The sequence below is a fragment of the Burkholderia sp. D-99 genome (genome assembly GCF_011605345.1).
Classification (GTDB): Bacteria; Pseudomonadota; Gammaproteobacteria; order Burkholderiales; family Burkholderiaceae; genus Burkholderia.
Genome location: NZ_JAAOXM010000001.1, coordinates 55174 through 112844 on the forward strand (window position 1 = coordinate 55174; position 57671 = coordinate 112844).

Below are 57671 nucleotides of genomic sequence, written 5' to 3' on the forward strand. Positions count from 1 at the left end.
GCGTGCACGACGTACGCGTTGAATCAGCTGGGTGCTGCCGGCGCAACGCCGGCGCAGATCGGTGCCGTGATCGGGCTGCCGCTGCACGAGATGTTCCGCTCGCTGACCGGTGAAACCGAACCGGCGCGTGCCGACGCGTTCGCGCGTCACTTCGTGGCGCGTGCCGACGAGATCATGGTGCACGGCACGCGCATCTATCCCGAGGTTCCGCCGCTGCTCGCGAGTCTGCGCGAGCAGGGTCTCGCGGTCGCGATCGTTTCGTCGAAGTTTCGTTACCGGATCGAGGCGATTCTTGCGCTGAACGAATTGCAATCGCTCGTCGACGTGCTGATCGGCGGGGAAGACGTGCAGCGTCACAAGCCCGATCCCGAAGGGCTCGTGCTGGCGCTGGCGCGGCTCGGCTTGCCGGCCCGGTCGGCAATCTACGTGGGCGACCACGCGGTGGACGCGCAGGCGGCCGAGCGCGCCGGCGTGGCGTTCGTCGGCGTGGTGAGCGGGATGACGTCGTTCGACGGATGGGCACGCGCGGGCAAGCAGGCGGTGGCCACGCATATCGGCGAGCTGGACGCGATCGTGCAACGGATGCAGCGCGGTCCGTCCGAAGCATCGGGCTGACGCGCCCCCGGGCGGTGCCGGCGCCGGAGCGCCGCGCGCATCGTTGCCGGCCATTGCTCACTCGGGATATCCATCATGCCGCGCACCGCAAGATTCGACATGCGTATCGATCATCGTCTTCCCGCCGCGCCGCTACGGGCATTTATCGATCGCTACTGGAGCTGGGACGGCGCCGGCCTCCCGTCACCGGCATTGTTGCCCGTGATGCCGGGGCCCGGCGGCATGGAGGTCTTCTTTCATTTCCACGTGCCGTTCGAGCGGAGATCTGTCGACGGCGAATGCATGCAGGCATTGCCGCTTGCGCATGTCACCTGCGTGCGGGGTGAGCCGGTCCGGCTTGCCGCGCCGGTGTGGCCCGGGTTCATCGCCGTGCGTGTGCGCGCCGGTGCCATTCCCAGGCTGACCGGCCTGCCCGCGACCGACCTGGCCGATTCCGTCGTATCCGCCGATTCAGTGTGGGGGCCGGCGGCTGCCACACTGGCCGAGCGCATCGCGCTGAGCACCGGCACCGCTGAGCGCGTGGCCCTGCTGGACGATTTCTTTCTCGCGCAGTTGCGCAGGCCGTCGCGCGGCTGCCGCATCGACGAAGCGGTTGCGTGGCTGCTGCGAGGCGACCCGGCCCGGATCGCCGATGTCGCGGCCACGACCGGCCTGTGCCGCCGCCAGCTTGCGTATCGCTTCCGCGCGGCAACGGGCTCGTCGCCTGTTCGCTTCAGGCGGCTCGCGCGGCTGCAACGCGCGCTGCGTGCGATCGTGCTGGCGTCGCCGGATCGTTCGCTCACGGATCTGCTCGATCCCGGCTATACCGACCAGGCGCATCAGACGCACGAATTCCGCGCGCTGACCGGTTTCAGTCCCGGCGAGGTGCGGCGCGCGGCGCTCGCCGGTCATGCGCATTTCTACAATGCCGCGTGGCCGCGCTAGCGAATACTGGGCGCCCATCCATTCCATACGGGAGTTGCCATGAGCGCCAGCCACACACTTGCCGAAGTCGACCGTAAACCAGCCGCCGAGACGCTCAGGGACGCGCTCCGTCAGGTCGGCGCCCGCGCGTTTACGGCCTCCGACTACCGGGTCGGCACGGTTCGCCATCTCGTGCTGCTCCGCTTCGCCGAGCGCGTCCCCGTCGCGCTGCGGCGTGAGGCCGTCGCGGCGTTCCTGACCCTGCGCGACACGTGCGTGCGCGACGGCAGGCCGTACATCCGTTCGATCGAACACGGCCTGCAGAGCAGCGGGGAAGGCGCGGACCGCGGCTTCGAGCATGCGTTCCTGATGAGCTTCGATTCCGAGGGCGATCGCAATTACTACATCGGCGAGCCGATCGTCGACGATCCGCTCTACTACGACCTTCAACACCATGCGTTCAAGGCGGATATCGGCCCGCTGCTGGATCCGCAACGCGTGCTGGTGTTCGACTACCCGGTCGCCGACGCGCCCGTCGACGCCGTGATCGACGGGGAAGGTGCCCACCGTCGTCAGCCGGATCGGCAAGGGCTCGAGCCGGCACCGGCGCGGCCGGGCCTGCCGGGCGCCGCGGCGGCCTAGCGTGGCGCGTGGCGCGGCGCCGGCCGACGGAACCGCTTTCCGCAACAGTCAGGCGGCGCGCGACGGATTCTGCGACCATCGCCGTTAAAGTCATACCCGCCACTCGATCCGTCGCCATGTCACTCATTTCAGTCGCCTTCGCCAACCTCCGGTTCCCGCGCGTGCTGCCGGCTGCCCGAACGCTGTCATGTGCGGTTTCGCTCGCGGCCGCCGGTGCCGTACTCGGCGTGCCCGGCAGCGCGCTTCCGGCTGAAGCCGCCACGCTCATGCAGCGCGAACGCCTCGAGGCGCCGGTCAAGGCCGTCGCCGGCCAGCGCGTGGCCGTCGATACGCCGCAGGGCAGTGCGCTGCTGCCCGTCTACGCCGATCGTCCGCTCGACCAGGCGGCGCCCGATGTCACGCGGGTTTTCGTCGTGATTCACGGCACGCTCCGCAATGCCGACGCGTACTACGCGTCGGGGCGCGAGGTCGTCGAGAAGGCCGGTGCGGCCGGCAAGGGCACGATGGTCGTCGCGCCGCAGTTCCTGACGCGCGCCGATACGCGCGCGTTCTCGTTGCCCGCGCCGACGCTCGCGTGGACGCAGGAAGGCTGGAAAGGCGGCGAACCGGCCCGCCAGCCGGGCCCGGTCAGCTCGTTTGCCGCGCTCGACGCGTTGCTCGCGCATTTCGCCGACCGCAGCCTGTACCCGTCGCTGTCGACGGTGGTCGTGATCGGCCATTCCGCCGGCGCGCAGTTGTTGCAGCGTTATGCGGTAGCCGGGCGCGAAGGCGATGCGCTCGCGAACGCCGGCATCGCCGTGCGCTATGTGGTCGCGAACCCGTCGAGCTACCTGTATTTCGACGACGAACGGCCGGATGCCACGGCGATCGCGGGCGGCACCTGCCCGAGTGCGACGGAATGGAAATACGGGTTGAAGTCGGCGCCGCCTTACGTCGCGTCGCAGGACGTGCACGAACTCGAAACGCGCTACGTCGCGCGCCATGTCGTCTATCTGCTCGGCCAGGCCGACACGAACCCTTACACGCACTTCATCGACCGTTCGTGCGCGGCCATGGCGCAAGGCCCGTACCGGCTCGCGCGCGGGCTCGCGTATTTCGACTACCTGAAGAAGCGGCATCCGGACGATCTCGCGCAGCAGGTCGTCGAAGTGCCGGGCGTCGGGCACGACAATCTCGGCATGTTCACGTCCGCCTGCGGGCTCGCCGTGCTGTTCGGCCAGACGCTGCCGCAATCGTGTCCGGTCGTCGCCGGCACCGCGCCGGGCATGCGCGCGGCGTCGCAGTGAGCCGTTGAGCGAGATCCGCCGCGACGACGATCGATCGGAGGCCGATCGCGCGTGATCTCGCCGAGGCTGTCGGCGCGCGATCGCGGCGCCGTGTGTCAGGCCGTTTCTGCCGCGCCTGGCGGTGCGCTTGCGTCGAATACCGTCAGGCCTTCCGTCGGGTCCGTCGGCGTGTCCCACGGACGTGCCGCGATAGCCCGTTGCGCGGCCTCGTAGCCGGCCTGCCGGCGGGCCGCGATGCCGGCCGGCGTGAAGTCGATGTCCTTCAACTGATTGTCGCCGGCGAGGCGCGGCGCCGCGAGCTTGATCAGGTGCATCGTCGTTTCGCATCCCCACGCGGCGAGCCGGCGCACGGCCGGCGACGCGCGTTCGGCTTCCGGCACGTGGCGGGCCAGTTCGCGGATCACGTGGCGCAGCCGGTGGATCTGCTGCTGGCGCGCGATGTGGCTGTCGGTGCGGCTCGCATACTGGATGTCCTTCTGCCGCTCCGACACCTGCCAGATGCTCTCGGGCTCGGGGCCGGCCGGGTTCCACATCTGGACGGAAAAGATGATCGAGCTGCGGCGCGGGTTGTCGTCGAGCACGACCTCGACCGGTGTGTTCGAATACACGCCGCCATCCCAGTACGGTTCGCCGTCGATCCGTATCGCCGGAAACGCGGGCGGCAGCGCGCCCGAGCTCATGATGTGCTCGATCCCGAGCCGCGTGTCGCGTGAATCGAAATAGCGCATCGTGCCCGTGCATGCATTGACCGCGCTGACGGTCAGGCGCGGGTGGCCCGCGTTCAGCAGGTCGGGATCGATCAGCGACGCAAGCGTGTCGCGCAGCGGCGCAATCCGGTAATACGACGCGCGATCGACGCCGAGGCGCGCCATCGGCCCGAGCCACGATGCCGGATTGGGCTGGAAGAACCCCGCGATGCCGCCGCCGATGATCATCAGCTCGGCCAGCGTCCGGTCCCAACCGGGCAGCAACGGCGCGGCGTCGAAACGGGTTCGTTCGGTCACGCGGCGCCAGAACGCCGACAGCTTGTCGTAGCGCTGCTCCGGCGGGTTTCCGGCGATCAGCGCCGCGTTGATCGCGCCGATCGACGTGCCGACCACCCAGTCGGGCCGGATCCCGGCTTCGTCCATCGCCTGAAAGACGCCGAGCTGGAACGCGCCCAGTGCGCCGCCGCCCTGGAGCACGAGCACGACTTGCCCGGGGAGGTTCATGCGTGCCGGTTCGCTCGCGGTCATGGCTCGCCTCGCTGCGTGTGAAGGTGGGTCGGAACCGAATGGTTCGATTCAGTTTAGGCGATTGGGGGCGGGGGGCGCCCGCCGCGCAATGGCGATTCGCGCCTGCTTGGCCGATCGCTTCCGACCCTTCGGCGCGGTTGTCAGCGTCGCGAAGCCGGTGTCCGGCCGCTCGCGCCGTCGTTCGCGGCGCATCCGCGAGCGACCGGCGTCACGCGTCCGGGTAAGGCGTGCCGTCCTTGTGCAGGAACCGGCCATCGCGGCTCGGGCTCATCATGTCGATGTCGGGGCAGGTGATCACGTCGTCCGGCGAGCGCGAGCCGACTTCGAGATAGACGGCGAGCGCCTCCGACCGGTTGACCAGGTGATGGCCGTTGCCGGAGCCTTTCGGGAACGCCGCGCAGTCGCCCGCGCGCAGCACGGTTTCGCCGCCGTCCTCGATCATCACGAGTTCGCCTTCGAGCACATAGACGAATTCGTCCTCGTCGGAATGCCAGTGGCGCTGCGCCGACCAGCCGCCCGGCGGCACGCGCATCAGGTTGACGCCGAAATCGCGCAGCCCGCCGGCGTCGCCGACGCGCTGGCGGATGCGCTGCGCGCACTGCGCGTCGAACGGCCGCGGATAGCCGCTGCCGTGGCGTTCGGGCACGGCGCTGAGGTCGATCCTGGGCATGGGCGGCTCCGTCGGCCACGCGGGCGAATGGGATGGGGGCATTGTAGGCGGTGCCGCCCGCCATGCGTCCGCGCGTGTCGTGGTGCGCCGCGTCATTCGACCGTGATGGTTTCCTTCATGTACGGGTGAATCCCGCAGAACACCTTGTAGACGCCCGGCTTGTCGAACCGGAACGAGTACGTATCGCCCTGGTCGAGCGCCGACGAGTGAAAGATGCCGGCGTCGTTGACGACGGTGTGCGGCTCCCCGTCGAGGTTCTTCCACGTGACCGTCGTGCCGGCCTTGACCGTGGTCGACATCGGCGAAAACATGAAATTGTGGATCGTCACGAGCGGGCCGTCCGGGCCCTGCGCGAACGCGGCGAGCGGGGCGGTGGCGCACAGGATCAGCGCCGCGACGAGGCTGGATTGCTTGAAGCGGTTCATGTCGGTCTCCTTGCGGATCGGTGCGTCAGGCCAGCGTCGCATCGTGCAGCGACGACGCGACCGGATGGCCCGCGAATTCGACGGTCGTCACGCCGAGCATCGACGGCAGCCGGTCGCGCGGCACGGTCAGCGGCACGGGGCCCGGGCCGTTGCCGGCGGTGGGCTGCGGGAACGCGGTGGAGCGCGCGGTGTGGAACGTCACATTGCCCTCGACCTTCGACACGATCTGGTGGATGTGCCCGTTCAGCACGGTGACCGAGCCGAAGCGGCGCAGCAGCGCCATCGTCTGCGGTGCGTCGCCGGTGCCCCAGCCCCAGGGTTCGTAGATGGTCCACATCGGCATGTGCGAGAACACGACGATCGGCGTGCTCGACGAGCGGCCCTTGAGATCCTGCGCGAGCCACGCGAGCTGGTCGTCGCCGAAGCTGCCGAGCCCGTTCGGCTTGAAGTGCATCACGTTGACGAGGCCGATGAAATGCACGCCCGCGTGATCGAAGCTGTAATACCCGCGGTTGTCCGACGCCTTGCCGAACCGGCCGAAATATTCGGCTCCCGAACCGTCGGTGACGTCGTGCTCGCCGGGCACCGTATGCAGTTCCGGCACGCGCAGCGCGGACAGCAGCTGCGACGCGTGGTCGAATTCCTCGGGCTTGGACAGGTGCGTGATGTCGCCCGTATGGATGGCCAGCGCGGGCATCGCCGGCATGCCGTTGACGAGGTCGATCGTTTGCCGCAGCGTGGCCGATACGTCGGGGTTCGCGTCCTTGTTGAAGCCGATGTGCGTGTCGCTGATCTGCACGAACAGCGGGCGGCCCGCGTTGGCCGGGAGCGCGTCGCCGGCCTGCGCGAGCGCAAGGTCGAACGGCGTCAGGATGCCGCCCGACAGCGTAAACAGCGTGCCGAGACCGCCGAAGGCCATGCACTGCAGGGCCTTGCGGCGCGACGGGCGGGTGGGGTTCGATGAAGACATGGGAGCCTCGCATTCGTGTGACGAAACCGGACGGCCGGATCGTCCTGGAATAAACCGGCGCATTCGTGTGCGATACCGGCGAAGCGGCGGATTTATTCCCGCGGATATTCCCGCGCGTTACGAGGGCGGATACCGCTGCCCGCGGGCAGCGGGGCGATGAACGGCGATTGAAGGATGACCTGTCAATGTCCTGTAAGTGACACGTCACATTTGCGTCACGACCGACCTATAGCCTGCGACTCCGAGTCACCTGTCCGGAGCCCCTTCATGCCGAATCTCGCGGCAACGGAAACCAGCGGTGCGGTCAGCAACCGCACGCGCACCATCAGCCTTGCGCTGTTTTTTCTGATCATTGCCTGCGGCATCGTCTACGTCGGCATCCATCTCAGTGCCGACCTCAGCCCCGTCAAGGAAAGTTCGGTCCTCCCGTTCCTGCTGCTGATCGTCGCGCTGCTGATCGCACTCGGCTTCGAATTCGTCAACGGCTTCCACGACACCGCGAACGCGGTCGCGACCGTCATCTATACGCACTCGCTCGATCCGCACCTCGCCGTCGTCTGGTCGGGCCTCTGGAATCTGTGCGGCGTGCTCGTGTCGAGCGGCGCCGTCGCGTTCGGCATCCTGCAGTTGCTGCCGGTCGAGCTGATCCTGCAGGTGGGCAGCGGCTCGGGTTTCGCGATGGTGTTCTCGCTGCTGATCGCGGCCGTCACGTGGAACCTCGCAACCTGGTATTTCGGCCTGCCGTCGTCGAGCTCGCATACGCTGGTCGGCTCGATCATCGGCGTCGGCCTGATGAACCAGATCGTCAACGGCCCGTCGGGCACGAGCGGTGTCGACTGGAACCAGGCGCTCGGCGTCGGCAAGGCGCTGCTGTTCTCGCCGCTGATCGGTTTCGTGCTGTCGGCACTGGTGCTTCTGCTGCTGAAGGCGCTCGTGCGCGTGCCGGCGCTGTACCAGGAGCCGAGGGGCAACAAGCCGCCGCCGTTCTGGATTCGCTTGCTGCTGATCCTCACGTGCACGGGCGTGTCGTTCGCGCACGGCTCGAACGACGGGCAGAAGGGCATGGGGCTGATCATGCTGATCCTGATCGGCGTGATGCCGACCGCGTACGCGCTGAACAAGGCCGTGACGCCGGACCAGACGAGCACGTTCGTCGCGGTCGCGCGCCATGCGTCGACGACGCTCGTCAAGTATGCGGATCCGGCCGTGCAGTCCGCCAACCCGCGTGCCGATGTCGAAGCGTACGTGCGCACGCACAAGCTGACGCCCGTGACGATTCCCGCGCTTGGCAAGCTCACCGACACGATCGCCGACCAGGTCGCGCAGGCCGGCGGCATCTCGAGCGTGCCGCAGAACCTCGTCGACAACGTGCGCAACAACATGTACGTCGCGTCCGAGGCGATCCGGCTGATGGAGAAGGCGAAGGCGCCGGCGTTCTCGGTCGAGGACGCGAGCGCGCTCGAGGCGTTCAAGAAACAGATGGATCGCGCGACGAAATTCATCCCGACCTGGGTGAAGGTCGCAGTCGCGATCGCGCTCGGCCTCGGCACGATGGTCGGGTGGAAGCGGATCGTCGTGACGGTCGGCGAGAAGATCGGCAAGTCGCATCTCACGTACGGGCAGGGCGCATCGGCCGAGGCCGTCGCGATGCTGACGATCGGGATGGCCGACGCATACGGGCTGCCGGTGTCGACGACGCACGTGCTCGCGTCGGGCGTGGCCGGCACGATGACGGCGAGCGGCGCGGGCCTGCGCTGGGATACGGTGCGCAACCTCGTGCTCGCATGGGTGCTGACGCTGCCTGCGTCGATCGCCCTGTCGGCTGCCCTGTACTGGGCGCTGCACGGACTGTTCTGACCCGCGCCGGGGGGCGCGACGTCCGGCCGCGCGGCGCGCGGCCGGTCCCATCGAATTTCAATCCGACACAAGACGCTACCGATGGATATCAGTTTCTTCGACCCGAATCGCACCGCGAACGCTTCGGCGTGGCGTGTGCTCCCCAACCGCTGGGATGCCATCGCGTTTCCGCTGATCATCTGCCTGCTGGCGATGGCGATCGTCGGCTTCCATCAGACGATGGCGCCGATCGGCGTGCTGCAGACGCAGAAGATCACGCTCGACCCGTCGAACCTGCCCGAATACGCGTTGCGCACCACGCTGCGGATGCTCGCCGCGATGGTCGCGTCGCTCGTGTTCACGCTCGTCTACGGCACGCTCGCCGCGAAAAGCCGCCGTGCGGGCATGGTGCTGATTCCGATCCTCGACATCCTGCAGTCGGTGCCGGTGCTCGGCTACATCTCGTTTACGGTCACGTTCTTCCTTGCGCTGTTTCCGGGCCGCGTGCTCGGTGCCGAGCTGGCCGCGATCTTCGCGATCTTCACGAGCCAGGCGTGGAACATGACGTTCAGCTTCTACCAGTCGCTGCGCACGGTGCCGCGCGACCTGAGCGAAGTGTCGCGCGGCTTCCATCTGACGGCCTGGCAGCGCTTCTGGAAGCTCGAGGTGCCGTTCTCGATGCCGGGGCTGATCTGGAACATGATGATGTCGATGTCGGGCGGCTGGTTCTTCGTCGTCGCGTCGGAAGCCATCACCGTCGGCAACCAGACCATCACGCTGCCGGGCATCGGTGCGTATCTCGCGCAGGCAATCTCGGACAAGAACCTCGGCGCGGTCGGCTGGGTCGTGCTCGCGATGACCGTCGTGATCCTCGCGTACGACCAGTTCCTGTTCCGCCCGCTCGTGGCGTGGGCCGACAAGTTCCGGATGGAGAACACCGCGTCGGGCGATGCGCCGCAATCCTGGCTGCTCGACATGATGCGCCGCACACACCTGATCCATCAGTTGCTCGTGCCGGCCGGCTGGCTGCTGTCGCAGGCCGCGCGGATTCCGCTGCGCGTGCCGGCGCTGAAGGGCACGCGTGCGCGCGGCGCATCGGCGCGCCGCAAGTCGTCGCGGATCGGCGACATCGTGTGGGGCGCGCTCGTGGTCCTGCTGACGGTGTACGTCGTGTGGCGCGTCGTCAGCTTCGTCGCGACCGGCGTGACGATGGCCGAGGTCGGCCACGTGTTCGTGCTCGGCCTTATCACGCTGTTGCGCGTGCTGTTCCTGATCCTGATCGCATCGGTCATCTGGGTGCCGATCGGCGTGTGGATCGGGCTGCGCCCGTCGCTTGCCGAGAAAGTCCAGCCGATCGCGCAGTTCCTCGCGGCGTTTCCGGCGAACCTGCTGTTCCCGGTGTTCGTGATCGTGATCGTGCGCTTCCACCTGAACGCGGATATCTGGCTGTCGCCGCTGATCGTGCTCGGCACGCAGTGGTACATCCTGTTCAATGTGATCGCCGGTGCGATGTCCTATCCGAACGACTACAAGGAAGTGACGAAGAATTTCCGTATTCGCGGCAAGCAGTGGTGGCGGCAGGCGATCCTGCCCGGCATCTTCCCGTACTACGTGACCGGCGCGATCACCGCATCGGGCGGCGCGTGGAACGCGAGCATCGTGTCCGAGTTCGTGCAGTGGGGCGACACGAAGGTCGTCGCGCACGGCCTTGGCGCGTACATCGCGCAGACCACCGCCGCCGGCGATTTTCCGAAGATCATCCTGGGCATCGCCGTGATGTCCCTGTTCGTTACCTTGTTCAACCGTCTGCTGTGGCGTCCGATGTACGCCTATGCGGAATCCCGGCTCCGTCTCGATTGAGAGTAAGCGCGATGCAAAATTCGAACGTTATCAACGCCCCCGTCAAGACGTCCCAGCCACTGCAGCCGCCGCGCCTCGGCGACGAAATCCTGCGCGTGGAGCACGTGAACCGCGGCTTCAACAAGTCGCAGGGCGAACTGCTCGTGCTCGACGATGCGAACCTGTCGCTGCGCGAAGGCGAGATCGTCGGGCTGCTCGGCCGTTCCGGCTCGGGCAAGTCGACGCTGCTGCGCATCATTGCCGGCCTGATCGAGCCGACCGGCGGCGAAGTGACCTACCTCGGCAAGCCGCTGAGCGGCCCGGCCGAAGGCGTCGCGATGGTGTTCCAGACCTTCGCGCTGTTCCCGTGGCTCACGGTGCTGCAGAACGTGGAAGCCGGCCTGGAGGCGCTCGGCGTCGGCGCGCGCGAGCGGCGCGAGCGTGCGCTCGCCGCGATCGACCTGATCGGTCTCGACGGCTTCGAGAACGCTTATCCGCGCGAGCTGTCGGGCGGCATGCGCCAGCGTGTGGGCTTCGCGCGCGCGCTCGTGGTCGATCCGACGATCCTGCTGATGGACGAGCCGTTCTCCGCGCTCGACGTGCTGACCGCCGAGACGCTGCGTACCGACCTGCTCGATCTGTGGACGCAGGGCCGGATGCCGATCAAGTCGGTGCTGATCGTCACGCACAACATCGAGGAAGCGGTGTTCATGTGCGACCGGATCCTCGTGCTGTCGTCGAATCCGGGCCGCGTGATCGCCGAGATCAAGGTGCCGTTCAAGCATCCGCGCAACCGGCTCGACACTGATTTCCGCAAGCTGGTCGACGACATCTACGCGAAGATGACGGCGCGCGCGACCAACGAGGCGACGAAGAAGGGGCTGGAGCTCGGCAGCTGGCTGCCGCGCGTGTCGACCAACCTGATGTCCGGCCTGATCGAAACGCTCGCGATGGCGCCGTACCATGGCCGCGCGGATATGCCGGAAATCGCGCGTACGCTGCATCTCGAGGTCGACGAACTGTTCCCGATCGCCGAAGTGCTGCAGTACCTCGGCTTCGCGGACGTGCGGGAAGGCGACGTGTTCCTGACGCCGCCCGCGCGCGTGTTCGCGGAATTCGGTACGCAGGAGCGCAAGCTGATGTTCGCGGATCATTTGCTGAAGCACGTGCCGCTGGCTGCGCGGATCCGGAAGGTGCTGAACGAGCGTCCGGGCCATCGCGCGCCGCGCGTGCGCTTCGAGCAGGAGCTGGAGGATTTCCTGTCCGACGAAGCGGCCGAGGAAACGCTCGACGCGGTGATCGACTGGGGGCGTTACGGCGAAGTCTTTTCGTATAACGACAAGACGGAGGTGTTCAGTCTCGAGGATGTGGAGAGCTGATCGTCGAGTGCGTGTTGCATCTCGTCACGCCAAGGCGTGACGAGATGCCGTCATGAACCATCTGCCTCTTCCCACTGGGCGAGCAGCTCCGGCGGGACGGCCTTGACGACATCGACATAGCGTTTTCCGACGAATTGTTCGGCACGTTTGAGCAGCACCGGAATGGGGCTGCTCGGTTCGTTCGTCTCGAACCACCGGCGTGCCGCGCAGATCAACGTCAACGCTGCCTGCCGGTCCGTCGGTGCAAGCGGGGCGGGCGCGACAACGGACGTCGAGGTTGGAGAAGCAGCCGGCGCATCATCCGGGCGTGCCGGCGATGCGGGCGTTTCGGCGAGTGCCGCCAACGCCGGTGTATCGCGGTCCTCGTGCTCGACCGCAGGCAAAGTGTCTGATCGGGTATCGACCTGCGGTTCGCTTGCTTGAAAGAGCCGGAGCAGGCGGATCAACGAGGAGAAATCCGGCAGATACGTCTCGAGATGCGTCGCGCACCACGTATCGATGGCGCAGAGGCTCGAGATCGTGTCGTCGAAGGCCTTCATCGTCGACGGCTGCTGTTCGCGCAGGTTCTGCAACTGCAGCGCGACCGAATCGGGAGCGAGCGCATCGACCGGACGCGGATGCGCGAATGCACGCTCGACGTCGCGTACCTGCAGCCGGGTGGCGGTCGATCGTGTCAGGACGATTTCCCGCACGTCGGCCAGCAACCCTTCCGGATCCGACAGCGCTTGCAATGCGTTCATCCGCATTTCCAGCGCGGCGTGGCGATCGTTGTCGGCATCGGCCTGTGGATGGACCTGGTCCGGAAACGCCTGCAACCAGGCCGCCAGCAGCCGCGTCCCATCCGCAAGACCCGCCACGCCGCCCAGGCGCGTGCGGCAGCGCGTATGCAGTACGGCGACGCGCATGTCCTTCGTCCGCGTCATCAAACGTCGGCAGTCTCGCTCGATCTCGCTCCAGTTGAGCGGATCGGGCGCACCGACGAAGGCGCCGTATTGCACATCCTGCCTGGGCGCGGTGCCGGCAAACAGGACCACGAAATCGTGGTCGTATTCGAGATCCGGGCCGCACGGCGCCGTATCGCTCAACGGCGCGAGCCAGTCCTCATGCGGCGTATCCGCGACGGCCGCCCGGCCGGGCGTGTTTTGCGTGGTAGACGATTTCCTGCTCATGGTCGATGTTCGGAGGCCGTGTCGCGGCGATTGAAATGGCGTGCATGGCGTTCGGGCTCGAAGCGCATGCCGGTGATCGGCTTGTCGGACGCAGGGCGGCCCAGCCAGCCGGACCAGCCCATCCGCTGCCGGCCGCCCATCACGGCCGGCGGCGCGCTCTCGGGCTTGATGCGCAGCTCGAGTTCCCATTCGAGCTCGTGACCGACGAATGCCCGCACCCACTCGACGAGGCGCGGCAGGTCTTCGCCTTGCGGCGTGAAGCGCAGGTACGCGTCGAGATCGACGGGGCCGATCACGATGCGGAACCGGTGCTGGCGGTCCGGTGCGACGCGCCCGAGCACCGCGCCGCGGCCCATCGTCGCGGCAGCGCCCGGGTAACCCATGCGCCCGCAGTCGGCCGGATCGATTTCGATCCAGTGAAAGACGTTTTCCTCGAGGGCGACCGGGACGCCGAAATAATGTCCGAGCGTGGCGCGCAGCCCGTCCGGATTGCGCGACTCTCGAACGAGATGGGCCGAGGCGGCAAGGCGCGCATGCGACGGAAGGGCGCGCCGGGTGATTTCGCCGATGTCTTGCCCGACAAGGCTGGCGACATAGAACGAGAACTGCTCGTCGTGTTTCCGGTCGAGGCCTGCAGCCGCCTGTGCGGACGCCCACGCCCGATAGAACAGGGTGAAGAACCGGTGATGGAAGATGTCGAAGAAGTCGACCGTGGTCGTGTCGCGGCGGCTGCTTTCCCGATCCTTCGCGATTTCGGTCACGTGGATGGGGAGTGGGCCGTTGGGCCCCAGCATGCCGAGGCCGAACAGCCGCACCTTGAGTCGCCCGGCCATCTCGTGTGCGCTCGCGATTTCCCGCGGCGCGAAGGCCAGGCTCGGCTGCTGGCCCAGCCTGAACGGTTCGGCCTGCGGCCGACGCGCGGTGCCGACCGGATCGATCGCGGGGTTCGCACCGATCCGCCGCAGCAACGACAGGAACCCGAAACGCCAGGGTCCGGCCTGCAGGGCGTCGAGTAATTCGGGCGACAGCGCGTTGTCGCGCAGCAGCGCGGGGAGCGTGGCGCGCTTCATCACAGGGCCCCGCGCGTGCCGGTGCGCGCCGGCCAGCGCGCGATCCGGCCGCGTTGCATCGAGTGCAGCTCCGTCTGCGTGAAGCTGTTGATCGACACGTGCCGCGCGAGCCAATGTTCGAGGATCGTGCCGAAAAGATAGGGGCTCACGCCCGAGAAGCCAGTCTCGTCGACCGTCAGCGCACATTCGATGCCGCGGCCGAAGGTCATCGGGCCGGTTCCCGGCAGCTTGCGCGTCACCGCGCGCGTTTTCGCGCCCACGAGGCTTTCGACCTGCCGGCCTTGTCCGGCGTCGCCATCCACGAGATACAGGCGCAACAGGTCGCGCAGGCCTTGCCCGCCCTCCCGGTGATCGAGCGCTTCGAGCGGCAGATAGTTGAAGTTCAGCTGGCGGATCAGGCGCCACGCCATTTCCCGCTCGGCATAAGGCGGCAACGGTGCGCTCGGCGGGCGGATCAGGCCGATGCTGTCGACCGGCGCGGACTGCGCGGTCTCCAGGTCGTGCACGCCGTCGCGCGGCACGAGCGTGGCGAGATCGCGGTTCGTCAACAGCGCCTCGACCGACAGGAAGCGGATGTTTTCGCCATATGGCGCCTCGGCCTGGTCGACGAGCGAGAGAAAGACTTCCGTCCCCACGTACGGCGTGCGCGTCCCGTAGCGGCGCGCCGAATCGGACAGCAGGCGCCGCTCGCGCCGCATCGAAAAATAACGGCCGTGGTTGCCTTCATCGTTGTTCAGCGTCTGATAGAGCGGCCGGAACTCGAGTTCGGAGGACGTTGCGGCGACCTGCCCGTAGACGGCGCTGACCGAGAACACCTCGTAGTCGAGCGGCGTGAGTCGAGCCGGTACCAGATGGAATTCGGTGTCGCGCGGCGAGATCTCGACCCGGTCGGTATGCTTGCGGAACAGATTGATGACGGGCGTGCAGAAGAGCGCGAAGCGCGATGCATCGACGAGATTGGCGAGCGACCCGGGCGCCCGGTCGAGCAGGACGACGATCTCGACTTCCCGGCCGTTGACGCGCGAGAACCCTTCGGCAAGACCGTTCAACGCGAAGAACCAGAACCGCGCGGGGCAGGCGAAGTACTCGTGCAGCAAGTTGTGCCCGTGGAACTTGGCCCAGTTGAGCGGCAACAGGCTTTGATCGGTACCCAGACCTTCGTGTTCGACCGCATGGTCGGTGACGGCCGTGATCGGCGCGCCCGGCGTGCCGAACTCGCCGGGCGCGCCGATCACGGAAGCGATGCCGCTCGCATGCAGCAATTCGAACAGGTGCGACGCGACTTGTTCGTCGCCTGCCAGATAGACCGGAAGCCGGTCGAGTCCTTTCAGGTCGGCGATCCGCATATTGCCGGTGGTCGCGAGCCTGATTCGCAGCGCCCCACGCACTTGCGTATCGGGCGGGCAATAACGCTCCAGCGCCGGGATGTCCGGTGGAATGCCGGTCAGCCGCACGTCGTTGATCGTGAGCGGCCACAGCGTGACGTCCTGTCCGCTCGTGAACTGGCAGGCCGTGCGCTCGCCATCGGGAACCTGTGCGGTGAACGCGGTCCCGCGCGCAAGGCGATAACCATCGACGAGGCTACCTTCCGCCTGCCCGGGATACAGGCGAGCGATCGAGATCGATGGAGTCGGCGCGACGTAGTTCGGGTAGATGACCTCGAGCAGCCGCTCCGTGAAACGCGGAAACTCCGCATCGAGCTTGATCTGCATACGCGCCGCCATGAAGCTGAACGATTCGATCAGCCGCTCGACGTAAGGATCGGCCACTTCACCGGCTTGCATGCCGAGCCGACGCGCGATCTTCGGATGTGCATGCGCGAACTCGGCGGCGAGCTCGCGCATGTAAATGAGTTCCTGGTTGTAGTAATCGAGCAGTCGCGGGTCCATCGGAGAGGCCTCGTTAGGGTCGTGGTGTGCGCGCCGTGCTCAGCCGGCGCGCATGCCCGTGATGCGGATCTCGCTCGTTTCGAGATCCAGCGAGCTTTGCACCATGAATTCGAGCGGATACGGATCCATGTGAATCAGCCCGCGCACTTCGAAGGCGAGCACGTTGTGATGTTCGCCCGCGGAATCGGCATCGGCGTTGGTGCGGGGCGATACCACCAGTGAATCCGGAATCAGGCGCGGCTCGAAATCGCCGATGGCGCGACTGATCATGCATTCGACGTCGTTCCACTGGCGCGACGCGATAAAGGTGCCCGCGAGCGGCGGCACGCCGAAATTCACGGTCGACGCAGCGGCTTGCGGATGGCGGGCGCGATCGATCCGGTCTTCGATGCTCGTCGTGTTGAGCAGATAAGCGAGATCGCGCTGCACGATGTCGCGCATCTGCTTGCGCGTGACCGTGTATTCCTCCGGGGCTTCGGTCTGTCGATGCGGAGCATCGTCGCGCAGGCGGTCGAGCAGCGTCGGCATCAGATGCGAGTTGGCTCGCCGCGGTGTACGTACGGCCGGTGCATCGGTACCCGGCTGGCGTTGTCGGCGTTCAGTCATGGGCTGGATCCGCGCCGATCGCAACCGGCGTGACGCGCGAGCCGAACTCGGCGTGCGCCAGTTCGAACAAGCTGAAGTCGCCCAGCTCCGTTGCCCAGGTTTTCTGCCCGAGTGCGACGACACCGGTGCGGCCGATGTCGCGCCAGAGAGTCTCGCGTCCGAGACGAACGGCGTCGCTGCCGGTTTCCGAACCCGGATACCGGGCCGGCATGAAGCCGTGGATGAGGCTGCCGTCGACGAGCGTGAGTGTGCAGGGTGCCCAGACCAGATCGATTGGCTGCGCCGGCTGCGACACGCGCCATGCCGCCAGGTCGGCGAACGGCACCCAGCGATAGTGTCCGGCCGTGATGAATTCGCAGACCGGGCCGAATCGGGAATCGCTGTCGGCGATCCAGGCGGCATGCCCCTGCGGGGCGACGAGCGGAACGTTCGGCGCAGCCCGGAACGCCGAGTCGCGCACGATGTCGGCCTGTTCGACTTGCCCGTCGGCAGCATGACGTATCGCGTTCAGCAGTGCATCGGTCCAGGGCAGCGGTGCATGGATGGCACCAGGATGTTCGCGGTCCTCGACCACCTTTGTCCGCCACCGCTCGGCACGGATCAGGTCGCGATACATCTGCGCGGTTCGGGCCTGATCTGGATCGAGTTTTGCCCACACCTGCAGTTGCTGCATCGCGCGTGACCATTCGCCGACGATGCACAGCAGCTGGAACAGCGCCCATCGATGTGGTGCGGTTGTCGGTTGCGAGCGGATGCTCGTTTCGATTCGCGCGATCTGGTCGGCGAGCGGAATGTTGTCTGCGCGATGGGTGGCGGGCGTATCGGTGGTGGTGTGCGCGGTCATGGTTGGTCCTTGCGCAAGGGCGCGACCAACGGGCTGTCCACGGACAGCGCATGGTGCTCGCGCCGGGTAAGCGGTGGCGGGGCGGGGGCGCGGCGCGCGGACTCGGCATGAAATTCGGGTGGCGCGAACAGTTGCAGGATCTCCGGAACGGATTCGCCATCGGTCACCGCTTCCACGTGTCCGACCAGATGGCCGAAGGCATCCTCGATCGTGCGATTGCCGGACAGGAACGTCTCGATCGAATCCGAACGTCCCGGGCTTTCGTAAGCCGGCGAGTCGTGTGGGTGATCCGGTGCGATCGGGGGCGCGAGCGTGTCGTCCACCGATGGGGCCCATGCGGAAGCGATCGGTGCGCCTGGATCGGCGAGCGCGCGCCAGTACTGCGCATGGAGCGCGTCGATCAGCGCGTCGGTGTTGCCGGCCTCGATGTCGGCCGTGTCCGCGGTGGTATGCGAACGGGCAGCAGCATCTTCCCGGGTGCCGATACCGAGCAGAGCGAGCATGTCGTCGTCGGTGCGAGCGGAACCGAAGGCGTCGTCCAGCGGCAACGTGTCGGTAACGGACGGACGTGCATTCTCCGGCACGGACGCGACGAGCGGGGTGTTCGACTGATGATGCCACGGCAGGCGAAGGGGGCGCATGGGCAGGTTCGGTGGCGAAAGATCTGAAAATAAAACGTGAGTATCGATGAATCTATCGTCTCAAAAAAGCACTTGAACAATTGGATGTTTGAAAATTGATTGTTAAAAATTGAAACAGTTAAATAAAAATACGATTTGAATCAAAGTGATGCTGCCATTTGTTTGCATTTTTTGTAGTGGATTCATGATTTTTATCTCGAAATAACAGTGACTTGCGTGTGGCGAGTTCGATGGGGTGGCGTTGGCCGTGCATGATTTTTCGGTTGCTTTTGCATGGATTTGATGTCGTGGACTATAGGACTAGTCCGAATTTTTATTTAATATTTAAGATGCAATTAATGCGTTGACGTAGTTATTGGTTCGTGTTGATAATTCGACTGCTGATTCGAGTCGGCCGTTTTTTCGAATCGGAGAGAGATGCGTGTTTTGAGGGTTCCAGATCCCGCCTGGTACGACGAGCATAAAGGACTCCTAATTGCTGGAGCGGATTCGTTCGAAACACGCTAACGAACAAAACAAGACCATCATGAACATTTCACGCCAGACTTTGTTCGGCAAGCTCGGGGTCGAGCTTTACCGGGGAATCGAGTCGGCGACGAGTTTCTGCAAACTGCGCGGGAATCCGTTCGTCGAACTAGTCCACTGGCTGCACCAGTTGCTCCAGCAGCCTGACGGCGACCTGCAGCGGATCGTGCGTCATGCGGATATCGATCGCGATGCGCTCGAGCGCGATCTTGCGCGTGCGCTCGCTGCGTTGCCGGCCGGCGCGAGTTCGATCAGCGATTTTTCCTGGCATATCGAAGCGGCCATCGAGCGTGGCTGGGTGCTGGCGACCCTCGGGCATGGAGATCGTCGCGTGCGCGGTGCATGGCTGATCGCGGCGCTTGTCTCGACGCCGGAACTTCGGCGCGTGCTCCTCGCCATTTCCCCCGAATTCGGCAAGATTCCGGTGGAAGATCTTGGGGACGCGCTTCCCGCCTGGATCGACGGGTCGCCGGAGGCGGCGGACGGGCCGTACGACCGCAGCGAACTTGTACCGGCCCTGCCGGGCGAGGCTTCCGGTGCGCTGCCGGGCCCGTCGAAGGGCAACGTGCTCGAGCAGTATTGCCTGGATCTCACCGCGCGGGCGCGTGCCGGCGAAATCGATCCCGTCGTCGGCCGCGAACTCGAAATCCGCACCATGATCGACGTGTTGCTGCGTCGGCGGCAGAACAATCCGCTGGTTACCGGCGAGGCCGGCGTCGGCAAGACGGCCGTCGTGGAGGGGCTTGCACGCTCGATCGCAGCGGGCAACGTGCCGCCGAATCTCGCCGACGTACGGTTGCTGAGCCTCGATGTCGGCGCGCTGCTGGCAGGGGCCAGCATGAAGGGCGAATTCGAGGCTCGCCTGAAGGGTGTGCTCGAGGCCGCGGCACGATCGGCGGCGCCCGTCATCCTGTTCGTCGACGAAATCCATACGCTGATCGGTGCGGGCGGGCAAGCCGGCACCGGCGATGCCGCCAACCTCCTCAAACCGGCGCTTGCACGCGGCACGATTCGCACGATTGGCGCGACGACCTGGGCCGAGTACAAGCGGCATATCGAGAAGGACCCGGCGCTGACCCGGCGTTTCCAGGTGTTGCAGGTCGCGGAGCCGTCCGAGGCGGCGGCGACCGACATGGTTCGCGGGCTCGTGCCGACGTTCTCGTCGCATCACGGCGTCGTCGTTCGCGATGAAGCGATCCGCGCCGCAGTGACACTGTCGCATCGATACATTCCGTCCCGTCAGCTGCCCGACAAGGCGATCAGCCTGCTCGACACCGCGTGCGCACGCGTGGAGTTGTCGCAGCACGCGACGCCGCGCGAACTGGACGACGTGCGGCAGCGTCTGGCTGCCGCGCGTGCCGAAGAAACGCTGCTGGTGCAGGAGGCCCGCATCGGTCTCGATGCGGACAAGGCGTTGAATCGCGTGCGCACGCGCATCGACGTGCTGGCGACGGAAGAGGCGGCGATCGCGGATCGGTGGCGTGAGCAGGCGCAGGCCGCCCAGGCGTTGCTCGCCGGGCGCGAAGCCGCGATCGCGGACGCAGAGGGTTCGCCGGTATCGGTCGACCGGCTGCGTGAACTCGAACGGACGCTGGCCGCGCTGCAGGGTGATGTGCCGCTCGTCTTTCCCGAGGTCGACGCCTCCATCGTCGCCGAGATCGTTTCGGACTGGACCGGCATCCCGGTCGGCCGCATGGTCACCGACGAGATTGCCGCCGTGCGCCGCCTTCCGGAAACGCTGGGTGCGCGCGTGATCGGGCAACGCGACGCACTGCACCTGATCGGCGAGCGCGTGCAGACCGCACGATCCGGCCTGACCGATCCGAAGAAGCCGCTGGGCGTGTTCCTGCTTGCCGGTCCGTCCGGTGTCGGCAAGACCGAGACCGCACTCGCGCTTGCCGAAGCGTTGTACGGAGGCGAGCAGAACCTGATCACGATCAACATGAGCGAGTATCAGGAATCGCACACCGTGTCGGGTCTGAAAGGTGCGCCGCCCGGCTACGTCGGCTACGGCGAAGGCGGTGTGCTGACCGAAGCGGTGCGCCGCCGCCCATACGCGGTGGTGTTGCTCGACGAGATCGAGAAGGCGCATCGCGACGTGCACGAAATGTTCTTCCAGGTGTTCGACAAGGGCTACATGGAAGACGGCGACGGCCGACATATCGATTTCCGCAATACCACCATCCTGCTGACGAGCAACGTCGGCGCCGACCTGAGCGCGAGTCTGTGCGCGGATCCTGCGCTGTCGCCGGATCTCGATGGCTTGCGGGCCGCGCTTGACCCGGAGTTGCTGGAGGTATTCCCGGCGGCGTTCATGGGGCGGGTGACGGTCGTGCCGTACCGGCCGCTGGCCGACGACGCGCTCGCCAGTATCGTTCGCCTGCATCTGGATCGCGTCGTGAAGCGCATGGTGGACAGCCACGACATCGTGCTTGCGTACGACGACACGGTCGTGAACTACATCGTCGGCCGCTGCCTGGTTCAGGAGACCGGTGCGCGCGTGCTCATTGGCTTCATCGAACAGCACTTGCTGCCGCGCCTTTCCTCGCTCTGGCTCGATGCGTTTGCATCGCGCGCGCCGCTCGCGCACATCGCGATCGGCGTGACCGACGCGTCCGCATCGCCCGCCCATGCGCTGACGTTCGAGGCGACCCCTTCTCATCTTGTCGAGCCTTGCTGTTGAGCTCGACATCCGTCAACCACTGTCAGGAGACTGTTCATGTCCGCTAGCAGTTCGCAGAAGTTCATCGCGCGCAATCGTGCGCCGCGCGTGCAGATCGAATACGACGTCGAAGTGTATGGCTCGGAGAAGAAAATCGAGCTTCCGTTCGTGATGGGCGTGCTCGCCGACCTGTCCGGCAAGCATCCGGTCGAACCGCTGCCGGCGGTGTCGGACCGCCTGTTCCTGGAAATCGATATCGACAACTTCGACGAGCGCATGAAGGCGATCCGGCCGCGCGTCGCGTTTGCCGTGCCGAATACGCTGACGGGCGAAGGCCAGATGATGGTCGACATGACCTTCGAAAGCATGGAGGACTTCTCGCCGGCTGCGATCGCCGACAAGGTGGAGCCGCTGCGCCGCTTGCTCCAGGCGCGTACGCAACTGGCGAACCTGCAGACGTACATGGACGGCAAGTCGGGGGCCGAGGCGCTCGTCACCCAGTTGCTGCAGGACCCGGCGCTGCTGAAGTCGCTGGCCGCGGCACCGCGGCCCGAGCGGCTCGAGGAAGGCGCGGCCGATCCGGGCGACGCGAGCTGACCGACAAACCGATCGAGGATGACCATCATGGCAAAACAGCAAGCACAGGCCGTCGAGGCGCTGGCAACCACCCAGTCCGATTTCACGCAGTTGCTGGAACGGGAATTCCGTCCGAAAACGGACCAGGCCCGCGCAGCGGTGGAACATGCGGTGCAGACGCTTGCGGAGCAGGCACTCGTGCAATCGATCACGATCAGCGACGACGCCTACAAGAGCATCGCCGCCATCATCGCGCAGATCGATCACAAGCTCTCCGAGCAGATCAACCTGATCCTGCATCACGACGACTACCAGGCGCTCGAATCGGCATGGCGCGGCCTGAGCCATCTCGTGTCGAACACCGAGACGGACGAGCACCTGAAGATCCGCGTGATGGACGTCTCGAAGACCGAGCTGCATCGCACGATGCGTCGCTACAAGGGGCTGGCGTGGGACCAGAGCCCGCTCTTCAAGCAGATCTACGAGCAGGAATACGGCCAGCTCGGCGGCGAGCCGTACGGGTGCATCGTGGCCGACTACTACTTCGACCACACGCCTCCGGACGTCGACCTGCTCGGCTCGATCGCGAAGGTGGCGGCGGCCGCGCACACGCCGTTCGTGACAGGTGCGGCCCCATCGGTGCTGCAGATGGAGTCCTGGCAGGAACTGGCCAACCCGCGCGACCTGACGAAGATCTTTACGCAGAACCTCGAATACACCGCGTGGAATTCGCTGCGCAATACCGAGGACGCGCGCTACGTCGGCCTCGCGATGCCGCGCTTCCTGGCACGACTGCCGTATGGCGCGAAGACCAATCCGGTCGACGAGTTCGATTTCGAGGAAGACACGAACGGCTCGAATCACAGCCGCTACGGCTGGGCCAACGCGGCATACGCGATGGGCGTCAACATCAACCGTTCGTTCAAGCAATACGGCTGGTGCTCACTGATCCGCGGCGTCGAATCCGGCGGTACGGTCGAAAACCTGCCGTGCCACACGTTCCCGACGGACGACGGCGGGATCGACATGAAGTGCCCGACCGAGATCGCGATTTCGGATCGTCGCGAGGCTGAACTGTCGAAGAACGGCTTCATCCCGCTCGTGCATCGCAAGAATACCGATCACGCGACCTTCATCGGCGCCCAGTCGCTGCAGAAGCCGGCCGAGTATCACGACGCCGACGCAACCGCCAACGCGAACCTGTCCGCGCGCCTGCCGTATCTGTTCGCCTGCTCGCGCTTTGCGCACTACCTGAAGTGCATCGTGCGCGACAAGATCGGTGCATTCAAGGAGCGCGAGGACATGCAGCGCTGGCTCAACGAATGGATCATGCACTACGTCGACGCCGACCCGGCGAACTCGTCTCAGGACACGAAGGCGCGCCGGCCGCTCGCGGCGGCCGAGGTGCTCGTCGAGGATGTGGAAGGCAATCCCGGCTACTACCAGGCGAAGTTCTTCCTGCGCCCGCACTTCCAGCTCGAAGGGCTGACCGTTTCGCTGCGGCTCGTGACGAAGCTGCCGTCGATCAAGGAAGCCGCTTAACCATCCGGCAGGTCCCGCAGGGTCGAGCCTCGGATTGCTTCGGCGAACGACGATCGGCCCGTTTCAAATCACTTAATAAGAGGAGTGCTACGCATGTCACAGGACATTTTTCTGAAGATCGACGGCATCAACGGCGAATCGCTCGACGACAAGCACAAGGACGAGATCGAGATCCTGAACTGGGACTGGGAAATCCTGCAGGAATCGTCGATGCATTCGGGTAGCGGCGGCGGCGCCGGGAAGGCGACCGTCAAGGACCTCACGTTCGAACACAACATCGATCGCGCGAGCCCGAACCTGATGAAGTACGCGCTGACGGGCAAGCACATCGACCAGGCTGTGCTGGTGATGCGCAAGGCCGGTGGCAACCCGCTCGAGTACCTGAAGCTCACGATGAGCGACGTGATCGTCACGCGCGTGAAGCCGTCGGGCAGCAAGGCCGGCGAAGAGAAGAGCCGAGAGACGGTGTCGCTGTCGTTCTCGAAGGTCAAGCAGGAGTATGTCGTGCAGAACGCGCAGGGCGGTAGCGGCGGCGCCGTCACGGCGAGCTTCGACATCAAGGGCAACAAGGAAGCGTAAGTGCGGTGTGTCGCGCGCGACAGGGCATTCGTGTTCTCCGCGCGCGACGCATTTCGCGGTTCATGAGGTGAATTCTGCATGCGTTCGATTTTGACAGCCGCTTCGTGCGCCGCCGTCGTGCTGCTTTCGGCCTGTGCGAGTGGCGAACCGAAGCCGAAGGAGCCGATTCGGCTCGAACTGACCGTCAACGCGGCATCCGACGTGAATCCGGATGATCGCGGGCGGGCGGCGCCGATCGTGGTGCGCCTCTACGAGCTGAAGAACGACAACGCATTCGAGGCGGCGGATTTCTTCACGTTGGAGAAACAGGAGAAGACGGTGCTGGCCGACGACGTCGTCAAGCGCGACGAATTCCAGTTGCGGCCCGGCGAGCATCGGAAAGTCGTCCGGCGGCCCGATCCGGAAACGACCGCCATCGGCGTGATCGCGGCCTATCGCGACCTGCCGAACGCGGTGTGGCGGTCGGTCTACACGATGCCGGTCGCGCCCGACAAGGCGTGGTACCGCTTTACACCGAAGCTGAAACTGACTGTCGATCTCGAGGCCAAGGCTGTCAGGATCGACGAAGCGAAGAAGAAATGAAACACGTCGCGCAACACAACGGACGATACGTATGAGCTGGTACGCCAAGGTCGCCTGGCAGGAAGGGTTGTTTTTCAGACCGCAACTGTTCCAGCAACAGGAACGCTATTTCGAGAAGTACGCGCACATGCGTACGGCGCCGCTGTCGCCGTTTTTCTTCGGCTTCGTGCATTACGGGCTCGATCTTGAATCGCTCGCGCTCGGGAAGGTGATCGTCAAGTCGGCCGCCGGCGTGTTCGCTGACGGCACGCCGTTCGATGCGCCGGGCAATACACCGCTGCCGCCGCCGTTGACGATCCGTCCGGAACATCTCGATCAGGTGATCTATCTGGCCGTGCCGGTGCGCTTGCCGAACTGCGAGGAAACGACGTTCGAGAACACGGCGGATTCGATGGCGCGCTACCAGGTGTTCGATACCGAGCTGCGCGACTCGAATTCGGTCGGGCTGGCGCCCGAGTCCGTCCAGCTGTCGAACCTCCGGCTACGCCTGGTGCCCGAGAAGGAGCTGGGCAGTGCGTGGATCGGCCTGGCGCTGACGAGTGTGAAGACCATTCGCGCGGACGGCAGCATCGAACTGGATGACACGATCGTGCCGCCGGTGTCGGGCTATGGCGCGAGCGATCTGCTGACGAGCTGGGTCACGAAGATCCACGATCTCGCTCACTTGCGCGCGAATGCGCTGTCGCAGCGGCTGGCCGGCACCGACGAAACGACCGCGAGTGCGGCGACTGTCACGGACTACCTGCTGTTGCAGATCCTGAACCGGTATGAGCCGTTGCTGCAGCACATGCTGCGCGTGCCGACCACGTCGCCTGCGGATGTGTACACGCTGCTGATCGCGATGGCGGGGGAACTGTCGACCCATCTGCGCACGGATACGCGCCGTCCGCTCGAGACACATCCGCCTTATCAGCATACGACGCCGCATCTTTGCCTGAAGCCGGTGGTCGACGATACGCATCGGCTGCTCAATGCCGTGCTGGTGCGGAGCGCGCAAAGCATCGCGCTCGAGGATCAGGGGCATGGCATGCGCAATGCGGTGGTCGATCCGGTGGATATGCAAGGTTTCGCTTCGCTGGTGCTGGCCGTGAATGCGGCGATGCCGCCCGATGTGCTGCGGCAGCAGTTTCTCGCGCAGGCGAAGGCGGGGCCGTCGGAAAAACTGCCGAGCCTGGTGCGCAGTCATTTGCCGGGTATCGGCATGCAGGTCCTGCCGGTGCCGCCGCGGCAGATTCCGTTCAACGCGGGATACATCTATTACGAGCTGACGCAGGGCGGGGCGCTGTGGGAGGAGGTGGTGCGCCACGGCGGGATCGGGTTGCATGTGGCGGGGGAGTTTCCTTCGCTCAGGCTCGAACTGTGGGGGGTGCGCGCGTGAGTGACGAACGGCTCCTTCTGAATTCTGGAATCGCGATCTGCGACGTATCGCCATGAGCAACCAATCTACCGGAACGACCCTGTCCGACAACGTTGATGCACCTGATTCCATCGTTCGCGAATCGAATGCGCGCAGTGGATCCGGCATTCCATTTCGCGAACGCCTGGCCGCTGTCGAGCGGGCGACAAATCCGCTGCGTGAAGCGGCATGGCCACTTCTTCGAGCGCTCGCCGAGATGCCGAATCATCTCGCTGCGGATGAGACGTTCGTGCTGCACGACCTTCTCACGCATGAGGTACGTATCTTCCAGAAGCTGTGCGAGCAGGCCAACGTTCGACGCGATCATATGATCGGTGCCCGGTATTGCCTTTGCACGGCGCTCGACGAGGCCGCTGGGCGGACCGAGTGGGGGAAAGAGGGCTCGTTCGGCATCCAGTGGATCAAGGACGGACTCGCCACGACGTTCCATGAGGATCGCCATGGCGGAGACAAGGTCTACCTGTTGATCGCCCGACTGCTCAATGAGCCAGTGGAGCACCTGCATCTGCTGGAAGTCGTGTACGAGATTCTCAGTCTCGGTTTCGAAGGACGTTACCGGCACGAAGCGAACGGCAAACGAAAGCATGAAGTGATTCGTCAGCGACTCTATAACGAAATCGCCGTGCGGCGCGGATCGGTGCCCGCGAAGCTGTCGCCGCATTGGCAATCTGACGCGCAAGGCAAGCGGCTGTCTTTGTACGATTTTCCGGTATGGATCAGTGTCGCGTTCCTGTCGGTCATCCTGCTCGCGTTCTTCGGCTGGTTCAAGTATGAGTTGATGAGCCGGAGCGCTTCGGTACAGAAGCAGATCGTCGAGATAGGTCGAATGACGCCGCCACCGGCAGCCCCGAAATTGCATCTGAAACAGCTCCTCAAGGACGAGATTGCAGCGGGCACGGTCGGTGTCGACGAGGACGCGCGTCACAGCGCGGTGACGTTCCAGGGAGATGCGATGTTCCCGCCCGGAAGCGTCACGATCAAGGCGGCGATGGCGCCGCTTATCGCGAAGATCGCCGGTGAAATCGTGAAGGTGCAGGGCAAGGTCACCGTGCTCGGTTACACGGACAACGTGCCGATCCGCAGCCGCCAGTTCCCGTCGAACGAGGCGTTGTCGGAGGAGCGGGCAACGCAGGTCATGCAGATGTTGCAGTCGGCCGGCGTCCCCGCGGGACGTCTGGAGGTGTTCGGCAAGGGCGACGCCGATCCGACCGGTGACAACCGTACAGCCCAGGGGCGCGCGCAGAACCGGCGTGTCGAGATCATCGTCGCGCAATAGTGCAGGGTCCGTTTCCGGAATCGCATATGAAGAAGTTTCGTTTGTTTCTCGCGTCCCGGCAGTTTCTCGGGATTCTCGCGCTGGTCGTCGCAGCGCTGGTCATCTGGTTCGTCGGGCCGTTTTTTTCGTTCGACGGACTCAAGCCGCTTGCCGGCGCCAGCATGCGTGTGCTGCTGATCAGTCTGTTGCTCGTCGGCGTGTTGCTCTGGCTTGCGGATCGGTCGACGCGCATCGTATTCGTTGCATTGACGTGTCTGCTGATCTGGTACGCATCGCCCTTGTTGTCGTTCGGTCAAACCTCGCCGTTCGAGCCGGCTTCCGTTCGGCTCGTCGCAATTGCGGTGGTGGTGATCGTCTTCGGTGTCCACTGGATGTTCCGGCTCTGGCAGCGCGCGCAAGAGGACGAGGCGTTCCTGAAGAAAATGCTGCACTTCGGCCGCAAGAAGGAGCAGTCACCCGCCGCGCGACGGCTACAGAAGGTCGACGCCGTTGTCACTAGTGCGATGGCGCGACTGAAGTCGATGCGCACTGGTGCGAGAGGGATGGGCAAGCTGTTTCAGGGAAAGCGTTACCTGTACGAACTGCCGTGGTATATCACGCTGGGCTCAAAAGGTACGGGTAAGACGAGTGCGTTGCTCAATGGTGGTTTGTCGTTCCCGATCGCAGAACAGATGCAACGTGCGGCCGCTGTCTCGGCTCGCGATGCGAATGTCGTGGATTGGTGGTTTACCAATGAAGCGGTGCTGATCGATACGACCGGCTACTACACGCGTCACGGTACATCGCCGGCAACCGAGCTGGACCTGCCGATTGATCAGCCGGATCCGCAGACGGCCAGAGACGGTGACGAGACAAAAGCGGCCGGAGAGGACAAGGCGCCGACCACGCAGGCCGCAGCAGGGGCGACGTCAAGCGGGAATGTCTTTCGGTTTCGGACCGGTACACGTGAATGGCGAGAATCGCTCGACCGCGCCGAGTGGTTGGGCTTTCTCGGTATGCTGCGTCGACATCGACCTCGCGCACCAATCAACGGAGCACTACTGAACATCGATCTGACCACGTTGGCGAGCGCGGATGAACAGGAGCGTATTGCTGAAGCGTCTGCGCTGCGGGCGCGGCTCGCGGAATTACGTCAGACGCTGGGGATCCGCTTTCCCGTCTACCTGCTCGTGACCAAGATGGACCGCTTGACGGGATTTCCCGAGTATTTCGGTGCGTTGACGGCCGAGAGCCGCGCGCAGGTTTGGGGCTTTACTCTTCCGCAGAGCAAGGAGGCGGTTGAGAAGGAGGGTTTGCGTGCTCGTTGTCAGGATGAGCTGACTCAACTGGCGGGCCAATTGTCGAACATGGTTCACACACGCCTGCAGGATGAAAACGAGGCCAGGAAAAATCGCCAGCTCATCGTGCTGCCGGAGGAGTTTTCGGCGCTGATCGAACCGCTGGTCGACCTGATCGATCGTGTGTTCCTTGATTCGCGCTATGACAGCACGCAGCTTCATTCGAGCCTTCGGGGTGTCTATTTCACGAGTGCGCGGCAGGCTGGAAGTCCAGTCGCAGCGGAGCGCGACACGATCGTTCAACGTCTTGCGCCTAAACAATGGCAAGGCAGATCCGGTGACGGCGACGGCAATCGGAGCTTCTTCCTGAACGACGTACTGACTCGCGTCGTGTTTCCAGAGGCGCATCTCGTCAGTCCCAACCTGCGGTGGGAATATCGATATCGGCTGCTGCGCCTGATTGGCCACGCGCTTGCGTTGCTGCTGTTCGTGTGGTTCGCGCTTGGTCTGCGCGGGAGCTTCGGGCACAACAGCGACTACCTCGATGCAATCGGGCGCAAGGTGGCGGCGCTGGCGACGCGCGTCACTCAGTTCTACAAGGACCCGAAGCCCGAAGTCGTGCCCGATGTGCTGACCGAGGCACACTACTTGCCCACGGTCCCCAATCTGGATTTGCCCAGTCCTGGCATCACGTGGCGCTACGGTCTCTATACGCCTGCGGATATCGCGAAGGAAAGCGATCGCACCTACGACGCGCTGGAGGACAACCTGTTGCTGCCGCACATCGTGCGGCGCATGGAGGATGTGATGTCCGGCGCGATTGCCGGCAAGGATGCGAAGGCGGCTTATGACACATTGCGTGTGTACCTGATGCTGTATGACAGCAACAAGTACAACGCTACGGACATCAAGGCGTGGGTGCTGGACGATTGGGCGCGAACGGACAGCGCGGCGGCGTTCGGCGGCCGGGCCTCGATGATCGACCATGTCCAGCGGCTTTTCTCGGGCGACCGCATTGTCCAGTCACCGCTGATTCGCAACGATGCGCTGATTCAGCAGATCCGGGCATTTCTCGACGGCAGCAATGCGACGGATCGCCTGTACCAGCGCGCAAAAGCGGCAATGCTGAAGGAAGCTCCGGACGAGTTCACGCTGCTCCGTGCGGTCGGCCCCCAGGCCGGCACGGTATTTACCAGGGCGAGCGGGCAGCCTCTTTCACGCGGTGTACCCGGCCTGTTCACGTTCGACGGTTACCGGAATCTGTTCGACAAGCGGTTGCCGGAGTTCGTGCAGATCGCCCGTGACGACGACGCCTGGGTCATGGGACGTGCGTACCTGGACGAGGCTCAAAAAAAAACGATTGAGATCGTGAACAACGCAATCGGGGCCGACGATGCATTGACGGATGCAGTTCGTCGCGAGTATCTGGCTGAGTATGCACAGCAATGGGATGCGTTTCTGAACGACATCCGGACGGTGAGCGGCACGAGCATCGCATTCGATCTCCAGGTGCTGCGCCGATTTGCGGCACCGGATTCGCCGCTTGTCCGGCTTGCGCGGGCGGCAGTGCGCGAAACGACACTTACGCAAGCCGCTTCCGGTCAGGGTGGATCGCTGTTTCAGAAGGCGGCTGATCAGATCGGTCAGAAAGCGGACAAGGCGCTTGGCATTCGCGCGACCGAACGTGTGGAACGCGAACTTGTGGACGCGCATTTTGCCGCGCTGCGTGAGGTAGTGACCGGCAACGCCGAGACTCAGGATGGCACGCAAGCTACGGCCACCCAGGCTGGCAAGACGGGCCTCGACGACGTCACGAACCTACTGAACGATTACTACACGGCGCTGACCATTTCCGACAACGCCTTGTCGAACAACAGCATGCCGCCGGCGAACGATACGTCGGCAAAGCTGAAGATGGCGGCGGACACAATGCCGGCGCCGTTTCGCGCGGTGTTGCGCCAGCTTGCCGTCAGCGGTTCGCGCGAAGTCAATCAGGGTATCGGACAACTGCTGTCGCGCCAGATGCAGGCATTGGTCGGCGATGCGTGCCGGCTCACTATCGAGGGCAACTATCCGTTTTCGCCGAACAGCAAGCGCGACGTCAGTATCGACGACTTCACGCGGGTATTCGCGCAAGGCGGCGTCATCGACGATTTCTTCGTGAAGACGCTCGCGCCGTTCGTCGATACGTCGGCCAAGCCCTGGCGCTACCGAACGTTGCCGGGCGCAACCGAGCCGGTGCAGGGGCCGGATCTGGAGCCGTTCGAACATGCGAAGGCGATCCGCGACACGTTTTTCAACGATCCCGGGTACAAGCAACTGTCGTGGAAGGCCGACATCCGGATTCCGGAGCTAGATCCGACCGTCGCGAGCCTGTCGCTCGACATCGACGGCCAGACAACGCTCTACCGACATGGCCCGGTCGCGCCGTTTGCGGTGTCGTGGCCGGGGCCGCGCGGCGGGGTGCATGCCGAAATCACGGCCAGCCCGCGGATTCAGCCCGACACGTCGACGATTGCGACGGACGGCCCCTGGGCATTGATGCGATTGCTGCAGAAAGGGCAGGTTGTCGAAGCGGCAACGGCCGGTCGTACCCGTGTCGCCCTGGATTTTGACGGCCGCAGGGCAGTGCTCGACATCACGAGCGCCGGGAGTGTCGCGAATCCGCTTACAAGCGATGTCCTCCAGACATTCCGGTGTCCCACGACGATGCCGATGTTCAACCTGGCGGACAGCGGCCCGCCGGCCGGATTGCCGCGCGGTGCCGTTCCGGTTCCGTTGGTCGACGGATCTCACTGATCACGGGAACGGGAAGAATGGCTTTGTCGCTTGAACATAAGGTAAACCGCGCAAGCATGCAGAAACCGTCGTTTGCCGTGCGGCTAAGGGCAGCGGAACAAGCCGTCAATCCGTTGCTCGAAGCGGCACGTACGCTGTTGCAAGCATTGGCGGATATGCCTGATCGACTCGAGGTCGACGGTATTGCTTGGCGACGCCAATGGCTGGAATCCGAGCTGAGGATGTTTGCTCGCGTATGCGGTGAACTTCGGCTTCGACCCGAGCATGTCAGGTGCGCGAGTTATTGCCTGTGTTCGGCGCACGATGAGGCCGCCGTGCAGGCGAATTGGGGGGCGGAGAAAAACAACGGATTTGACTGGCAGGCGAACGGTCTGGCGGTAGCGTTGGGACACGATCGCCAAGGTGGCGATCGCGTGTTCCAGCTGATCGAAGAGGCAATGTCCGATCCTCGCGAACACCTCGATCTGATCGAGGTGTTTCAGGGGGTACTCAATCAGGGCTTTCAGGGACGCTTTCGTTTTGAGAGTGACGGCCGGCAGCAGCTCCAGGCCATTCACGAGCGGATACGCGATGTAGTGGTGACGGGCGGACTTGGTGCGGATCGCGATGCTGTACCTGTCGGTTGGGCAAGACCGGTGGCTGAGCCTTGGTCATGTCAGCCCGCCGTGCGTCGGTCCCGCAGGTGGATCATCGGAGGGCTTGCCGGCGCATTGCTTCTGGGGGCCGGGGGATATGCGGGAGTGGAGCATTGGATGCGCGGCATGCGTGAGCGGCGCGGCGGATTCGCGCTGGATTCGCTGGCCGGGCAACTCGAGAGCCGGCTTAGGGATGAAATCGTTGCAGGGAACGTCGAATTGATCCGCGATGCCGGAAGAAATGCATTGACGATCCGATTCGGAGGGATGTTCGTATCCGGTGATTCGGCCGTGGCGCCATGGGGCGCTTCCGTCGTGGCGCTGACGGGACGGGAAATTGCCGAATCGATTAGCGATGCGAACGTATTGGTGGAAGGATACGCGGACAACATGCCCGTCAATCAGGCTCGACAGGGATCGAATCAGGCCCTTTCGGAGGTGCGGGCCAGGCAGGTCGCGCAGATTCTTGTCGCGGCGGGCGTGCCTGTGAAACGCGTTGAAGTTGTTGGAAAGGGCGATACGGATCCTTTGGCAGACAACGACACGGCCCAGGGCCGTGCCAGAAATCGTCGTATCGAGGTGACCGTGTCTGATTGATGCGCGATGGGAATCAGAACCGCCTGAATTGAGTCGCATGCACTGTGATCGCGTCTTTTTATGGATAGGTAGCCAGGGTGTTTTTTGAGATGTCCATTGCGGATAACATCTGACGGAATGCTGACGAACTGCGCGTCGAATCGATAACCTGGAAGTACGAACTGCTTACGTCATGGATCCTCGTCTTCTTGCTGCGTACAACCAGGAGCTGCTCTATTTCAAGGAACTCGCGGCAGAGTTCGCTGACGCGCATCCGAAGATTGCGCGGAGGCTGGGCATGCAGGCTGGCGAGATCGGCGATCCCTATGTCGAGCGCCTGATTCAGTCGGCAAGTTTCGCGGCTGCGCGAATGCAGATCAAGATCGATGCGCGGTTTCCGGAGTTTTCCGAGCGCTTTCTTGAAACCGTCTACCCGAACTTCATGGCACCGACGCCATCGATGTCAGTCGCACGATTGCTCCCGGCTGCCAGGGAGGGCGACCTGACAGATGGATTTGTGGTTGAGCGCGGTACTCGGTTTGCGGGCGAGGTCCCGGATGGAGAACAAACGCCCTGTGTGTTTACATCCAGCCAGGATGTCACGCTTTATCCCCTCGAGATCGTCGATGCGAAGTTGACGGGCATTCCGCTCGATATTCCGATGTTGCACCGTTGGGTGCCGTTTGACAGGCAGGTGAAGGGGGCGCTGCGTTTGAGAATCCGCACGACCAACCGGCGCAACATGGCGGAGTTGGGAGGACTGGATCGCCTGTCCGTGTACTTGCCCGGCGACGAGTCGATCGCGTCGAAGCTGTACGAATTGATCCATGCAGCAGGCGTAGCAACGATCACAGGCGAGCCGGGAGAGTTCAGTACGCCGGGCGCGTCGTTTCATGCCGTCCGTGAAGGTGCAATCGTGCACGAAGGGCTGGAGCCAGGGCAGGGGCTGTTGCCGCTGACTTCACCCAGGTTCCACGGGCATAACCTGCTTCATGAGTTCTTTACCTGTCCGGCCCGCTTTTACTTCTTTACGTTGACGAATCTGAAGAAAGGGCTTGCCTCGGTTCGTGGGCGCGAAGCCGAAATCGTCGTGTTGTTCGATCAAACGGCTGGCGAGCTGGCGAATCATGTCAGCGCTCGATGCTTCTCGCTCTTCTGTACGCCGGTCATCAATCTTTTCCCGCACACCGCCGACTCGATCGAGCTGACATCCGGCAACACGGAAGTGCTGTTGCGTCCGGTTCCGTTGAATCCGATGGACTACGAGGTGTTTTCAATCGATCGTTTTTACGCGAAGGTCGATGAAGACGCGGAGCGGCAGGAATTCATGCCGCGCGATGCGATGTTGCCGCGGGACGAGGGCGGACATGGGCGGTACTACAGAATCAGGCGTGAGCAATTCGTGCGTTCGAATACCGTGAGACGCTATGGAACGCTTACACCGCATTCAAGTACCGAATGCTACGTGTCGCTTGTCGACGAGGACGATCGGCCATACCCCGAGCACATGAGCTGTGCGTCTGCCCACGTATGGTTGACCAACGGCGATCTGCCGATCCTCTTCGATCGCAACGGCGGACGCGGGCTCAAGCCGGACATTTCGATGCCGATTGAGGGCGCTGCGCTCGTCTATCCGCCTTCGCCCCATCGGCCACCGCTGGCACACCGTGACGTCGCGTGGGATTTGATCCGGCAACTGAGCTTTGATTGCGAGGCATTGATGGGCGCGCACGCTGACGATTCGGCTCGCAGCTTGCGTGAGGCGCTGGGCCTGTTCGTGTCTCCCGATAACACGCGTCAGCAACGTCAAATCGACAATCTCGTCGGCGTCAACGTCAGCGCCATCACCAGAAATTTGCCTGGCAATGGCCCGCTTCGGTTCGGTCGTGGCCTGGCAGTCGAGCTCACTGTCGACGAAAGGGGTTTCGATGGCGTCAGCCCCTATCTGTTCGGCTTGATTCTGGATCACTACCTGGCGCGATGCGTATCGGGACACTCGTTTATCCAGACCAGCCTTGTGTCCGTGCAGCGTGGTGCTGTCATGCGATGGCCGGTGCGCATGGGGATGCGTGGCGTCGCCTGAACAGCGGTGCCATTTCAACTTGATCAAAGAGGCCGCCGGTTGGCGGCCAATCACGAGGGTAGTCATGTTGAGCTTCACTTCCAGTCGCACGATTTCAGTCAGGGGCGTTGCACTGCCGAGATCGTCTCGGGACGAACCGCTGCTGGAGTTGCGCGCGATTCACGGACAGGAGGCGTTTTCCGAGGTCTACACCTACACACTGGAGTTGGTGACGCCCTCGGCGCCGTTCGTAGCGGAAGCCGAAGCTGCCAACCTCGATCTGCGGTCGATGATCGGTAAGGAACTGACGGTGGTGATCCAGTTGGACGGGATGGGCACGTATGCCGCGGGGCTGGCAGGCAACGCCGGCCGGGCGAACATTGGTGCGGGCGAACGCGAGATCGGCGGGCTGGTGTTCGAGGCACGCTACCTCGGCCAGGACAACCGCCGTGGGCGATACGAACTCAAGCTCAAGCCGTGGATTGCGCTGGCGGCGGAGCGCACGGACTACCGGATCTTCCAGAACAAGACGGTGATCGAGATCATCGACGAGGTGCTCAAGAGCCACTACGTGTACTCGTACGACAAGCGGCTGGGCGAGAGGTATTCGAAGCTGGCGTATCAGGTGCAGTACGGCGAGACGGATCTCGACTTCATTCAACGGCTGATGCAGGAGCACGGCATCTACTGGTTCTTCGAGCACACGAACGGGTTCCACCGGATGGTGCTGGTCGACAGCGTGAGTGCGCATCGACCGGTGGAGAGCGAGGCGTATCGGACGCTACCGTACTACCCGCCGGGCCAGCGCATCGATCAGGAGCACGTGAGCCGGTTCGACGTATCGCGGAGCTTGCAGGCAGGGGTGTGGACGACGGACGACTACGATTTCCACCAACCCAAGGCTAGGCTGAGCGTGACTCGCCAGTTGCCGCAAGGCACGGCGCTGAACGACATCGAGCGCTACGAGTGGCCGGGCGACTACGCGGAGAAGCAGGAAGGCGAGCAGTTCGCGCGGATCCGGATTCAGGAGTTGCATGCGCGGGGCGATCGGGCGTATGGCCAGGGGAATGTGCGCAACGTGGTATGCGGGACGGTGTTCACGCTGGCGAATTACCCGCAGAGTGATGCAAATCGGGCGTATCTGGTGATCGCATCGAGCATCCGGGCCACGGAGATCGGCGACGTGAGCGGCCAGGGGCAGAGCGGGTTCGAGACGGAGTTCGTGGTTCAGCCGAGGACGGTGATGTACCGGCCGGCCCGCACGGTGAAGAAGCCGCGCACGACGGGCCCGCAGACGGCGATGGTGACGGGTGCGGCGGGCAGCGAGATCTGGACGAACCAGTATGGACAGGTGAAGCTGAAATTCCACTGGGACCGTTCGGCGGCGATGGACCATACGTCGTCGTGCTGGGTGCGGGTGGCGTATCCGTGGGCGGGTCAGAACTACGGGTCGATCCACGTGCCGCGGGTGGGCAGCGAAGTGATCGTGGACTTCGAGAACGGGGATCCGGACAGGCCGATCGTGACGGGCCGGGTCTATAACGCGATGTCGATGCCGCCGTGGGCGTTACCGGAGCACGCGACGCAGAGCGGGACGCTGACGCGTTCGACGAAGGACGGCGGTTACGAGAACGCGAATGCGATCCGCTTCGAGGACAAGAAGGGCGAAGAGGAGTTGTGGATTCACGCGGAGAAGGATCTGCGGACGGAGGTCGAGCACGACGAATCGCACACCGTTGAGCATGATCGGAGAAAGTCGATCGAGCACGACGAAACCACGACGGTCGGCCACGATCGCCGCGAGACGGTCGGCAATAACGAGCAGGTCGACATCAACGAGAACCGTTCGCACACGATCGGCAACAACGACCTGCTGAAGATCGGCAACAACCAGGTGGTCGAGATCGGCTCGGATCGCACGGAGAGCGTGGGGAACCATAGGCGAGACCGGATCGGTGCGAACCACACCACCGAAACGGGGGGCAATGCGGAGCATACCGTGCAGGGCCAGTACAGGCTTCAGGTGGGACAACGCATTACCCAGACGACGCGGATGATCGAGATGAGTGCAGCGGATCGCTTCGTGATCAAGGGGCCGGGCGGCACGATCACCATCGATGCGAGTGGCGTGACCATCGAAGGAGTAGCGATCAAGCTGAAGGGCCCGGTGACGCGGTCGAGCGGCGCAGGTAACGGGTTGAGCATGAGCGGTACGCCGTCGCCGGGCCGACTGGCCAACTGCTCGGAGAGCACACGATGAATGTGCCATCGAATCGCGAAAGACTGACTGCTGCACATCGTGATACCGACCATTTTTACCTGCTGGTCGATCCGCTCGCGAGCGGCGCGGGTTACAGCCCGATCAGCTTGCCGAATATTTGCGACACGCTGGGTGATGCGGCTGTGACATTGATCGAGCGTGCCGACCTGGCCTATGCGCCCGATCATTGTCCACGCCTCGTGACGTTGGCCTTACCTGGCGCGACGCCGGATTCTGACCTGCTCGATGCGTCGCTGAGCTATGCCGAGTTGGAAGCAGGCAACGACAAACGCTATGTGTGCGGTTGGCTGAGTAGCGCGGCGGCACCGGAATTGCTGACGCTCGATATCGCTCAACGTTGCGTTATCGATCATGGCGACGAAACGGCGTTTGTCCCCCTGTTCGAGCCGATACGTCACGAACTGCTGGCAGCGCTGGCTCCCGATGAGGCTGCAACGTGGCTTGGACCGGTCAATCGCTGGCTGTACCCGTCCGCCGACGGTGAAATTCGGGAGACGACGAAGCGGCTCGGCGATGAGTACCCAGTGTCGATCAACAGTCTTACCGTACAAGGCGATGTCCCGTTGGTTGTCCGCATCCTGGCTGGATGGCGTGCGTCTTTGTCGTTGCCGCTGAGTTATGCGCCCGCCAGAGGGGCGAGTCGGAAATTGCCGCCAGGCGCGGCGTTGAGTGCATGGCGTGAGTTGCAGGATGCACGCGCGTGGGGATTGAATACGCTCGAGAACCAGCTTGTGTTCGCGCTGCACCGACTGAACCTTCATCCGCGACTCGACGGCTACTCGATCGTCCGTGAGGCGATTCATCACGTTGTGTCGACGGGCACGCCGCTTGCGGATCAATTCGACCGTTTCAGCGATACGACATGGGCGCAGATCCTGTCCGCCCGGCGATAAGGAAAAGGAATTATGGCGGTCTCCGCTCAACTGAACGAATGCGCGAAGCAGACCGCGCAATGCGATCCCACCCGATGCAAGTCATGCAAGCGTACCGGCATTCCGATTTTGCCATTGCGCAAGGCAGTGACGCCGATTCTTGGCAAGCGCCCGATGTCGATGGAAGCGTCTGGCTTCAATGAATCGTTGCGGATGCTGCGTGCGGGCTATGTGTATGTGCTGCTCGACGGCAAGGTCTGGCAGGCATATCAGGTGACCTATCAGGGCGCGCTGCGCCAGTTCGATCCGCTGCAATCGCCCCCTTTCGATGCGGATGGCGCCATCCCGCCGCTTCCGGAAAGCTGCATCAGCAACGGCGACGAAGTAGCGGCGGCATTTCTGAACATCGGAGCCGGTTTCAAAAAGGCGCAAGTTGCATTCGCGAACGATCCGTGGCCGAAGGAAGTGCTGGACGCATACCGTACCGGCAAGTCGCCGATGTCACGTTTTTCGACCTACGACATCGCGAAGCTGAAAGCGGATCCGTCGAACGCCGGGAGCGATGCCGACAGCAAGGCGATGGGGCTGACGCAGATAGCGGAACTTGGTTCGAAGGTCTGGGAGTTCGTGCCGGATTCGGTGGATTTCCAGAGTGCGCATGGGTTTTATGCGCGCGCGCACCGGGCGGCGGCAATGCAGGCGTTCGTGACGTCGAGCATTGCGAAATATCAATTCCGGAAAGGTGTGCCCGTATTGATCCTGCCGGATCCGGTCGGGATGGTGCAGGAGTACAACAGCTTGCGCATGTGCTGGATGCGGGCGCTTCAGGAGTATGCGGCCGATCCCATGAGGCAGTACCGCCTCTTTACGTCCCAGGCATTGCTGGAACTGAAGAAGGTAGAGGCGGGGTGGGCGCAGCAGGAGGGGAAGGCCGCGGCGCAGGCAGAGGTCAAACGGGTCAAGGACTGGAACGCAAATCCGGTGCTGGGGAACAAGGCCGCATTGCCGCCCGTCGATATGGATCGGTTTGCCGCGCAAACCACCAAACAGAATACGAAGGATTATCACGAGCGCCTCGAGGGCGAATACGACGAGAAGGCGCGCAAGAAGTTTCAGGCCGAGTACGACAACGCGATCAAGCACTACGAGGCGCAAATCGATGCGTTCGGCAAACACTGGGCTAGCTGGTGCGGGTCGGAGAGCTGGATACGCCAGTGCGAGCACGATTACGACGGTGGGAACCTGAAGTCGGGATCGTGGCATGCGTACGCGAACATGATGGCCATCTGTGTAGCAGGTGGCCCGTCGGGCGCGCCAGCGAAGCTCGATCCGAAGGATCCGAAGAAGCCACCGCAACTGATTGACGAGACACAAAAGCGTTGGGAAACGTGGCTGAACGATCGGAACAGTCCGGTCTACAAGGCGTTGGCGGCGAAGAACAAAAACTTCCTGGCCGACCTGTTGCCCAGCTCAGGCGAGCTGAACGATTCCGGGAAGTTGTATACGGCCATTCGCTACGCGTTCGAGAGCAAGGATGTGGGCGAAGCATTCCTGCAGGTGAAGATCCAGCACACGGCCGGCGTGTTGCTGACGGCGGTGAATAGCGCTGCGATCGGCCTGTCGAGGAATCTGTCCGATGACGTGTCGCTGCGGGTTCGGAACTTGAATATTGGCTGCAAGTTTCTGTATGAGCGCACGTTGCCGACGCGGTTCCTGGTGGAGCTGACGCTGACGGAATACATGTCGAAGCTTTCGGAGACACTGCATCAAGGAATGGCGAGCAGCGGCAAGAAAGTGCGCTCGTTGCTGCTGGGCGGTTTGATTTCGATCCCGGATCCGAAGCTCAGAAATACGGTAATCAAGGTGACGGGTTGGGCGATGGACAGTGCCGAATCCGTACAGAAGACCTTGCAAGGCCTGGCGAGCAAGCCGGTTGGCGAAGCGCTAGCGGTTGGTAGCCTGTCGATGCGCTCCGTGTCGATCGTGGAGGCGTTTGATCCCGCGGCCAGGAAATTCCTTGGGACAGTGAAGATGAAAAGCGCCGATGCGGTGAAGTTTACGAGGAACACGGCGGTGACGATGCACCGGAGATCGGGGCCGCAAAGCCTGCTGATCTCGGCAGTGGCGTTGTATCTGTCTTATGACAGTTTGAAAAAGTCTCTGGACGATGTGAATACGAAGGTGGGAGCGAAGTATCCGGAGGCGGCGATCGGAGCGCGGTCGGCATCGGTCGGGGCGCTGGCGGCGGTGACGGAAACGGTGGGGGTATCGCTGAAGGCGTTTGCGAGTGGCGCGAGGACGGCGGCGAGAGCGGGTGGAGGATCGCGTGCGACGGTGGCGACGTTGAAGAATGTGGCGGATGTGGGTGGGAAGCTGTTGACGGGAACGGGGGTTGTGTTCGCGGCGCTGTCGTTTGTGGATGCGGCGCAGAGCATGATGGCAGCCGGGCGAGTGGAAAGACAAGGAGATGAATGGTCGAAGTACGCATATAGAGTATCTGCATTTGCTTCTGCGTTAGCCGGTGGATTCGGTGCTTACGCTGTTTACTCGGGGAGCGCGTTCCTTGGCCCCGTATTCGGCTTGGGGCCGCTAGGATTAGCGGTGGTCTTAGGTATTGCGGCCTACGCTGTATCTAAATGGGGGCAGTCACAAGAGGCAACGCCGGTTGAGCAATGGGTGCGTCGATGCGTGTTCGGTAATAATAAGGGTAAATTAATCTCGTGGAATACTCCGGAGCAAGCAGGTGATGCCGTGGCCGCATTGAATGCAGCGCTGCTGGGGTTCAGTGTCGATGTGAGCTTCGAGCCCGAATGGGATACGGTGAGCGGTATGGGAGATGTTGATACCGTAACGGTGAGCCACCGGACGCTGAATTTTTGCATTGTGATGCCGAATTTCGATCCTTTACGTTCAGCTTATGCCTATACCGTAACCGTGATCCGCCGTGATGGCGGGGCGCAAGTATTGACGGCCGGTCAGAAAAATATGGAGCCGCTGGCGCGCATCCAGCCGCCCCCGAATGGAAAAGTTGACTACGAGCTCAGTACGTTTGCAGCTAACACTCCCGCGCCCGCCAAGCCAGGTGATCCAAAAATCGTAAGCGGGAAAATTCATCTGACTTCTGATAGCAAAATCCGTGACGTATCGATCGTCGCTCGATTCTATAAGGACCGTATGGATCCGTACGGTTTTGCTGAAACCACGACTCAGGATAAGTTGCAGTGACGACTCAACCCAAGCTGAACCCGCCTATGCGCGGCTGGCAGGCCGACTTGCCCGAGCCGGATGACGTCCCGAATGAGGAGCCCAATCTAGATGGCTATGCGCCCAATCATCTGGACGATGTCTATCTCGAATTGCCGCGCTCCTTTATGGTAGTACGAGGCGTAATGTTTTGGATTGGTATATTTTTGGCTATATTTTCATACTTTTGCTTGCGAGATTTTTTTTTCGATTTTAATAATTTGATGATTGTTGCGATTGGTTTTTTTCTTGTGATGTTTGGGGGGTGGTCCATACTTGTTTTGTCTCGACCAGATATATCTTCCCCACGTGATCTTCCGCTTCGGTTCAACCGTTTGCGTCGCAAGATGTATGTGTACGAAATCGACGTGGTGTGGTGGAACCCGTTTATTCGCTGGCCGATCCGTGCTGTTGCTTACGACTGGAACGATGTCCGAGCCGAAGCGTGGCAGCTACAAGGCGCGATCAACGGCGGTCATACGATGAAGTGGGGCGTGGTGTTGTCGGTCGTGAAGGCGGGGACGAACGAGGTAATTGATCGGTTCCAATTGGGGGCGAAGGGGGATGGCGAAGCAGCGTGGGCATACATCTGCACGTATATGCAGGAAGGACCCGGCGCGCTGCCACCATCGGATTATCTGTCGCGCGACGACAACAACGATCGCACACTCAATATCGCGTACCTCCTTGCTCCAAAGGTGAAATGGCCCACTGAGATGGACATCGAATCGCGGACGGCGCCAACGGAGTCGTCTTGTTGCGATACGTGAAGGGGGGCTTGCTCGGTGGCGTGACCCGTCGATATGGATCGGTTTGCCGCGCAAACCACCAAACAGAATACGAAGGATTATCACGAGCGGCTCGAGGGTGAATACGACGAGAAGGCGCGCAAGAAGTTTCAGACCGAGTACGACAACGCGATCAAGCACTACGAAGCGCAGATCGATGCGTTCGGCAAGCACTGGGCTAGCTGGTGTGGGTCGGAGAGCTGGATACGCCAGTGCGAGCACGATTACGACGGTGGGAACCTGAAGTCGGGATCGTGGCATGCGTACGCGAACATGATGGCCATCTGTGTAGCAGGTGGCCCGTCGGGTGCGCCGGCGAAGCGCGATCCGAAGGATCCAAAGAAGCCACCGCAACTGATTGACGAGACACAAAAGCGTTGGGAAACGTGGCTGAACGATCGGAACAGTCCGGTCTACAAGGCGTTGGCGGCGAAGAACAAAAACTTCCTGGCCGACCTGTTGCCCAGCTCAGGCGAGCTGAACGATTCCGGGAAGTTGTATACGGCCATTCGCTACGCGTTCGAGAGCAAGGATGTGGGCAAAGCATTCCTGCAGGCGAAGATCCAGCACACGGCCGGCGTGTTGCTGATGGCGGTGAACAGTGCTGCGATCGGCCTGTCGAGGAATCTGTCCGATGACGTGTCGCTGCGGGTTCGGAACTTGAATATTGGCTGCAAGTTTCTGTATGAGCGCACGTTGCCGACGCGGTTCCTGGTGGAACTGACGCTGACGGAATACATGTCGAAGCTTTCGGAGACACTGCATCAAGGAATGGCGAGCAGCGGCAAGAAAGTGCGCTCGTTGCTGCTGGGCGGTTTGATTTCGATCCCGGATCCGAAGCTCAGAAATACGGTAATCAAGGTGACGGGTTGGGCGATGGACAGTGCCGAATCCGTACAGAAGACCTTGCAAGGCCTGGCGAGCAAGCCGGTTGGCGAAGCGCTGGCGGTTGGTAGCCTGTCGATGCGCTCCGTGTCGATCGTGGAGGCGTTTGATCCCGCGGCCAGGAAACTCCTTGGGACAGTGAAGATGAAAAGCGCCGATGCGGTGAAGTTTACGAGGAACACGGCGGTGACGATGCACCGGAGATCGGGGCCGCAAAGCCTGCTGATCTCGGCAGTGGCGTTGTATCTGTCTTATGACAGTTTGAAAAAGTCTCTGGACGATGTGAATACGAAGGTGGGAGCGAAGTATCCGGAGGCGGCGATCGGAGCGTGGTCGGCATCGGTCGGGGCGCTGGCGGCGGTGACGGAAACGGTGGGGGTATCGCTGAAGGCGTTTGCGAGTGGTGCGAGGACGGCGGCGAGAGCGGGCGGAGGATCGCGTGCGACGGTGGCGACGTTGAAGAATGTGGCGGATGTGGGTGGAAAGCTGGTGACGGGAACGGGGGGTGTGTTCGCGGCGCTGTCGTTTGTGGATGCGGCGCAGAGTGTGATGATGGCTAGGCGGGCGGCGAAGCAAGGGGATAGTAGTGCCGAGACCGCATACCGACGGTCTCGAAATGCCTCGATCGCAGCGGGGCTATTTGGAATTTCTGCCGTTGCTGCAGAAAGTGCTTTTTGGGGGCCGCTTGGAATTGCGGTTGCTTTGGGAATTCTGGCATACGGTTTAACCAATTGGGGGCAGTCCCAAGAGGCGACACCTGTTGAGCTTTGGGTGCGTCGGTGCGTGTTTGGAATAAATAAAGGACGCTTAGCTTCATGGAAAACACCGGAGCAGGCAGGTGATGCAGTGGCCACATTGAATGCAGCGCTGTTGGGGTTCAGTGTTGATGTCGGTTTTGAAGGTGAATGGCAGACGGTAAGCAATACGCCAATTTTGCCGGGTGAGGCCGAAGCATTGGTCCGAGTCCAAACGCTGAACTATCGTATTGTGATGCCGAATTTCGATCCTGTACATTCGGCTTATGCCTATACCGTAACCGTGACCCGCCGTGATGGCGGGGCACAAGTGGTGACAGGCGGTCAGCAAAATATTGCGCTGTTAGCGAACATCCAGCCGCCACCGAACGGCAAGGCCGATTACCGACTCGATTCGCAGGTGGTTAATATTTCTAAATTTTCCGAGCTGGGAGATCAAAAAATAGTGACCGGGAAAGTCTATCTTGACCTCGGAAGCAAGATTAATTCTGTGTCGATCGCGGCGCGGTTCTATAAGGATAGAATGGATGAATATGGCTTTGCTGAGGCTACGTCTAAGGACCAGTTGTGATGGCAGTTCGACCCAAGCTTAATCCCCCTGCGCGCGGTTGGCAAGCTGACCTGCCGGAGCCGAATGATATTCCGAATGATGAACCGAGCCTGGATGGTTGCGCGGTGAATCATCTGGACGATGTCTACATGGAATTGCCTCGGTCATTTATGAAGATCAGAGGTTTATTTTTTCTGGTGAATATATTTTTTTTGCCATTGATGATTGAGTCGATCGTCGGCGTTGTTGATTTTCATGGTGATTATTCGACATTAATAGTGATGATTCTTGTTGATTTGATTTGTATTTGGGTGGCGCTTTTCACTCTCCGTTCGGATATTTCTCCTCCGCGGGATTTGCCACTGCGTTTCAACCGTTTGCGCCGGAAGATGTATGTGTACGAAATCGACGCAGTGTGGTGGAACCCATTCATTCGTTGGCCGATCCGGGCGGTTGCCTACGATTGGGATGACGTTCGGGCCGAAGCCTGGCAAAAACAAGGCGCGATCAACGGCGGTCATACGATGAAGTGGGGTGTGGTGCTGTCTGTCGTGAAGCCACGGACGAACGAGGTAATTGATCGGTTCCAGTTAGGAGCGAAAGGGGATGGTGAAGCCGCGTGGGCATACATCTGCACGTACATGCAGGAAGGCCCCGGCGTGTTGCCAAAATCGGATTATCCGTCGCGCGACGACGACAACGTGCGCACACTCAATATCGCGTACCTCCTTGCTCCAAAGGTGAAATGGCCAGCTGAGATGGACATCGAATCGCGGACGGCACCAACTGAGTCTTCTTGTCGCGATCCGTTTACCGGAGCGGCGTGATGTCAACAACCGAGATCATCAACGAATCGACGGAGAGACGATGAAAGCAGTCGTTCTGGTCGGGCATCGACATATGTGCCCGGAACATGGTGAAGGTGTGGTGGAGAGCGGTTCGACAGGCATGGTCGTCAACGGTCGTGCGGTGGCAGGGACCGGCGACAGGATCAGTTGTGGCGCGATCATTACGGGTGGCGCATCGTCTTTTGAATCCGACTCGAGACAAGTCGCCCGGGTAGGTGACAGTACGAGTCACGGTGGGGTGTTGATCGAAGGCGATGAAGGATTCTGCTTGGAGTGAAGACGCGGACGCCAGGTGCTCCGAAGGTTGCATTACGAGAGAGCGTGGGGAAGCGCCAGGGATCCTGGAAGGAAATAATTGTGTTTATAAATAAAAATCTTGCTTTCTATGGGGTAATGTTCGCGGCATTAAGCTTTCCGATATTTATGGGAATTGGACTCATCTGGAGTGTGGATGTTTTTGTAAACTATGCTTTCACTGTAGTAACTTTGGTGCCGCTGCTGTATTTTTGCTATGCCGGGTTGGTGCTGCTCTGGCAATTTTCGTCTAGGTCGCGTGGCGGTCCGCTTTATTTTGAGCCGGGAAGAGTCAAGGTCATAGGGGTTGCAATTCTATTGCTATTGTGTTGTTTGGGTGCTGCATTGGTGGCATATGGAGTGGTTAATACCATTGGGCGCGTTTCAGATATCTCGGTCAGTCTGAAAACCGGCATCGCCAGTCAATGGTTTCCCGCCACGGTAACGCGAGGAGTAGGTTACATGCCATCGAGTACAATAGAGGTCACATGGGACACATCCCCGTTGAAGTTCATCGGGTTTATCGAGTACAAGGTTGCGCTCATTCTTTTGTGGTTTTTGCTAACGGAGGCCGGGGCAATCATCTTTGTTGCATTATTCTCAATCATCTGGCATGTGGCGATGAGGTCGTTTATATCTAGCGGACGCAATCCCCATTAGCAATTCAAATCGAACTGTGAGGGCTCGCATTTTTACGGTGGCTGTTGGGAGCTGACGATGAAATGCTGCCGTCAATGTCGACGGAGAAGGTGCGGTCGGTGTCGTTGGGGCGATACTTGGCGCCGGCCGCGGCTCGTTCGGGGAACGGAGATTGTGAAGCCCGTGCCCGAATGGCGAACGATCGTCACTCGGGCAAATCGCGGCTGTTGGCGTTCTGCTCGATTCCGCCGGTATTAAGCGATTCGATCTTCTCCATCCGCTGCCTCGCCAGTTCCGGCAGCCGATTCGTCACGCCGATCACGAGCGCTTCGGCGAGCGCGAGTGCCGGCACGTTGGTCTGCAGCATCGCAAACGGCTGCCCTTGGATCCGCAGCACGATCTCCGCAAATTCCCCGATCGGCGAGTGCCATTCGTCGGTGATCAGCATCACGCGCGTGCCGAGTTGATGTGCGGCTTGTGCGAACCGGATGCTGTCGCGCTGGTAGCGGCGAAAATCGAAAATGACGAGCACATCGCCGGGCCCCATGTCCGCCAGGGCGACCGACGCGAGGTTCACATTTGGTTCGACATACTGAACATGCGGCCGCGCGTACGCGAGCGTGAACGAAAACAGCGAAGCGAGCGGCGCGGTATAACGCCCGCCACCGCAGAAGACACGAACGTCCTGATCGGCCAGCAGCGCCACCGCTGCATCGAACGCCGCCGCATCGAGCCCTTCGATCGTGGTCGCCAGCGATTGCGACAGCCGCTGGAAAATCGCCGCATGACTGTCGCGCAGCCCCGAAGCCGGGTGAAACGCATCCATCCGCGCGAGCGGCGAATTCATCGCGGTGTCGATTTCGCCATACAGCGCCTGCTGGAACGACGAATAGTTGGGAAACCCGATCCGGACGACGAAGCGGAACACGGTCGGGTCGCTCACGTCGGCCTGCTTCGCAAACTGCGCGATGGGCCCCAGCCCGAGACTGGGATAGCGATCCAGCAATGCCTGCGCGACCTTCTGTTCCGACGGCGTGAAGCTATCCATCTGGGATAACAGCAACGCCCTGATGCTTGTCCCCATCGGGCACTCCGGCTTTCTCAATCCGAATGACAAACGGCAGACGTGCGTCTGCCGGCGAACCCACGCATGTTAGCCGATTGACGTGCGGCGGGCCGAGCACGCCCCGGAATTAGAGGGACGCATCGCACGGTCGGCCGATTCGCCTAGTAATGTAATAAAACAAACATTGATAAAGAAGCGATTCAGCGAATATTCGTTCATTATTCAGTATTAACCCTAGGTTTTGGTGCAAAAAACCGAGTGATATGATCGCGACCTCGCTGGAGTGTACGGTTTATTACATCGCAAATCGCCGCGTCGACACGCGGTGATGCGGTGTCGCATTCCGGCATGGCCCGGTTTATTTGTCTGGAGGATTCCGTCATGAGGCGGCTCGTAGTACTCACCCTGTTGTCGGCAATGAGCATGTGCGCGATCGCCGCGTCGGACCCGGCGGTCGAAGCGAAGAACGGCATGGTCGTGTCGTCGCAGCACTTTGCGTCGCAGATCGGCGTCGACATCCTGAAGGAAGGCGGCAACGCGGTGGATGCGGCGGTGGCGGTCGGCTATGCGCAGGCCGTGACCAATTCGTGCTGCGGCAACATCGGCGGCGGCGGTTTCATGACCCTCCACCTGGCCGACGGGCGCGATCGCTTCATCAATTTCCGCGAGACCGCGCCGGCCGCGGCTTCCGCGAACATGTACCTCGACGCGAAGGGCAACGTCATCCCTGACGACAGCCTGTATGGCTATCGCGCGGTCGGCGTGCCGGGCACGGTTGCTGGCCTCGACCTCGCGCAGCGCAAGTACGGCAAGCTGACGCGCAAGCAGGTGATGGAGCCGGCGATCCGGCTCGCGCGCGACGGTTTCGTGCTGACGCGCGGCGATACGGACATCCTCGACACGACGGTCGAGCGCTTCAGGAAGGATCCGGAAGCGGCGCGCATCTTCCTGCGGCCGGACGGCACGCCGCTGCAGCCAGGCGATCGCCTCGTGCAGAAGGACCTGGCCCGCACGCTCGAGCGCATCGCGGAGCAGGGGCCCGACGCGTTCTATCACGGCGAGATCCCGAAGATCGTCGAAGCGGCGGCCAAGCGCGGCGGCGGCGTGATCACGGCCGCCGATTTCGCGTCCTATCGTGCGCAGGATATGGCGCCGCTGACGTGCACGTATCGCGGCTACGAGTTCGTGTCGGCGCCTCCGCCGAGCTCGGGCGGCGTGACGATGTGCGAGACGCTGAACATTCTCGAAGGGTACGACCTGCGCAAGCTCGGCTACCATTCGGCCGCGGCGGTTCACTACATGACCGAAGCGATGCGCCACGCATACGAAGATCGCAACACGCTGCTCGGCGATCCGAACTTCATCGACAACCCGGTCGCGAAACTGACGAGCAAGGAATACGCGGCGCAGATCCGCAAGAGCATCCACGCCGATACGGCGACGCCGTCGGTGGACGTGCAGCCGGGCGTCGGCGTGCACGAGAAGCCGGAGACGACCCACTATTCGATCATCGACAAGGACGGCAACGCGGTGTCGACGACCTACACGGTCAACGGCCGCTTCGGCGCCGTGGTCATCGCGCCGGGCACGGGCTTCTTCCTGAACGACGAGATGGACGACTTCACCGTGAAGGTCGGCGCGCAGAACCTGTTCGGTCTCGTGCAGGGCACGCGCAACTCGATCGCGCCGGGCAAGCGTCCGCTGTCGTCGATGGCGCCGACCATCGTGAAGAAGGACGGCAAGGTGTTCATGGTGGTCGGTTCGCCGGGCGGGTCGCGCATCATCACGATCACGCTGCAGACGGTGCTGAACGTGATCGACTACGGGATGACGCCGCAGGACGCGGTCACCGCGCCGCGCATCCACCACCAGTGGCTGCCTGACGCGGTCTATTACGAAACCTACGGCCTGTCGCCCGACACGCTCGCGATCCTGCGCAACATGGGCTACAAGATGGTCGAGCAGACGCCGTGGGGCGCCGCCGAGCTGATCATGGTCGGCCTGCCGGGCACCGAAGCCGCGAGCCGCCAGAGTTCCGGGAACGATTCGTCCGTGTCCGGCAACGTGCGTGTCGGCTTCGTCTACGGCTACAACGACCCGCGTCGTCCGGCCGGATCGGCAATCGGCTACTGACCTGACCCGATCGCATCATGCTGGATCGCTGCCGCAGGCGTTCGCCCTCGCGCGAATGCCGTCGCGGCGGCCGAACGTCGGCTCGCGGACATCCGCGAGCCTGACCGGCGCCGGCGCCCGTGCCCGACATACCGGACACGACCGGCTCGCCACGCGCGCGCCCTGGCACGGCACGGGATGCGCGCCTTTCATCCGTCCACTTCTTCCCGTGCATCGAATTCCGTCATGAACAAACGAATGTCCGCGGCAGGCTGGATCCTGCTCGCGATGGCGGCCGGCATCCTGATCGGCTACATGATCTACACGCAACTGCCGGACAAGCAGTCCGCGGCGGAGATCGCCGGCTACATCTCGCTGGTGTCCGACGTGTTCCTGCGGCTGATCAAGATGGTGATCGGCCCGCTGGTGTTCTCGACGCTGGTCGTCGGGATCGCGCACATGGGCGACGCGTCGTCGGTGGGACGCGTGTTCGTGAAGGCGCTCGGCTGGTTCGTCACCGCGTCGCTGATCTCGCTACTGCTCGGCCTGTTGATGGCGAACCTGCTGCGACCCGGCGAGAACCTCGGGTTGCCGTTGCCGGTTATCGGCGCGTCCGCGCATCTGGCAACGTCCAAGTTCACGCTGAAGGATTTCGTCGGTCACATGGTGCCGAAGTCGATCGCCGAGGCGATGGCGAACAACGAGATCCTGCAGATCGTCGTGTTCTCGATGTTCTTCGGCGTGGCGCTCGCGTCGCTCGGCGAACGCGGCAAGATCCTCGTCGCGGCGATCGACCAGCTCGCGCACGTGATGCTCAGGATCACCGGTTACGTGATGAAGCTCGCGCCGCTCGCGGTGCTGGCGGCGATGGCGTCGACCGTCGCGATCAACGGCCTGTCGATCCTGCTGAAGTTCGCGGTGTTCATGGGCGACTTCTACCTGAGCCTGTTCCTGCTGTGGGGCACGCTCGTCGCTGCCGGGCTGCTGTTCCTCGGCCGCCGCGTGTTCAAGCTGCTGGTGCTGATCAAGGAAGCGTTCATGCTGTCGTTCGCGACCGCGAGCTCGGAAGCCGCGTATCCGAAGATCCTCGATGCGCTCGACCGTTTCGGCGTGCGCCGCAAGATCTCGAGCTTCGTGATGCCGATGGGGTATTCGTTCAACCTCGACGGCTCGATGATGTACTGCACGTTCGCGTCGCTGTTCATCGCGCAGGCATACGGCATTCACCTGTCGCTCGGCACGCAGGTCACGATGCTGCTGATCCTGATGCTGACGTCGAAGGGGATGGCCGGCGTGCCGCGCGCGTCGCTCGTCGTGATCGCCGCGACGCTGCACCAGTTCAACATCCCGGAAGCCGGGCTGCTGCTGATTCTCGGCGTTGATACGTTCCTCGACATGGGCCGTTCGGCCACGAACGCAGTGGGCAACTCGATCGCCAGCGCGGTGGTCGCGAAATGGGAAGGCGAGCTGATGCCGGAAGCGGAAGCCGAAGCGAATGCGGCGCTGCTGGATGAGGAAGCCGAAGCACGGATGAACGAGGCGGCCCGCGAGGCGGATCGCGTCACCACGGCCTGAAGCGGTATCCCGAGCCTTCAGGCCGCTTCGGCGGGGCGGGCCGCGTCGATGCACGCGGCCAGCACCATCGCGGCGGCGTTGCCCGGTGTCGAGCCGAGCAACTGCGGCGCATAGACGCTGTCGCCGATCGCGATCGGTTGCCCCGACAGCGCGCATACACCGCGCTTGCGCGTGGTGAACAGCCGCCACTTCTGATAACCGTAGTGCCCGGTGCATGCGTCGCGCCAAGAAATCATCACGGTGTCGGCCGTGGGCCGCTCGAGTACGCTGATGGCCGGCTTGCTCGTCGCGTTCCACGACGGCAGCCGGTCGCGTGTGACGCTGCGCCGCTGCGGCATGCCCCACGAGACGGACGGCATGTCGAAGCTGCCGATCGCGGCGACAGTCACGAGCCAGGGCGCTATACGGTTGTTCATGTCAGTTTTCCTCGAAACGTTACGCGACGCCGCTGCGCGCGGCATCACGACAGGCGGATGCGCGGCCGCACGCAGCCGTTGATCCGTTCGGCGATCCACAGCAGGGTCGCCTTGGAGAAACCGTGCAGCGCCTGCTGGTGCCGCCGGTAGAGCATCAGGTGGCTGAACTGCGCGAAACGCCCCTGGATGAAGCCGCCGCGAAAGAACCCGAACTGCCCGAGCGTGCCGAACGCGTCGTAGTCGCTGATCGACACGAGCGCGCCGAAATCGTGGAACGCGAACGGCGGCATCGGCTTGCCGTCGAGCCACGCGGGCAGGTGCTTCGCGAGATGCTCGGCCTGCTGCGTCGCGACTTGCGCGGTGGGCGGCAGCGGCCGTTCCTGGCCGTCGGGCAACAGGCTCGCGCAATCGCCGATCGCGAACACGTGATCGTCGCCCGTTGCCTGCAGCGTCGGGCCGACGACGACCTGGTTCGCGCGATTCGTGTCGAGCCCGCCGAGCGCCTGCATGAAATCGGGCGCCTTCACGCCGGCCGCCCAGACCATCAGGTCCGCTTCCGCAAACGAACCGTCGCCGTAGTGAAAGCCGTTCGCGTCGGCTGACGTGACGCGGGTCGACGTCAGCACGTGAAAGCCGATCTGTTCGAGCCGTTGCTGTGCCGATGCGGAAATCTTTGGCGGAAATGCGGCGAGGATGCGAGGGCCGCTTTCGAGCAGCGTGAGTTGCAGCCGGTCGCGTACCGTTTCGTCGCCATAGGCTTGTGCCACTTCCAGCAGGCGGCTCAGCTCCGCGGCAAGCTCGACGCCCGTCGCGCCCGCACCGACGATCGCGACGCGGAACGGCTCGTTGCGCGCGATGCTGCGAAATACGCGCATCCGCAACGCTTCGTTGAAGGACTCGGCCTGCGGCTGGCTGTCGATGAAATAGCAGTGCTCGCGTACGCCCGGCGTGCCGAAATCGTTGGCCTGGCTGCCGAGCGCGAGGATCAGCACGTCGTATTCGAGTTCACGGGCGTCGACCACGAGTTCGCCGTCCTGCGAGCGAATCTCGCCGAGCTGCAGGCGGCGCCGCGCGCGATCGAGCCCTTTCAATTCGCCGGGCTGGTACGTGTAACCGTGATCGCGGGCATGGGCCAGGAAGATCACCTGCTGCTGCTGCACGTCGCGCGTACCGGCCGCGATCGTGTGCAGCATTGGCTTCCAGATGTGGGTCGGGCTGCGGTCGACGACGGTGACCTGTGCGCGCCCGGACCGGCCGAGGCGCTCGCCCAGGCGGGTGGCGAGCTGCAGTCCGGCGATCCCGCCGCCGACGATGACGATGCGTGTAGGGGTTGCCATGGATAAATCATCACGTGATGAATAAGGTATGATCCTAGCGCTTCCCGGCTTCGCGTGTCAACGGAGCCGGGCAGGTCATATGGTTTTGGCGACGCTAAAGCGGGGCCGGAACAGGGGTATCCGAATCATTCAAGGAGAGCAGGGAAACGTGGCTGAAGTCACTGAGCGCGCGCCGGCCAAGCGGCGTATGCGAGGGCGGCCGCTGGCCGGGGCGTCCGTCGGTCCGGACGTGATATTGCGGGCCGCGCGCCGCACGTTCGCGAAGCGGGGCTACGACGCGACGAGCGTGCGCGAGGTCGCGCGCGAGCTGGGCATCGACGCGGCGCTGATCGCCCATCATTTCGGTACGAAGGAAACGTTGTGGCTGGCCGTCGTCGAGCAGATCGTCGAGATCGCCGAACCGATGTTCGATGCGCTGCGTGCGTTGCGCACGTCGTCGCTGCCCCATCGCGATCGCGTGCGGCGCATGCTCGAGCTGTGCGTCGATCACGAATTCGCGGAGCCGGACATCGGCATGTTTTTTTCGACAGCGGCGACCGAGGAGGGCGGGCGGCTCGACCGGCTGCAGGAGCGGATCGTGCGCCCGTATCACGATGCGATGTTTCCGCTGCTGGCGGAGGCGGTCGAGGCCGGCGCGATTCGCCCGGTCGATCCGAACGTGTTGTTCTTCATGATCGCGAGCGCGGTCGGCACGACGGTGTCGTACAGTCACATGATGCTGGAGTTCACGTCGCTGCCCACGCAGCAGGATGCGTTCCGGCAAGCGGTGCTCGCCGTCGCGTTCAACCTCGTCGGCGACTGAGCGCCACGCGCGCTCACGTCGCGGCAACCAGCCCCAGTTCGCGCACCGCGTGCTGCGCGGTTTCGCGCAGCGCATCGACGAGCGGCGATGGCGTCCGGTACGCGATCGCCAGCTCGTACGCGAGCGGGCTGCCCGCATCCTTCAGTTCGCAGAACGTAATGCCTTGCGGTTGCATCGGCACGAACAGGCGCGGCATCAGCGCGACGCCGATGCCGCCCGCGACGAGCCCGGCTGTCGTCTGCATCTGGCGCGGCCGCTGGACGACGCGCGGTGCGAAGCCGGCCTGCGCGCACGCCGTCACGATCAGCGCATGCATGCCGGGCCCGTGGTGCGCGGCGAACATGACCCACGGTTCGTCCGCCAGTTCGGCGAGCGCGATGCGTCGGCGGCGCGCGAGCCGGTGACCGTCGGGCAGCGCCGCGACCATCCGGTCGCGCAGCAGCGGCTCGACGCGCACGTCGCCCGCATCGGCCACCGGCAGCACGACGAGGCCGACGTCCGTACGGTCCTGGCGCAGCGCGAGCACCTGTTCGGCGGTCGTGCCTTCCTCGAGCTGGAAATCGACGTCCGGATACCGTTCCTGGAATGCGCGCAGGATCAGCGGCAGCAGCGCGTTGACCGTGCTGTCGACGAAGCGCAGCCTTAGCGTGCCGCCGAGGCCGGCGCCTGCGCGGCGGGCCACGGCCACCGCGCGCTCGGCCTGTTCGAGCGCGCGCCGTGCTTCGAGCAGGAACGCCTCGCCGGCCGGCGTGAGCGCCGAGCCGCGGTTGTCGCGCTCGAGCAGCGTCACGCCCAGCTCGTCCTCCAGCTTGCGGATCGCCGCACTGAGCGGCGGCTGCGCCATGTGCAGCCGCTCGGCCGCGCGCCGGAAGCTCAGCGTCTCGGCAACCGCGATGAATTGCCTGAACTGCCGCAGATCGATCATGCGATACCTTCCATGTATCAGTTGATCATCGAATTCGTATTTTACCTATCACCTCGCGCTGCCCAGAATGGCCTTGTCATCAACCGTCAATAGTCAGGAGGGCAGGTCATGGCGGGCAACGAACGGCAGCGAACGGCGATCGTCACGGGCGGGTCGAGCGGGATCGGCTTCGCGATTGCGCGACGGCTGGTGGAGGAAGGGTATCGCGTCGCGATCGTCGGGCGCGACGCGATGCGGCTGGAAGCGGCCGTCACGCGTCTCGGCGGCGCGGCGATCGGGCAGGCGGCCGACCTGAGTGTGCGGCGCGATGCGGAAGCGGCGGTCGACGCGATCGTCGCGCAGTGGCCTTGCGTGGACGTACTGGTCAACAACGCGGGGCTGACCGGCCGCGTCGGTGCGGATACGGAGGCGGGCGAGGCCGAGACCGTGTGGGATGCGGTGCTCGACGCGAACCTGAAAAGCCTGTTCGTGACGACCATGGCCGTGCTGCCGCATCTGGCCGAGCGCGACGCACGGATCGTCAACATCGGCTCGATCGCGGCGCGCGCCGGCAGCCTGCTGCCGGGCGGCCTTGCGTACGCGGCGGCGAAGGCCGGCGTCGAAGGGTTCACCGTCGCGCTCGCACGCGAACTCGGGCCGCGCGGGGCAACGGTCAATACGGTCGCGCCAGGCTATATCGCCGACACACGCTTCTTCGGCGACGGCGGTGTCGCGCCGGCCATCGCGGCGACGATTCGCGAGCAGACGCCGGCCGGCCGCGCCGGGCATCCGGATGACATCGCGGACGCGGTCGCGTGGCTCGCCGGGCCGCGCGCGTCGTTCGTCACCGGCGCGACGATCGCGGTGAACGGCGGCTGGCGCGTCGGGTGACGCCATCCGCACCGGCGGCCGGGCGCGGCATCGCACGCCATGCCCGGCCGCCGGTCACTCGAGGTCCGTGGGCGGCGCATCGCCGAGCCAGCGCCGCGCGCCGGGCCCGTTGCGGCCCGCACGGTCTTCCGGGTTCGTCAGCTTGCAGCGCTTCAGCGACAGGCAGCCGCAGCCGATGCATTCGTCGAGGTTGATGTAGAGCCGCTGCAGCTCCTCGATCCGGTTCGCGACGCGTTGCTTCCAGCCGCGCGACAGCCGCTGCCAATCCTTGTTGCTCGGCGCGGTTTCCTCGGGCAGGCTGACGAGCTGCTCGGCGATCTCGTCGAGCGAATAGCCGATCTTCTGCGCGAACACGATGAACGCGATCAGCCGCAGCACCGCGCGCGAATAGTGGCGATGGCTCGAACCGTTGCGGTGCGACTTGATGAGCCCGCGCGTCTCGTAGAACCGCAGTGTCGACGCCGGCACGCCGCTGCGCGAGGCCACTTCGCGAATCGACATCAGCGGCCATTGCGGCGTTTCCTGGATACCCATGACGCTCCTCCGGGAAAGCTTGACTTGAAGTTAACTTTAACTTTTATGCTACGCGCCAGTTTAACCCGTCGCGAGGCATCATGCTCTCCTTATCCCTACGCAGGACGTCGCCTTTGGGCGCGGCCTGTGCCCTGCTGCTGGCGTTGTCGGGCTGTCACGACGGCAAAGGCGCATCGTCGGCCCCATCCCTTCCCGAAGTCGGCGTTGCCACCATCGCGCCGCGCACGATCCGCCTCGCGGACGAATTCAACGGACGCGTCGAAGCGGTCGATGCAGTCGAACTGCGGCCGCGCGTGAGCGGCTATCTGCAGCGCGTCGCCTACAAGGAGGGTGACCTGGTCGCGCAGGGCGCGCTGCTGTTCGAGATCGACCCGCGCCCGTACCGGATCGCACTCGATCGCGCGAACGCGCAGCTGCAGCGGGCCCGCGCGGCCGCGAGCCTCGCGAACGTGCAGCTCAAGCGCGTGCAGACGCTGATCGACGCGCATGCGACGTCGCAGGAAGAACTCGACAACGCGCGCGCCACTGCCGAGCAGGCGCGTGCGGACCTGCAGGCGGCCGACGCGGCCGTCGCCGACGCGAAGCTCAATCTCGGTTTCACCGAAGTGCGTGCACCGATCGCGGGTCGCGTCGGCCGCGCGGTCGCCACCGTCGGCAACCTGGCGCGCGCGGACGACACGCTGCTGACGACCGTCGTGTCGCAGAACCCCGTCTACGTGTATTTCGACTGCGACGAACAGAGCTACCTGCGCTACAACGCACGGCGTGCCGATCCGAAGCATCGCGCGATCGGCGCCGATCCGGTACGCGTGGGCCTCGCGAACGAGACGGGCTTCCCGCATGCGGGCACCGTCGATTTCCTCGACAACCGGCTCGACCCGCAGACGGGCACGATCCGCGCGCGCGTGCGGCTGCCGAATGCGGACCATACGTTTACGCCGGGCCTGTATGCGCGCGTGCAGCTCGTCAGCGGCCGCGACCAGGATGCGCTGCTCGTCGACGACAAGGCCGTGCTCACCGATCAGGACCGCAAGTACGTGTATGTGATCGGGCCCGGCGACAAGGCGCTGCGCCGTGACGTGACGATCGGCCGCGGGCTGGACGGCGAGCGGATCATCGAGAAGGGGATCCAGGCGGGCGACCGCGTGGTCGTCGACGGCATGCAGCGGATTTACTATCCGGGCGCGCAGGTGAAGCCGAAGGCGCTGCCCGCGCGCGCCGACGCCGGTGCCGGCAATGGTGCGGGCAACGGGCCGGGTAGTGGGTCGAGCAACGGCGCGCAGGCCGTCGCCGATGCCGGCACGCCGGCTGCACAGTAACGGGAGACAGGTAATGGATTTCTCCCGATTCTTCATCGACCGGCCGATCTTCGCGGTCGTGCTGTCGATCGTCATCTTCGCGATCGGCCTGATCTCGATTCCGATGCTGCCCGCCGGCGAATACCCGGAAGTCGTGCCGCCGAGCGTCGTCGTGCGTGCGACGTACCCGGGTGCGAACCCGAAAGAAATCGCCGAATCGGTCGCTGAACCGCTGGAAGAGGCGATCAACGGCGTCGAAGGCATCATGTACATGAAGTCGGTCGCCGGTTCGGACGGCAGCCTGCAGGTCGTCGTCACGTTCCTGCAGGGCGTCGATCCCGATACGGCCGCCGTGCGCGTGCAGAACCGCGTGAGCCAGGCGCTCTCGCGCCTGCCCGACGAGGTGCGCCAGTACGGCGTGACCACGCAGAAGCAGTCGCCGACGCCGCTGATGTACGTGAGCCTCTATTCGCCGGACAACAGCCGCGATTCGCTGTACCTGCGCAACTACCTGACGCTGCATGTGAAGGACGAGCTGTCGCGGCTGACCGGTGTCGGTGACGTCGGATTGTCCGGCGCCGGCGACTACGCGATGCGGCTGTGGCTCGACCCGAACCGGCTCGCGTCGCGCGGGCTGACCGCGAGCGACGTGATTGCCGCCGTGCGCGAGCAGAACGTGCAGGTGTCGGCCGGCCAGCTCGGCGCGGAGCCGACGCCGAAGAAAAACGACTTCCTCCTGTCGATCAACGTGCGCGGCCGGCTGCGCACGGCGCAGGAGTTCGGCGACATCGTGCTGCGCAACGGCGACGACGGCCAGGTCGTGAAGCTGTCCGACGTCGCGCGTGTTGAGCTCGGCGCGGGCGACTACACGCTGCGCTCGTATTTCAACGACAAGCAATCGGCCGTGGTCGGCATCTTCCTGTCGCCGGGCGCGAACGCGCTCGAGGTCGCGAAGGCCGTGTACGCGACGTTCGACGAACTGTCGAAGCACTTTCCGCCCGGCGTCGCGTACCGTCCCGTGTGGGATCCGACGGTATTCGTGCGCGATTCGATC

General features: G+C 63.5%; 46 protein-coding genes (2 of these 46 only partly in view). 31 read left to right on the plus strand and 15 right to left on the minus strand.

Translation table 11 applies throughout. The features are described from left to right. The 4 genes from HAV18_RS00295 to HAV18_RS00310 form a co-directional block, all read left to right on the plus strand. On the plus strand, window positions 1-615 hold the 3' portion of the coding sequence (locus HAV18_RS00295; RefSeq protein WP_166951035.1) for an HAD family hydrolase. 66 nt of this gene lie to the left of the window's left edge; 615 of the gene's 681 nt are visible here — the last part of the coding sequence; its start codon lies off the left edge, out of view; it ends in the stop codon at window positions 613-615. Between the two features lie 99 nt (window positions 616-714). Beyond that, window positions 715-1539, plus strand: coding sequence for an AraC family transcriptional regulator (locus HAV18_RS00300; protein ID WP_166951038.1), 825 nt, complete (start codon window positions 715-717; stop codon window positions 1537-1539). 39 nt (window positions 1540-1578) lie between these two features. Next, window positions 1579-2160 carry a Dabb family protein gene (locus tag HAV18_RS00305; RefSeq protein ID WP_166951043.1) on the plus strand — a complete coding sequence of 194 codons (582 nt, stop codon included), beginning with the start codon at window positions 1579-1581 and terminating at the stop codon, window positions 2158-2160. A 116-nt stretch (window positions 2161-2276) separates the two neighbouring features. Continuing rightward, window positions 2277-3446 (plus strand): alpha/beta fold hydrolase, encoded by a 1170-nt coding sequence (locus HAV18_RS00310; RefSeq protein WP_166951048.1) that lies wholly within the window; start codon window positions 2277-2279, stop codon window positions 3444-3446. A gap of 95 nt (window positions 3447-3541) precedes the next feature. Here HAV18_RS00310 and HAV18_RS00315 read toward each other — a convergent pair whose 3' ends face one another. The 4 genes from HAV18_RS00315 to HAV18_RS00330 all read right to left on the minus strand — a co-directional run bounded on the left by HAV18_RS00315 (window position 3542) and on the right by HAV18_RS00330 (window position 6746). Next, a complete protein-coding gene (locus tag HAV18_RS00315; RefSeq protein WP_166951053.1) occupies window positions 3542-4681 on the minus strand; it encodes a patatin-like phospholipase family protein in 1140 nt (379 codons plus the stop codon). 208 nt (window positions 4682-4889) lie between these two features. After that, complete coding sequence (locus HAV18_RS00320) at window positions 4890-5351, minus strand: cupin domain-containing protein (protein WP_166951057.1); 462 nt, start codon at window positions 5349-5351, stop codon at window positions 4890-4892. Between the two features lie 92 nt (window positions 5352-5443). Beyond that, window positions 5444-5776, minus strand: a complete 333-nt coding sequence (locus tag HAV18_RS00325) for a cupredoxin family copper-binding protein (protein ID WP_166951061.1) — start codon at window positions 5774-5776, stop codon at window positions 5444-5446. Window positions 5777-5801: 25 nt separating this feature from the next. Then, window positions 5802-6746 carry a metallophosphoesterase gene (locus HAV18_RS00330; RefSeq protein WP_166951066.1) on the minus strand — a complete coding sequence of 315 codons (945 nt, stop codon included), beginning with the start codon at window positions 6744-6746 and terminating at the stop codon, window positions 5802-5804. A 267-nt stretch (window positions 6747-7013) separates the two neighbouring features. Between HAV18_RS00330 and HAV18_RS00335 the strand changes: the two genes are divergently transcribed. The 3 genes from HAV18_RS00335 (at window position 7014) to HAV18_RS00345 (ending at window position 11800) form a co-directional block, all read left to right on the plus strand. Further along, complete coding sequence (locus HAV18_RS00335) at window positions 7014-8603, plus strand: inorganic phosphate transporter (RefSeq protein WP_166951069.1); 1590 nt, start codon at window positions 7014-7016, stop codon at window positions 8601-8603. Window positions 8604-8684: 81 nt separating this feature from the next. Continuing rightward, window positions 8685-10442 carry an ABC transporter permease subunit gene (locus HAV18_RS00340; RefSeq protein WP_166951073.1) on the plus strand — a complete coding sequence of 586 codons (1758 nt, stop codon included), beginning with the start codon at window positions 8685-8687 and terminating at the stop codon, window positions 10440-10442. Between the two features lie 11 nt (window positions 10443-10453). Then, the gene (locus HAV18_RS00345; RefSeq protein WP_166951076.1) at window positions 10454-11800 is read left to right on the plus strand and encodes an AAA-associated domain-containing protein; all 1347 of its coding nucleotides are present in this window, start codon (window positions 10454-10456) and stop codon (window positions 11798-11800) included. A gap of 50 nt (window positions 11801-11850) precedes the next feature. On the opposite strand, the gene HAV18_RS00350 is transcribed toward HAV18_RS00345, so the two are convergent. From HAV18_RS00350 to HAV18_RS00375, 6 genes are read right to left on the minus strand one after another with little or no spacing between them, the layout of a single operon-like run. Beyond that, window positions 11851-12969: an ImpA family type VI secretion system protein gene (locus HAV18_RS00350; protein ID WP_166951081.1), complete on the minus strand. Its 1119-nt coding sequence runs from the start codon at window positions 12967-12969 to the stop codon at window positions 11851-11853. Next, window positions 12966-14039: a type VI secretion system baseplate subunit TssG gene (tssG, locus tag HAV18_RS00355; protein ID WP_166951084.1), complete on the minus strand. Its 1074-nt coding sequence runs from the start codon at window positions 14037-14039 to the stop codon at window positions 12966-12968. The genes HAV18_RS00350 and tssG overlap by 4 nt, the downstream gene beginning before the upstream one ends. Continuing rightward, window positions 14039-15928, minus strand: a complete 1890-nt coding sequence (tssF, locus tag HAV18_RS00360) for a type VI secretion system baseplate subunit TssF (protein WP_166951086.1) — start codon at window positions 15926-15928, stop codon at window positions 14039-14041. Before tssF (HAV18_RS00360) ends, tssG begins: the two co-directional genes overlap by 1 nt. A gap of 39 nt (window positions 15929-15967) precedes the next feature. Further along, window positions 15968-16534 carry a type VI secretion system baseplate subunit TssE gene (gene tssE / locus HAV18_RS00365; RefSeq protein ID WP_166951088.1) on the minus strand — a complete coding sequence of 189 codons (567 nt, stop codon included), beginning with the start codon at window positions 16532-16534 and terminating at the stop codon, window positions 15968-15970. Continuing rightward, entirely contained in the window at window positions 16527-17378 is an 852-nt protein-coding gene (locus HAV18_RS00370) for a type VI secretion system accessory protein TagJ (protein ID WP_166951090.1), read from the minus strand. Before HAV18_RS00370 ends, tssE begins: the two co-directional genes overlap by 8 nt. Further along, window positions 17375-18019 (minus strand): TagK domain-containing protein, encoded by a 645-nt coding sequence (locus HAV18_RS00375; protein WP_166951092.1) that lies wholly within the window; start codon window positions 18017-18019, stop codon window positions 17375-17377. The genes HAV18_RS00370 and HAV18_RS00375 overlap by 4 nt, the downstream gene beginning before the upstream one ends. 526 nt (window positions 18020-18545) lie before the next feature. On the opposite strand from HAV18_RS00375, the gene tssH reads away from it, so the two are divergent. The 18 genes from tssH (at window position 18546) to HAV18_RS00465 (ending at window position 45703) form a co-directional block, all read left to right on the plus strand. After that, complete coding sequence (gene tssH / locus HAV18_RS00380) at window positions 18546-21227, plus strand: type VI secretion system ATPase TssH (RefSeq protein ID WP_166951095.1); 2682 nt, start codon at window positions 18546-18548, stop codon at window positions 21225-21227. 36 nt (window positions 21228-21263) lie between these two features. Continuing rightward, window positions 21264-21803 carry a type VI secretion system contractile sheath small subunit gene (tssB, locus tag HAV18_RS00385; RefSeq protein WP_166951110.1) on the plus strand — a complete coding sequence of 180 codons (540 nt, stop codon included), beginning with the start codon at window positions 21264-21266 and terminating at the stop codon, window positions 21801-21803. 27 nt (window positions 21804-21830) lie between these two features. After that, the gene (gene tssC, locus HAV18_RS00390; protein ID WP_166951129.1) at window positions 21831-23324 is read left to right on the plus strand and encodes a type VI secretion system contractile sheath large subunit; all 1494 of its coding nucleotides are present in this window, start codon (window positions 21831-21833) and stop codon (window positions 23322-23324) included. A gap of 93 nt (window positions 23325-23417) precedes the next feature. Then, window positions 23418-23903 (plus strand): Hcp family type VI secretion system effector, encoded by a 486-nt coding sequence (locus HAV18_RS00395; RefSeq protein WP_166951133.1) that lies wholly within the window; start codon window positions 23418-23420, stop codon window positions 23901-23903. 78 nt (window positions 23904-23981) lie between these two features. Next, window positions 23982-24485, plus strand: a complete 504-nt coding sequence (tssJ, locus tag HAV18_RS00400; protein WP_166951137.1) for a type VI secretion system lipoprotein TssJ — start codon at window positions 23982-23984, stop codon at window positions 24483-24485. A 31-nt stretch (window positions 24486-24516) separates the two neighbouring features. Beyond that, window positions 24517-25863, plus strand: a complete 1347-nt coding sequence (gene tssK / locus HAV18_RS00405; protein ID WP_166951158.1) for a type VI secretion system baseplate subunit TssK — start codon at window positions 24517-24519, stop codon at window positions 25861-25863. A gap of 52 nt (window positions 25864-25915) precedes the next feature. Beyond that, window positions 25916-27178 carry a type VI secretion system protein TssL, long form gene (gene tssL / locus HAV18_RS00410; protein WP_166951177.1) on the plus strand — a complete coding sequence of 421 codons (1263 nt, stop codon included), beginning with the start codon at window positions 25916-25918 and terminating at the stop codon, window positions 27176-27178. A gap of 26 nt (window positions 27179-27204) precedes the next feature. Further along, entirely contained in the window at window positions 27205-31254 is a 4050-nt protein-coding gene (tssM, locus tag HAV18_RS00415; protein WP_166951194.1) for a type VI secretion system membrane subunit TssM, read from the plus strand. 17 nt (window positions 31255-31271) lie between these two features. Further along, the gene (gene icmH / locus HAV18_RS00420; RefSeq protein ID WP_166951199.1) at window positions 31272-32486 is read left to right on the plus strand and encodes a type IVB secretion system protein IcmH/DotU; all 1215 of its coding nucleotides are present in this window, start codon (window positions 31272-31274) and stop codon (window positions 32484-32486) included. Between the two features lie 172 nt (window positions 32487-32658). Continuing rightward, on the plus strand, window positions 32659-34548 hold the full coding sequence (gene tssF, locus HAV18_RS00425) for a type VI secretion system baseplate subunit TssF (RefSeq protein WP_166951204.1): 1890 nt from the start codon (window positions 32659-32661) through the stop codon (window positions 34546-34548). A 64-nt stretch (window positions 34549-34612) separates the two neighbouring features. After that, entirely contained in the window at window positions 34613-36787 is a 2175-nt protein-coding gene (locus tag HAV18_RS00430; protein ID WP_166951208.1) for a type VI secretion system Vgr family protein, read from the plus strand. Next, window positions 36784-37701, plus strand: a complete 918-nt coding sequence (locus HAV18_RS00435; RefSeq protein ID WP_166951210.1) for a hypothetical protein — start codon at window positions 36784-36786, stop codon at window positions 37699-37701. The genes HAV18_RS00430 and HAV18_RS00435 overlap by 4 nt, the downstream gene beginning before the upstream one ends. 12 nt (window positions 37702-37713) lie before the next feature. Beyond that, on the plus strand, window positions 37714-40905 hold the full coding sequence (locus HAV18_RS00440; protein ID WP_166951213.1) for a T6SS effector BTH_I2691 family protein: 3192 nt from the start codon (window positions 37714-37716) through the stop codon (window positions 40903-40905). Beyond that, window positions 40902-41693 carry a DUF6708 domain-containing protein gene (locus tag HAV18_RS00445; protein ID WP_208101619.1) on the plus strand — a complete coding sequence of 264 codons (792 nt, stop codon included), beginning with the start codon at window positions 40902-40904 and terminating at the stop codon, window positions 41691-41693. Before HAV18_RS00440 ends, HAV18_RS00445 begins: the two co-directional genes overlap by 4 nt. Before the next feature lie 33 nt (window positions 41694-41726). Continuing rightward, entirely contained in the window at window positions 41727-43922 is a 2196-nt protein-coding gene (locus HAV18_RS00450; protein WP_166951216.1) for a T6SS effector BTH_I2691 family protein, read from the plus strand. Then, entirely contained in the window at window positions 43922-44728 is an 807-nt protein-coding gene (locus tag HAV18_RS00455) for a DUF6708 domain-containing protein (protein ID WP_243771509.1), read from the plus strand. Before HAV18_RS00450 ends, HAV18_RS00455 begins: the two co-directional genes overlap by 1 nt. Before the next feature lie 40 nt (window positions 44729-44768). Beyond that, a complete protein-coding gene (locus HAV18_RS00460; RefSeq protein WP_166951218.1) occupies window positions 44769-45026 on the plus strand; it encodes a PAAR domain-containing protein in 258 nt (85 codons plus the stop codon). A gap of 44 nt (window positions 45027-45070) precedes the next feature. Beyond that, entirely contained in the window at window positions 45071-45703 is a 633-nt protein-coding gene (locus tag HAV18_RS00465) for a hypothetical protein (RefSeq protein WP_166951222.1), read from the plus strand. A gap of 184 nt (window positions 45704-45887) precedes the next feature. Here HAV18_RS00465 and HAV18_RS00470 read toward each other — a convergent pair whose 3' ends face one another. Beyond that, window positions 45888-46766 carry a MurR/RpiR family transcriptional regulator gene (locus HAV18_RS00470; RefSeq protein WP_166951224.1) on the minus strand — a complete coding sequence of 293 codons (879 nt, stop codon included), beginning with the start codon at window positions 46764-46766 and terminating at the stop codon, window positions 45888-45890. Between the two features lie 363 nt (window positions 46767-47129). On the opposite strand from HAV18_RS00470, the gene ggt reads away from it, so the two are divergent. Together ggt and HAV18_RS00480 are read left to right on the plus strand one after the other, a co-directional pair. Continuing rightward, a complete protein-coding gene (gene ggt, locus HAV18_RS00475) occupies window positions 47130-48881 on the plus strand; it encodes a gamma-glutamyltransferase (RefSeq protein ID WP_166951227.1) in 1752 nt (583 codons plus the stop codon). Between the two features lie 225 nt (window positions 48882-49106). Next, complete coding sequence (locus HAV18_RS00480; protein ID WP_166951229.1) at window positions 49107-50435, plus strand: dicarboxylate/amino acid:cation symporter; 1329 nt, start codon at window positions 49107-49109, stop codon at window positions 50433-50435. Between the two features lie 17 nt (window positions 50436-50452). On the opposite strand, the gene HAV18_RS00485 is transcribed toward HAV18_RS00480, so the two are convergent. Together HAV18_RS00485 and HAV18_RS00490 are read right to left on the minus strand one after the other, a co-directional pair. Next, window positions 50453-50851 carry a DUF3331 domain-containing protein gene (locus HAV18_RS00485; protein ID WP_166951233.1) on the minus strand — a complete coding sequence of 133 codons (399 nt, stop codon included), beginning with the start codon at window positions 50849-50851 and terminating at the stop codon, window positions 50453-50455. A 44-nt stretch (window positions 50852-50895) separates the two neighbouring features. Beyond that, a complete protein-coding gene (locus HAV18_RS00490) occupies window positions 50896-52188 on the minus strand; it encodes an NAD(P)/FAD-dependent oxidoreductase (protein ID WP_166951235.1) in 1293 nt (430 codons plus the stop codon). Between the two features lie 148 nt (window positions 52189-52336). On the opposite strand from HAV18_RS00490, the gene HAV18_RS00495 reads away from it, so the two are divergent. Further along, window positions 52337-52990, plus strand: a complete 654-nt coding sequence (locus tag HAV18_RS00495; protein WP_166951237.1) for a TetR/AcrR family transcriptional regulator — start codon at window positions 52337-52339, stop codon at window positions 52988-52990. Window positions 52991-53003: 13 nt separating this feature from the next. Here the strand turns inward: HAV18_RS00495 and HAV18_RS00500 are convergent, their stop codons facing one another. Continuing rightward, window positions 53004-53915, minus strand: a complete 912-nt coding sequence (locus tag HAV18_RS00500) for a LysR family transcriptional regulator (protein WP_166951239.1) — start codon at window positions 53913-53915, stop codon at window positions 53004-53006. 108 nt (window positions 53916-54023) lie between these two features. Between HAV18_RS00500 and HAV18_RS00505 the strand changes: the two genes are divergently transcribed. Next, window positions 54024-54785, plus strand: coding sequence for an SDR family NAD(P)-dependent oxidoreductase (locus tag HAV18_RS00505; protein WP_166951240.1), 762 nt, complete (start codon window positions 54024-54026; stop codon window positions 54783-54785). Between the two features lie 54 nt (window positions 54786-54839). Here HAV18_RS00505 and soxR read toward each other — a convergent pair whose 3' ends face one another. Beyond that, entirely contained in the window at window positions 54840-55319 is a 480-nt protein-coding gene (gene soxR, locus HAV18_RS00510) for a redox-sensitive transcriptional activator SoxR (protein ID WP_166951242.1), read from the minus strand. 80 nt (window positions 55320-55399) lie between these two features. On the opposite strand from soxR, the gene HAV18_RS00515 reads away from it, so the two are divergent. Together HAV18_RS00515 and HAV18_RS00520 are read left to right on the plus strand one after the other, a co-directional pair. Further along, window positions 55400-56638 carry an efflux RND transporter periplasmic adaptor subunit gene (locus HAV18_RS00515; RefSeq protein WP_166951243.1) on the plus strand — a complete coding sequence of 413 codons (1239 nt, stop codon included), beginning with the start codon at window positions 55400-55402 and terminating at the stop codon, window positions 56636-56638. Between the two features lie 13 nt (window positions 56639-56651). Then, window positions 56652-57671 carry the beginning of an efflux RND transporter permease subunit gene (locus HAV18_RS00520; protein WP_166951245.1) on the plus strand. Its footprint extends 2154 nt past the window's final position, so 1020 of the gene's 3174 nt are visible here — the first part of the coding sequence; the start codon lies at window positions 56652-56654; the stop codon falls past the right edge of the window.

Bases quoted from the DNA above. Each gene is read 5' to 3' on its own strand.
- tssF (WP_166951204.1), top strand. From the start codon at position 32,659: ATGGATCCTCGTCTTCTTGCTGCGTACAACCAGGAGCTGCTCTATTTC.
- HAV18_RS00345 (WP_166951076.1), top strand. From the start codon at position 10,454: ATGCAAAATTCGAACGTTATCAACGCCCCCGTCAAGACGTCCCAGCCA.
- HAV18_RS00335 (WP_166951069.1), top strand. From the start codon at position 7,014: ATGCCGAATCTCGCGGCAACGGAAACCAGCGGTGCGGTCAGCAACCGC.
- tssF (WP_166951086.1), bottom strand. From the start codon at position 15,928: ATGGACCCGCGACTGCTCGATTACTACAACCAGGAACTCATTTACATG.
- HAV18_RS00500 (WP_166951239.1), bottom strand. From the start codon at position 53,915: ATGATCGATCTGCGGCAGTTCAGGCAATTCATCGCGGTTGCCGAGACG.
- HAV18_RS00460 (WP_166951218.1), top strand. From the start codon at position 44,769: ATGAAAGCAGTCGTTCTGGTCGGGCATCGACATATGTGCCCGGAACAT.
- tssG (WP_166951084.1), bottom strand. From the start codon at position 14,039: ATGAAGCGCGCCACGCTCCCCGCGCTGCTGCGCGACAACGCGCTGTCG.
- HAV18_RS00505 (WP_166951240.1), top strand. From the start codon at position 54,024: ATGGCGGGCAACGAACGGCAGCGAACGGCGATCGTCACGGGCGGGTCG.
- HAV18_RS00305 (WP_166951043.1), top strand. From the start codon at position 1,579: ATGAGCGCCAGCCACACACTTGCCGAAGTCGACCGTAAACCAGCCGCC.
- HAV18_RS00330 (WP_166951066.1), bottom strand. From the start codon at position 6,746: ATGTCTTCATCGAACCCCACCCGCCCGTCGCGCCGCAAGGCCCTGCAG.
- HAV18_RS00515 (WP_166951243.1), top strand. From the start codon at position 55,400: ATGCTCTCCTTATCCCTACGCAGGACGTCGCCTTTGGGCGCGGCCTGT.
- tssC (WP_166951129.1), top strand. From the start codon at position 21,831: ATGGCAAAACAGCAAGCACAGGCCGTCGAGGCGCTGGCAACCACCCAG.
- HAV18_RS00470 (WP_166951224.1), bottom strand. From the start codon at position 46,766: ATGGGGACAAGCATCAGGGCGTTGCTGTTATCCCAGATGGATAGCTTC.
- HAV18_RS00375 (WP_166951092.1), bottom strand. From the start codon at position 18,019: ATGCGCCCCCTTCGCCTGCCGTGGCATCATCAGTCGAACACCCCGCTC.
- soxR (WP_166951242.1), bottom strand. From the start codon at position 55,319: ATGGGTATCCAGGAAACGCCGCAATGGCCGCTGATGTCGATTCGCGAA.
- HAV18_RS00310 (WP_166951048.1), top strand. From the start codon at position 2,277: ATGTCACTCATTTCAGTCGCCTTCGCCAACCTCCGGTTCCCGCGCGTG.
- tssE (WP_166951088.1), bottom strand. From the start codon at position 16,534: ATGACTGAACGCCGACAACGCCAGCCGGGTACCGATGCACCGGCCGTA.
- HAV18_RS00320 (WP_166951057.1), bottom strand. From the start codon at position 5,351: ATGCCCAGGATCGACCTCAGCGCCGTGCCCGAACGCCACGGCAGCGGC.
- HAV18_RS00315 (WP_166951053.1), bottom strand. From the start codon at position 4,681: ATGACCGCGAGCGAACCGGCACGCATGAACCTCCCCGGGCAAGTCGTG.
- ggt (WP_166951227.1), top strand. From the start codon at position 47,130: ATGAGGCGGCTCGTAGTACTCACCCTGTTGTCGGCAATGAGCATGTGC.
- tssK (WP_166951158.1), top strand. From the start codon at position 24,517: ATGAGCTGGTACGCCAAGGTCGCCTGGCAGGAAGGGTTGTTTTTCAGA.
- HAV18_RS00450 (WP_166951216.1), top strand. From the start codon at position 41,727: ATGGATCGGTTTGCCGCGCAAACCACCAAACAGAATACGAAGGATTAT.
- HAV18_RS00435 (WP_166951210.1), top strand. From the start codon at position 36,784: ATGAATGTGCCATCGAATCGCGAAAGACTGACTGCTGCACATCGTGAT.
- HAV18_RS00485 (WP_166951233.1), bottom strand. From the start codon at position 50,851: ATGAACAACCGTATAGCGCCCTGGCTCGTGACTGTCGCCGCGATCGGC.
- HAV18_RS00430 (WP_166951208.1), top strand. From the start codon at position 34,613: ATGTTGAGCTTCACTTCCAGTCGCACGATTTCAGTCAGGGGCGTTGCA.
- HAV18_RS00370 (WP_166951090.1), bottom strand. From the start codon at position 17,378: ATGACCGCGCACACCACCACCGATACGCCCGCCACCCATCGCGCAGAC.
- tssM (WP_166951194.1), top strand. From the start codon at position 27,205: ATGAAGAAGTTTCGTTTGTTTCTCGCGTCCCGGCAGTTTCTCGGGATT.
- HAV18_RS00440 (WP_166951213.1), top strand. From the start codon at position 37,714: ATGGCGGTCTCCGCTCAACTGAACGAATGCGCGAAGCAGACCGCGCAA.
- tssL (WP_166951177.1), top strand. From the start codon at position 25,916: ATGAGCAACCAATCTACCGGAACGACCCTGTCCGACAACGTTGATGCA.
- HAV18_RS00300 (WP_166951038.1), top strand. From the start codon at position 715: ATGCGTATCGATCATCGTCTTCCCGCCGCGCCGCTACGGGCATTTATC.
- HAV18_RS00395 (WP_166951133.1), top strand. From the start codon at position 23,418: ATGTCACAGGACATTTTTCTGAAGATCGACGGCATCAACGGCGAATCG.
- HAV18_RS00325 (WP_166951061.1), bottom strand. From the start codon at position 5,776: ATGAACCGCTTCAAGCAATCCAGCCTCGTCGCGGCGCTGATCCTGTGC.
- HAV18_RS00480 (WP_166951229.1), top strand. From the start codon at position 49,107: ATGAACAAACGAATGTCCGCGGCAGGCTGGATCCTGCTCGCGATGGCG.
- HAV18_RS00350 (WP_166951081.1), bottom strand. From the start codon at position 12,969: ATGAGCAGGAAATCGTCTACCACGCAAAACACGCCCGGCCGGGCGGCC.
- tssH (WP_166951095.1), top strand. From the start codon at position 18,546: ATGAACATTTCACGCCAGACTTTGTTCGGCAAGCTCGGGGTCGAGCTT.
- HAV18_RS00490 (WP_166951235.1), bottom strand. From the start codon at position 52,188: ATGGCAACCCCTACACGCATCGTCATCGTCGGCGGCGGGATCGCCGGA.
- icmH (WP_166951199.1), top strand. From the start codon at position 31,272: ATGGCTTTGTCGCTTGAACATAAGGTAAACCGCGCAAGCATGCAGAAA.
- tssB (WP_166951110.1), top strand. From the start codon at position 21,264: ATGTCCGCTAGCAGTTCGCAGAAGTTCATCGCGCGCAATCGTGCGCCG.
- HAV18_RS00455 (WP_243771509.1), top strand. From the start codon at position 43,922: ATGGCAGTTCGACCCAAGCTTAATCCCCCTGCGCGCGGTTGGCAAGCT.
- tssJ (WP_166951137.1), top strand. From the start codon at position 23,982: ATGCGTTCGATTTTGACAGCCGCTTCGTGCGCCGCCGTCGTGCTGCTT.
- HAV18_RS00340 (WP_166951073.1), top strand. From the start codon at position 8,685: ATGGATATCAGTTTCTTCGACCCGAATCGCACCGCGAACGCTTCGGCG.